This is a genomic window from Nostoc sp. NMS8 (assembly GCF_017115045.1).
Taxonomy (GTDB): domain Bacteria; phylum Cyanobacteriota; class Cyanobacteriia; order Cyanobacteriales; family Nostocaceae; genus Nostoc.
Window position 1 is genome coordinate 57672 of record NZ_JABXKK010000093.1, and the last position, 56492, is coordinate 114163.

Below are 56492 nucleotides of genomic sequence, written 5' to 3' on the forward strand. Positions count from 1 at the left end.
ATTGCGAGTAGCATTGGGCAGAGTTTTAGTGAGTAGTTCGTTAAATAGTAGGCGATTGGGCAACCCTGTCAGCACGTCATGGAGGGCTTGATAGCGAATCTTTTCTTCTACTTGCTGACGCTGCTGCGTACCAATGATACTGGCGGCCATGGTCAAAAGGGTAGATTCTTCATGCCTAGACCAATGACGCTCAAAGTTGCAGTCTGCCAAGCCAAGATAGCCCCAAAACTCATGTTCTAAGCAAAGAGGCACTAAGAGAAGGGATTTAATGCCATCTCGAATTAGGAATTCTTGCTCGGCGACAGGAAATTTTTGGGTGAGTCCGCTAATCGACTGGCCGCTAGAGAGAACTGAGTACCAACGGTCTAATCTAGAAGCTTGATAAGGCTGATTCTGCCAATGGTGGTGGGTAGATTCAATAAAAGAGTGCGTCCATTCAAACCGTAAGCTGACGGCTATTTCCCCTGTAGCAGGATGGGGATGGTTCTGAAACAGATAGGCACGATCTGCCTGGGCAGCTTCACCCAATACAGCTAGAGCTTGATTAATACCAGTTTCGTAATTCATTTCTCTTAGCAAATAATTAGCCGCTTCTGCAACCGCTTGTAGCAAGCGATCGCGCTGATGTAGTTCGGCTGTCACTTGCTTTTGCTCTGTAATATCCCTAACAATAAAAGTTCTAATTAAATCACTCTCAGGAAGATAGAGTACGGATTGTTCAAAAACTTCTGCGCCTACTTCCACCTCCCGTACAAAAGAATTTTTTTCTAGATTGTTAACCCCACTTAGGAGTCCTGTTAAAATCGGATGTTCTATCCCAACTTCCCGAAGTTTAGGAAACTTGAGAGTTGCGGCTGGATTCAGATAAGTAACTGTTCCCTCAAAATCCATTTCAATAATCGGATTGGGAATAAGTTCAGGGAAGGATGCTAGGCGAGCTAAGGCAGATTCACTAGCTGCTTCAAAGCTAGGATCGACAACTAAAGTTTGAAAAGGATTAGCAGGATTAGCTTGCGCGGAGAGGAAACCAGATAAGTCTTCAACATCAAAAGATTCAGAAAATACTTTTTCTGAAATGTTGTAAATAGCGTAATATTTAGCTTGAGCTTGATTGCTGCCAAAGGCAATAATATCTCCATGTCTGAGATTATGAGAATAGCATTTAGTACCATTTACAAATAAGCCATTAGTACTACCTTTTCCTTTGTAGTTGCCATCAATTATTTGGAAGCCATATTGGTCAGTCTCAGGAACAGTTACTCGCAATAAAATTGCATGTTGCATTGATACCGATCGGGAAGCCAAGACAATAGTGTTTGCGGGATGCCGCCCCAGCGAATAAGTATTTTCTTGCAAGGGGATAGTTCGCCGCCCTTGCAGGTCTTGAATAACCAACAGATGGCGTATTTTTTCCCGCTCAATTTCTAGCATGGCTGTTCCTCAAATCCTCATACCTTTATTTCTATGTCTTAATCTGAAAAATACTACTTCCCGAAGTTGAGACTTTCAGGCTACACTTCTAGGAAAATTTTCTCAATAGAAATCCTCACCGTTTGCTATCCCAAAATTGGTATGAGGGTGCAAACCAGCTTTTACCTTCATATTAACCTTCTGGAATAAGATGGCTAATTGTTCAATCAGTTTTTGCGGTAGAAGTTTTAGCTGATTTCTGCATTCATCCATAAGTTATAAACTTTGTCCCTTCGTCTATATCATTCAACCTTATCTTTCTTAGGATACCCAGATTAACAATTCAAAATTCACGCATTCAAAATTGTTGGCGTAGCCTCTGGTAAAGAAGAAAGCTAGCTCAGGAGATTTCAAAACAAAGGGTCTTAGACGTCTGATTTTTATTTTTTAATCGGTTAAATAGTAGTGCCTCACGGAATTTTGCGAATTAGATAGAAACATCTGATCTTTGGATAATCGCACGCCAGTTGCTTTAATGACGGGAATCCTCTATTAGCAAAGCTTCTCGTTGAGTTGGTCAAGAGAATGACCCCTAAATTTTAAAAAGGATTATAAAGTAAACTAAAATACAAACCGTTTTCTTGTAATGTTCTGTCATTTGAATTAACAGATATTAAAGGAATACCCCAGTCAAGACGAACAGTGAAGCGATCCCCCTGTGACCAACGCAACCCCAAACCAACAGCAGCTAAAGTATTAGGATTGGGATTGTCTCTGCCTGAACTATTCCAGCCAACACCAAAATCTACAAAGGGGACAACTTGTAAAGTGCTATTTATCTGAGGTAAACGCAGAATTGGTACTTGTACTTCCGCAGAAACAAAAGTGCCATTATCCGTTAGCAGGTAATCTTGACGGTAGCCTCGAATGCTATCCTGCCCACCTAAGCCAAATTGCTCTAAGGGCAAAAGTGTTCTGGAGGCGAGTTGTGTATTTAAACGAAGTAATAGTAAGGTTTCTGGAGCTAAAAGGCGGGCCCACTGTCCTTGCCCTTGCCAAGCAAAAAAGCGGCCATCGGGAGCCTCTTGATTAATGGTGGGATTCAACACATCGATACCTAAGCTAAATTGAGAGCGTAGGGCGATGACTTCACGGCTGTTACGAGAAGTCCATTCTTGAAAAAATCGCAACGCAGATACCCTGGTGCGTCCCTCGTTGTCAGCCCCTAAACCAGGGAAAGGTATTCGCTCTATTTCAACATAGGAGGCTTCACTTTCCCGTCGTGAGGCTGTCAACCCCAAGACGAATTCTTGCGTAGGAGTTTGAACTATGGGCTGGCGAAATGTCAGTTCGTAATAGCGAGAAGATGATTGGATATCTAAAACGTTGAAAGGAGGTTCAATGACATTACTGGACGTAGTGCCATAGTTAAAGCTGAGGGTTCCGTTCTTAGGATTGACTGGTAATGTATAGCTGGCGTCAAAGGAGTTGCTACCATCGGTATTAGTGTAAGCTACACCTAAAGCATCTCCCAATCCCAATAAGTTGGCTTCATTCAATTGTAATCGGCGGCGGAAACTGCCAACACTAGGCGATCGCCCATTATCAAGAACTATTTGGCTACTAAAGGTTTTTGCCTCACTAATCTTGACTTCTAACAGACTAGCACCCGTCCGCGATCCTGCTGAGAGTTCAGCAGTCACGTTTTGAATCAAAGGATTAAGTTGCAAAAGTTGCAGTGCTTCTAATAGACGCTGGCGATTCAGAGGCGGTGATGTCGCTATTGCTAGTCGGCTACGGACATAATTTGGATTCAACCGTTGAGTTCCAGTTACCTGGATACCCTCTAATTTACCTTCGACCACCTGAATTTTGACAACACCAGATTGGATTGTTTGCGGTGGTATATATGCACCAGAGGTAATGTAACCATTTTTCACGTATAAATCAGTGATTTTAGAACGTGCTTGATATATTTCGGTCAGCGAGATTGGTCGTTTGGTAAATTCAGCAGTAGCTTTAGCTAACTCTTGGGCACTGAAGACTGTGCTACCAACAACTTCAAACCGTTCAACAACAATAGTTTGAGGAAAATTGCCAGGAATTGGTTCCTCTGGTGTGGGAGTTGGGGCAGATGGGGGAAGTAGTTCTGCTGGTGGGGGAAGTGGCTGTGGCAATTCAGGTGCAGGAAGTGGCGAAGGTGTAAGTGGTTGGACATCCTGTGGTGGTGGGAGTTGTTGTTGTGACAGGATGAAATTACTAGTTGGTAATTGTGTAGTATCAACAGTCTGGGCTTTCAGTGGACTAGAATATATACTGCCGAGTAATAAAAGCATACTCAGCGGTAAGCAAGACACAATAAGATTCTGGGGATATTTATCAATCATCACACTGGACTATTTTTTGTCAGTAACTATGGAATTATACGGTGACTGGTTTAGATGTGAATCTTACAAAAAAGGCAGGAGTTAGGATGCAGAAGGCAGTCCCGATGAAACAAGTTTTACAGCCTTGAATGAAAGAATAACTGGGGACTGGGGGACTGGTATTTTTACTCAGCACGGGCTAAACCTTAGCTATTCGCTAACAACACTCTTCATTCCATACCCTTTTGCTTAAACATTCCCATCAATTTACGTTTACGAGCGTGGGTTTGCATCAAGTTTTCTCGATAGCTTAACCAGTCAGCTTTTTTCCCAGATTCCAAGTAGGCATTACGCGCCTTTTTCAACCATTCAACCGCGTAGTAGTAGTATTCAGCTTTACCTGCATCCATAATCTTTTCGGCACGGAGACGAGCATTAGCAATCACCCAACTAGGATTATGAGAGATAGCAGCATCCATGACTCGGTGAATTAACTCTGAATGATAAGAACTAAGTTCACTAGCGATCGCAATTGCATCATCAATTAGCCCCTCATGCAAGAATATGTCCAGCTTGGCTGATTCTGTTCCCCAACCACTATAAGTACGAACAATTTTCAGCAGGTCTGTTTTGACACTTTCCCAGTTTTCCCCAGCCAATTCTGCCATCTTTTGGTAGTCCACAAAGGAGGGTTTGATTTGAAAAGCCGCCTTGACTGCTAATAAAGCAGCTTCACTATTACCCAACTCACTAGCTAAATCACTTGTCCAAATTCCCAATTCGTACTGACAATTACCTGGTAAATTTAATCCACTTTGGGCTATATCTAGCGCTTGCTGTAATGCTCCCTGAATGCTGAGTGTTTTCGCTAGGGCAAAAGCCTCTTCCATTGAGTTCATCTGGGTTTGAGCCGCATCAATTGCTTCTTCCACCCTGCCTAAACGCCCCAACATGGTCAGATATTGCTGGGTTTGCCCTTCCGCTTCTGCTAAATACAGGTATTCTTGATAACGTTCTTGACGTTCGAGAATTTTCAGACGAATTAATGCCAAATCATCGGCATAATCTGGCACGTCTTCTTCCCAAGCTCCTCTTTCCGTAATATTACCTTGGAGAACTTGTAGCAATGGTGGATAATCCCAACCTTGACGTAAAGCCTCCATAATCAGACCAAAGTCAACATTCCAATCATCTTGCCATGCTTCTAAATTGATTTGAATATCAACTTTTTCTTCTGGGGTAAGTTGGGTGCTGAGAATTGCTTCACACCAAGCACTATTTAATTCCTCGACAATTTCATCGTTTTCAGCGCCATATTCGGCAACATCATCCCAATTTTCCACACAAGTAGAGGTAATCGCTTCCAAAATAGCGATCGCATTTTCACCTTCTCCCCGTTCGCTAAAATCTACCGCAGTTTGCACCACACTCAGCAAATCTTCGCCAATCGGGTCTTCTTCATATCCCTCCTCAAAGTAGCGCACGGTATCCTTGAGAATCTGCCGTACTTGCCGCCGAAAGGGAGTCGGGTCGATAGTCCTGCGGCGCAGAGGTTTGATGTTTGTTTGGTTGTCAGCAGGATTCGTCATCCAACTTACATGACGGTCAATCGCCTCAATTAGTGGTGAGTATTCTGCGACTAACTCTTGCAGCAGCCTTTGAGTTTGGATATAATCTATGCGATTTAGTAGTTCTTCTAGGGTGGGGCGCTGCTCAATATTTTCTGAGTTACGCGCACAGACAAGCATCGTCGCGACAATGTGTTTGCACCACCCTTCCAAGTCGTAGGCACAGGTGCATTTTACTGAAGTTAAGCCACTGCTATCGAAATTCAGGCTGACATGATAAGGTCTAGCTTCAGTGCCTACAACATCTGCCTGAAGCAGATGACCACGTTGGATAACGGCATTAACAGCACCAGCGTTGTAATATGCCTCGCCCCGCTGGAAAGATTTGGCGTTGGCATGACGGCGGATAGTAAATTCACTAATTTGGGGAATAGACATCGAGCGATCGCCTGCGTAAATCTTCTGGATCAATCCTAAATCCAGCTTAGTGTTACGCTAACGCCCTGTAAAGGAAAAGGTGTGGAGATTCTGAATGAGACTGCAATTTCTATTCATTAACTAGCTCAGAACTGAAATCAGCTTCATTAACCTGCAAATACTCAGTTAATTTCTTGTCGCTTTTCTGGGAAAACCAACCCATATAATGAAAATATCCATATTTTCGCCAGAAGTGAGTGAATCATAATTTTAGTTAGCAATACCCGAACCTGAAATCAGTGAACAGTCAACAGTAAACAGTCAGGGTAATGTAAGGTAAGGGATTTAGAATTCAGCGATAAAACTGATAACTGATAACTGTTAAAAGGGTTGCGCTGATTGTCGGTCAAGTTGAGAATAAATAGGCGAAGCAGACGGGGAAACTAACGTGAGTCAAGGATATGATTACGATTTAGTAATTATCGGCGCTGGTGTAGGCGGACATGGCGCAGCCTTACACGCCGTAAGTTGTGGTTTGAAAACAGCAATTATTGAAGCTGCTGATATGGGAGGAACCTGTGTTAATCGGGGCTGTATTCCTTCTAAAGCGCTGCTGGCAGCATCTGGACGTGTGCGGGAGTTACGCAATGCCCACCACCTCAAGTCACTGGGAATTCAAATTGGTAGCGTAGAATTCGATCGCCAAGCGATCGCTAATCATGCTAACGATCTCGTCTCGAAAATTCAAGGCGACTTAACCAACAGCCTCAAACGTCTAAAAGTCGATATCATCAGAGGTTGGGGAAAAATCGCTGGGGCGCAAAAAGTCTCTATAACTGGAGACGGTGGTGAAAAAACCATCACAGCCAAAGACATTATCCTTTCGCCCGGTTCAATTCCTTTTGTGCCTCCAGGGATTGAAGTAGACGGCAAAACTGTCTTTACCAGCGATCAAGGTGTCAAGTTAGAGTCTTTACCAGACTGGGTGGCAATTATTGGTAGTGGTTACATCGGTTTAGAATTTTCTGATATTTACTCAGCTTTGGGTTGTGAAATCACCTTGATTGAAGCCCTAGATCAGTTAATGCCAGGATTTGACCGCGATATTGCCAAACTTGCCGAACGGGTGCTAATTACTCCCCGCGATATTGAAACGAAAGTCGGAATATACGCCAAAAAAGTTATCCCAGGTTCACCTGTGGTAATTGAGTTAGCAGATTTCAAAACCAAAGAAGATGTAGATGTCATCGAAGTAGATGCTTGCTTAGTAGCTACTGGACGCATCCCAGCCACCAAAAATCTGGGTTTAGAGTCTGTGGGTGTGGAAGTTGATCGGCGGAATTTTATTCCAGTAGACGATCGCATGGCAGTGCTATCAGCAGGTGAAGTAGTGCCGCATTTGTGGGCAATTGGCGATGCTAATGGGAAGATGATGTTGGCACATGCGGCTTCTGCTCAAGGCATCATCGCGGTAGAAAACATAGTTGGGAGGGAAAGAATAGTAGACTATCGCAGCATCCCCGCAGCAGCGTTTACTCACCCAGAAGTCAGCTATGTGGGCTTAACTGAAACAGCAGCTAAAGAGTTGGGACAAGCCGAAGGGTTTGAAATCGCCACAAGTAGGAGTTATTTCAAAGGAAATTCCAAAGCTTTAGCAGAAAATGAAGCCGACGGTATTGCCAAAGTGATATATCGCAAAGATACCGGAGAAGTCTTGGGCGTTCACATTTTCGGACTGCACGCCTCAGACTTAATTCATGAAGCGTCAGCCGCGATCGCCAACCGTCAATCTGTCCAAAGCTTGGCACATCTAGTTCACGCCCACCCGACACTCTCCGAAGTCTTAGACGAAGCTTATAAACGAGCCATTTAGTCATTTGTCCTCTGTCATTTGTCCTTTGTCAATAAACAAGGACAAATGACCAATGATTAATGACCAATGACTAATGACCAATGACCAATGACTAATTATGCAAATCCGTCGTCGTTCACCTAACCCAGCTATTGACGTATCAATATTACGTTATCAGGCTGCCGTGCCTGATGCAGCGCCAAACAACATTTTGGAAGAGATTGTCTGGCAGAAAGAAGTAGAATATGACCAAATGCGGGAAAAGGTTCCTTTGCAAGAATTGGTGAAACAGGTACTCACTGCACCGCCAACCCGTGATTTTGTCGCCGCCTTGCGTCAAGGCAGGACTAAACCAGCATTGATTGCCGAAGTTAAAAAAGCTTCACCTAGCAAAGGCGTTTTACGAGCAGATTTTGACCCAGTAGCGATCGCCCTTTCTTATCAACAAGGTGGTGCTAGTTGTCTTTCGGTGCTAACAGATGTCAAGTTTTTTCAAGGCAGCTTTGACAATTTAGCCAAAGTTCGGGCTGCCGTAGATTTGCCCCTACTGTGCAAAGAGTTTATTATTTATGCTTACCAGATATACTTAGCGCGGGTTCAGGGTGCAGATGCTATTTTGTTGATTGCAGCTATCCTGGGCGATCAAGATTTGAAATACTTCCTGAAAATTGCTAACAATCTGAAAATGGCAGCCTTGATTGAAGTCCATAGCTTGGCAGAACTTGACCGTGTGTTAGCTTTGGATGGAGTCTCCTTGGTAGGAATCAATAATCGCAATTTGGAAGATTTCTCTGTTGATCTGCAAACTACTTGCGAACTTTTAGCTGCAAGGGGTAGCCAATTGCAGGAGAAAAACATTCTGGTTGTCAGCGAGTCAGGACTACACAACCCAAATGATTTGAATTTGGTGCTGACAGCAGGTGCATCCGCTGTACTCATTGGAGAATCTTTGGTAAAACAACCAGATCCCGGCGCTGCGATCGCCAATATATTACCGAGGAATTTCTGAAAAGTTACACCTCCCCTGCCCTAAAAGGCGCAGGGCGACTGCACAAAATAGTTGGCAATTGGGCATACTATGCGTAGATACGCAGCACTTTGCCATTAAATATCATCAATATCTTTGCCAAATCTTCATTGCTAATCAAATAAAAGCCATAAACAACTAGTTATTTCTTATGTAACAATTCATTAATAAGAGACAAACTCGGACTGACAAAAAATACCAAATATGAAATCAAAATTTAACTTCATGGAGCAAATCCCTCTACCTTCACCTATTCATTACGAACTTATACTTCAACTCTTAGAAAGACAAACTATGTTAGCGGTAAATGATAATCCAGATTTACGGCATCAGGTGAATCAGCTAATTATTACTCTCCGTAAAGCTGCTGTACAGCAAAAGCGACTAGAAGAAATTTGTGAGTTTTCCTCTGTAACTATTGATCACCGTTGGTCAATCAACCATCATCACGATAACAAAGTTGTTGCCCCCGATTGAAGATTCTTTGTGAAGTTATCTTAGCTATCATCAGAAAGTTTTTCTGTGTATTAAAGGAGTCAGCACTTACAAGTTACACCGCACTTACTCGATAAACGCTATAGCTTTTGAAAATTTATACAAAAATAATATTAATGCTGTAGAAAATAATTTTCATCTTGAGAATATTTTAGCTCTGAAAAAGTTGATCTTGATTTAAAGAAAACTGTAGATAAGTTAAAATATTGATGAGATTCTCTCTCGAATTTGACGAAAGATGAAATATAACAGCATTGATGAACTCTTCAGAAATAATCAGGCTTGGGTTGCCGAGAAACTAGCTATAGATCCAACTTACTTTGAAGAATTATCTAGCGGACAAACACCACCTTTTCTATACATTGGGTGTTCTGATAGTCGTCTGGCATTAACAAGCTTTACCCGTACAGAACCAGGAGAGTTATTTGTACATCGTAATATTGCCAATCAAGTTTCTCTAACGGATATAAACTTTTTAGCTGTTTTAGAATACGCAATTTTACATCTGAAAGTGGAACACGTGATCGTTTGTGGTCACTATGACTGTGGAGGAATTAAGGCTGCTTTAGAAGGAAGAACCATTGGAATTCTCGATAACTGGGTAAATCCGATTCGGGAACTGTATTTAGAGAAACAAGAAGAAATTGATGCCTTGCCAACAAGAGAAGAACGTCTGAATCGTTTGGCGGAAATCAATGTTGTGGCACAAGTGAAAAATCTTTACCAAACTTCCATCATGCGTCAGGTAATCCATCAGCGAAAAGCGCCTATGGTTCACGGCTGGGTGCTAGATATACGTACTGGATTAATCAAAGATTTGAACGTATCAACTGTGCAATGGCAATTACATATCTGCCCCTTACTTCTAGAGTTTAGACTGTATGCGATGTTAAAGAATGAGAGCTAACTCAGCATTTCCCGCCACAAACAAGCCTAAATTTGAAACTTCATAAATACTATTTTTACAACCCCTATTTAGATATTAGATTTTATTGGGTAGTAACTTATTAGGGTTTGAGACGCGCTAGCCCTGATAAAACAATATAGTTCAGATAAGCCCAAAACCCATGTAGAGACGGCGATTTATAGTGTCTCAAAAACCCAAAATTGTTGCCAGTAGCCCTTAACCCAAGCCTATTGAACTATAAAATAGTTAATCTCATAACCTTTTTCATAGAGGCAATTCATAAATTGCCTCTACACCAACCGACATTCCTCAGAATTAGTAACGCCAATATTGGTACACTCAACCTATCTTTTACAAAGAATTATTTTTTAGTAATTATCCACACTGCATGAATAATTCCAGGAATGTAACCAAAAAGCGTCAAAAGGATGTTAATCCAAAAATCTATACCAAAACCTACTTGTAAAAAAACTCCCAAAGGCGGCACGAAAATGGCACACAGAATCCGAACTAAATCCATTTAAACCTCCTGTTAATCTCACAAAAAGCAGCTTGCTGGCAAAGTAATTTACTACTTTTAAAGCATACTTGTACCTTTCAAAGATAACATTCTCTCTGTTAATCTAGGTCATACTTAAGATGCGGGAAACCACACTTAACATTAGCCACCGCTAATTTTGGCTTTGTAACCTAGCTTAGTCAAAATCTCGACAATTTTCTGCTTGTGTTCACCCTGAATTTCAATTTCGTTATCTTTAGCTGTCCCGCCAGTGCCACACTGAGTTTTCAACTGCTTCACCAAATCTGCCAAGGTTTCCGGTTTGACTTGAAAACCACTAACCACTGTGACGGTTTTCCCTTTGCGTCCTTTGCGGGAAGCTTGTACTTTAAGATTTTGTTGTTGTGCGGGCAGTTCTGGAATGGGTCTTTCTGTAGCGGCTGAGTTGTCGTTGCCAAATTCGCGGTAGACAAAGCCTTTGTCGGAAGATTTGGGATTGGAAGAAGACATAAAAATGAATGTTTAAGAAAAATTTCAAAGGCAGTGGAAACTTCTACGTAACCATTTTGCTGGGATGTCAATTTCTAGGCTAACATCACAAATCCCTTGTAAGGGAGGCGGGAAGAGGCAGAGGGGCGGGGTGCGGAGGGGAAAATTCTCTCTTACTCCCAGTTCCCTTGCTTCTTACCGCCTCCCTCATCACCCCACTCTCCATGCCCAATGCCCTATTCCCCAGATATGCCCCAGACTTTCTATAATAATTAAGTCATTCCCGTCATCAAAAACAGCCTGTGACTACTACTCCTCTATCTCCAAGTTCAATTGCTCAAGTTCCAGATACGCTAGGCCGCTTTGGACGCTTTGGCGGTAAGTATGTACCTGAAACGCTTATGCCTGCCCTTGCTGAATTAGAAACAGCTTATCAGCTATACCGCAATGATCCTAGTTTTCAAGCAGAACTACAGCAGTTGTTACGGGACTATGTAGGACGTGCGACACCATTATATTTTGCTGAACGCTTGACTGCTAATTATGCCCAACCCGATCGCACCGGGCCACAAATTTACTTAAAACGTGAAGATTTAAATCATACTGGCGCTCACAAAATCAATAATGCTCTGGGTCAGGTATTGTTGGCAAAACGCATGGGTAAGCAGCGGATTATTGCCGAAACAGGTGCGGGACAACATGGAGTTGCGACAGCTACGGTTTGCGCTCGTTTTGGGCTAAAATGCGTGATTTACATGGGTGTTCAAGACATGGAACGCCAAGCTTTAAATGTGTTCAGAATGCGGTTGTTGGGGGCAGAAGTGCGTCCAGTAGAGGCGGGAACCGGAACTTTGAAGGATGCTACTTCTGAAGCAATTCGGGATTGGGTGACAAATGTAGAAAGTACTCACTACATTCTGGGTTCAGTAGCAGGGCCACATCCTTACCCAATGATGGTACGTGATTTCCATGCAGTTATCGGCGAAGAAACTCGCGCCCAAGCAATAGAAAAGTGGGGTGCATTGCCTGATATTCTTTTGGCTTGTGTGGGTGGTGGTTCCAACGCGATGGGACTATTTTATGAGTTTATTAATGAGTCTTCTATACGATTAATTGGGATTGAGGCAGCCGGAGAAGGTGTTAATACCGAAAAACACGCAGCAACCTTGACAAAAGGACGAGTTGGTGTATTGCATGGAGCAATGAGCTACCTGCTGCAAGATGAAGATGGGCAAATCATTGAGGCACACTCAATTAGTGCCGGGTTAGATTATCCCGGTGTGGGCCCAGAACATAGCTATTTAAAAGATGCTGGTCGCGCTGAATACTATAGTGTGACGGATGCAGAGGCTTTAGAGGCATTCCAGCGATTATCGAAATTGGAGGGGATTATCCCGGCATTAGAAACAGCCCATGCGATCGCCTACCTAGAAACCCTTTGTCCTCAACTAACTGGCAGTCCTCGGATTGTCATTAACTGCTCTGGACGCGGTGATAAAGATGTACAAACAGTAGCTAAGTTATTATATCCGGCGTAAATCTACGTAAAATACTGGGAAAAAAGCAATATATGGATCAACAATTCAAACACGCGATGCTACTGCAACCCACTCACGACGAGTTAGCACGTCAAAACTTTGTGCAAAGTCTAAAAATGCACATTTTCAGGAATATCTCTCCTGGTAATAAGGTAGTTTATGAAAAACTAGGCAAGCCGAGGTTTGAACAAGAACATCAGCGTCCTCCCCAGAATCGTTATGAAATTCGGGAAGTAATGCAGCACGAACCCTATTATCGTTGGACTAGTGCCCTCAAGCGCATCAACCAGGAGATGTTATGGGATGCTGTAAATGCCAACGTTGACAGACAACTACCAGAGTTGATTGAACGTGCCAAAGATAAAGGTGATGAACTGGGTACTTTAACCCTTGACTCAAATTTTGAAATACCTACTCATCAAAAAGCTGTAGATATTCACTGTATGCCTGGCGGATATCACAGTGAATTCACCACTGATGATGTCACTGCCGGCGCAACCTACGATCGCGGCGTTTATGTTTATGGTCTAGGTTGGTTGGGCCCCCTGAACGATGATATGGGGCTATCTATAGTTCAAAACTACCTACTATCAGAACATCCTGACTTTCGACCGAGAAAAATTCTTGATATGGGATGTTCTGTTGGCAATAGTACATTACCTTATGTAGATGGTTTCCCAGATGCAGAAGTCCATGCTATAGATGTGGGTGCATCTATACTGCGTTACGCTCATGCAAGAGCCGAAGCTTTGGGAAAACGGGTACACTTCTCTCAGCAAAATGCCGAACACACTAACTTCCCTGATGAATCATTTGATTTAGTGGTTTCTCATATTTTGCTGCATGAAATTCCCCCGCCAGCCATCCGTAAAGTTATGCAAGAATCTTATCGTCTACTGGCTCCTGGCGGCATGATGATCCATGTGGAAGCACCCCTTTATCGTCACATGGATGTTTATACGCAGTTTATTTTTGATTGGGAAACCGCTAACAACAACGAACCCTTCTGGAGTGCTGCACGCGATTTGGATTTGGTATCGCTAGTTACTAAGGCTGGTTTTGCCGCAGATAAGGTCTTCGAGAAATTTGTCCCAAATGGAGCGTGGAAAGACAAGGTAACGAATGGACTATTTAAAAATGGGAACTCAGGCAGCCGAGGCACTTGGTTTGTAGTTGCTGCAACTAAGTAATAATTCGTAATTCGTAATTGAGAAAGTCGGATTTTCTCTAGGTTTCCGGCTTTTTTGTGTAGTCTTATTTTTGGAGAATTGATATTCGGATGGTAAAAATAGCTAAGGGTAAACGGCCTGTTTACTTAGAAAATCCACAAACTGATAAATTGTTAGCGATCGTTATGGCTTTGGCTGGCGAGGTATCTGTGCTGCATGATCGGCTGGACACAATTGAAAGGTTGCTAGAAGTTAAAGGGATTTTATCGGCTACTGAGATTGAAGCTTATGAGCCGGATACCACAGTAACTAAGGAACGGGAACAGTGGCGGGCAGAATATATTGCTAGGGTGTTACGCGTGTTGCAGGAAGAGTTGGAAACCCTTAACCAAAGCTAGTCTTTCAATGGTAGAACCTAGCATCAATGTTGCTGCTCTAGAACAGTCAATTTTCAACCAAATTAATAGCTACAGAGTTTCTCAAGGGCTACCAGCGCTGACTCGTAATGCTGCGATCGATAATCAAGTCAGGATTCACAGTCAGAACATGGTTAATGGCGCAGTTACCTTTGGACATACGGGATTTTCACAGCGAATTACAGCAATCGGTATTTCTTACAAAGCCGCTAGTGAAAATGTCGCTTTTAATCAGGGATATAGCGATCCTGCCAAAATAGCTGTTGAAGGATGGCTTGAAAGTCCAGGGCATCTTGCCAATATTAGAGGTAATTACGATCGCACAGGAATTGGTGTCGCTAGTAACAGTAGAGGCGAAATCTACTTCACACAAATTTTCCTTCGCTGATCTGATCGTTTTGGCGAAATTGAGGTTTTTTCTGAAATTCTCTGTTAATGTAAACTACATCTAATTTGCATATCTCATATTAATTCCTGAAAATCTTAAATTTTCAGCAAAATTAACCGTGCTTTTCATGAAGTTGACTATTGCAGTATTGACAATTACAAATGATTGTTTGTCTTCCTTGTAAAGGATGTAGCCAAATTGCCGAAATTCATCAATCCTTAATAGTATTGTGGTGCATATCGTCGGAACAATGAGCTAAAGTATAAGTCTTATATCTCTACACATTACGCAATTCTCCATGTTCCGACAAACTGCTTTTGGCATCGCTTTAAGTGCGCTTGTCCTTGCTAGTGGATTAACGACTGTTCCGATACCAAATCATACTTCTACAAATACATCCACCCGTAATAAGCTGTTGTCGCTTTTTTCTAGTCAGGTTGCAATATCGACTCCTACTTTTAAAACTACTGAGCTAGAAAAATCAGTATTTGACCAAATTAATCGATATCGGGCTTTTAAAAGGCTACCAAAGTTGGTTTTAAATGCAAATTTAACTCGACAGGCAAGAATTCATAGTCAAAATATGGCTAAAGGTAAAACCCCATTTAGCCATCAGGGATTTGAAGGACGAGTCAAGGCTATCCCTATTCGCTACAACAGTGCGGCGGAAAATGTTGCTTTCAATCGGGGATATAGCAACCCTGTAGAGGAAGCTGTTACTGGTTGGATCAAAAGTCCTGGGCATCTAAAGAATTTGAAAGGAAATTATAACCTCACTGGAATCGGCGTTGCTACTAATAATCAAGGTGAAGTCTACCTGACACAAATGTTTTTTCGCACTAGGTAGATTTAATTTTTGATTTTTCTGCACAATAATAATGTAGTGTCTGACAAGACTTTTGTTTGCTGGACACTGCTATTTTTTTTAAAAGATTGATGACATTACAAGATTTTCAGGTGAGCGATCGCGATCTCAGTGACGCAGCCCTTAGCCAGTATTTAGAATCAACTGCGATCGCAGTTGATACAGAGACAATGGGATTATTGCCACTGCGCGATCGCTTGTGTCTCGTCCAACTGTGCAATCCAGAGGGGAAAGTAGCTGTAATCCGCATAGCTAAAGGACAAACTGACGCGCCCAACTTAAAAAAACTCTTAGAAGCAGTCAATGTCGTAAAAGTGTTTCACTTTGCTCGATTTGACTTGGCTACTTTGCGAGCTAATCTGGGGATTCAGGTTAGTCCTGTTTTTTGCACTAAAATTGCTAGTAAATTAGCCCGTACTTACACAAATCGCCACGGACTCAAAGATGTGGTGCAAGAGTTAGAGCAAGTGGAACTAGATAAAAGTTCTCAAAGTTCTGATTGGGGTAATGCCGCTAGTTTATCTGAAGCTCAACTAAGTTATGCTGCAAATGATGTGCGCTACTTACTTAGCGTCCAACAGAAGCTAACAGAAATGCTCAAACGAGAAGAACGTTGGCAAGTTGCTCAAGAATGCTTTAAATTCCTGCCAACGATAGTTTCCCTAGATTTGTCGCAATTTAAGGATTTGTTTGAACATTGATCAAATAGTAAATGGGGAGTAGGGACAAGAAATTCTTATTGCTTGTCATCCAGGCTAGTGGTCTGTCCCATTAATTTTGTTGGGCTGCTAGATCCCCGATTTCTTGAAGAAGTCGGGGATCTGAACAGTTATTTTTTGCCTAAGAGCCAAAGTTGGAATCATCAGTGTCTTTAGGAGTTTTAGATTCATCAAGATTTTCCTTAAGGTTACTGGCTTGCTCTTTAATGCCTTCCTTGAGGTTACTTGCTCCTTCTTGAATACCTTCCTTGAGGTTACTAGCTCCTTCCTGAATACCTTCCTTAAGGTTACTGACTCCCTGCTTAATGGCTTCCGTGGTGCTAGCACCTCCCTTTTGGAGATTTTCTTGGTGGTTTTTTAGCCGATCTACAACATTGTAGTCATCTGCACCAGGGGGAGTTCTTGATTCAACAATCCCTTCTGTTGGGCCACCAATCTCCTTCCATCCAGCAAGACCACCTTTGAGTTCGGAGACATGCTCAAATCCATTAGAACGCAGTTGTTGTGCGGCTTCGGTAGTTTCTTGCTCATTAGCGCCGTAAACGTAAATATCACGGCTTTTATCCAAAGAAGATATTGCACGCTCTACCAATTCATCTATTGGCGTTGGTATCGCTCCCAGGATGTGACCTTGGTTGTAGGTCGTGCGATCGCGCACATCTAATATTGTAAAAGCTGGTTCGCCCCATTCCAGACGAGTCTTTAGGGCATGAGCATCAGATTGTGCTGGTGTTGGTGGCTGTGAGGGAATGATGCCGCCTACTGGATTATTAGTCATAACTGCTCCTTGCTGACGATATTAATAGCAATTTAACGGCTCGACATATTTAATTGCTCTTTCGCTGGTATGATTATTGTCTAACCCTTTACTCATATATAGCGATCTGTGCAGAGTTACGAACAAAAAGATCGCCGACTTCTTGAAAATGTTTAATGAATTGATAAAAATATTAGTTTAAAATGTAAAATATTCAGCTATTAATATAAGAATTGCGTACCTTTTCAATATCCGCGATCGCTAATAATAATGTCTCCTCAATCTCCTCTCGCACTCTTGCAGTTACATCAGCAGAACTATTGAGGCAATCTACTAACAATTTATTCACATCGTAATATTGCTGAAGTAATTCTTTTTGCTGTTTATCGAATTGCCAATCGTAACCAATATTGCGATAATTAATCAGTATATCTCTTAATTGTTCACCCCAGACTTTCCCATTAGCTTGCCACCATTCCCTAAACTTCTCTGGATTGCTGTCTATAGATGGCAGTTGTTTTTGAAGTTTTTGCAACACTTGTTTCAGTTTCGGATTAACAACAAGATCAACAGTTTCATCAAAGGCAATGGCAAAGGCATGAGCATGATCGAGGGCATCATTGAGGCTATGCTCAAAGGCAAAATCAAGTTCGTTAATACAGGCAATAGTACTAAATAGAAACTCATCAAGAGCAAGGTCAGGGTCAAAAGCGATGTTACCAACAAGGGCGTACTCAAGGTCATAACCAGAAGGATAAACAAAGGCGCGATGTGAACTTTGTTCAACGCAAACCAGGTAAAAAGCCCGCACGGCTGCTGCTTTGTAGTGGGTAGATATGGAACTAGATTTTTGATGCAGCCAGGTTAGAAAATACTGTAATCTCTTGTCTTCAGCTACTAGCAAATCAGCTTTTTGCTTCATAATCTGTAGAATATCATCAGAATTTGCCAACATACCAACAGTTAATAAAAATACTTCTTGCCAGCGCTTTTCAGTTATATGATTAACCAGATTATTCCAATTTTGGACTTGAGGAAATTCAACAAATTTTCTAGCTGTAAAATACTTTTGGAGCGTCAAATGAGAAAAGGAGTAAATTTCTTGTGCCCTTTGTACCAATAAACCATTTTGTACTTCAATCTCCTTCAAAACCACTTCTTGAACTAGCTGCGATTGAGTTACTTCTGAATGAACTCCGGCGAAAGTATCCAGACATTCAGCAATAAGTTGCAGAATCTTTTCTTTTTCAAAAAAGTAATCTCCATGCTCAAAAGTTATAGCCGCAAGTTGATAAAGTAGCTTTTTTTTGCTGACTATAGTCAAATTATAACCAACGCGATCGCGTTTAATACCTCTAATTTCATCCCATCTGAACATCAAAATATTCAGTGCTTGTTCATATAACTTCGCTGGCTTTAAGGAGAATCCATCTTTTACTTGGAACACTAGGCAAATCCAATGCAACAGTATTGGAGTAACTGCTAATTCTCGGATATGCTGATTTTCTGGTAGATGCAGCTGATTAATAAATAAATTTCCTATGACTTCCCCATCTTCCCTGGAATTAAAAGCAACTGCAACAAACCAATTTTTGGCAAAAATTTCTACTTGCTCTTGATCAAAGTCTGCCACCTCAACTTCAGTAAATCCTTGAAATCTGTATTTATGGGCAGCAATCCGACAACTAATAACAAACTGATTCCGATAAAAAGTCTGAGCAAATCTACGAATTTCTCTTGTGACTTTATCTGCTTTTTCTACTGCTACTTCATCTAATCCATCTAGCAAAATCAGCAGTTTTCCCTCAGCTAGCAGAATTTTGGTTGATTCTTGTTCAATACCGGAATTGATAAATTCTTGAATGATGTAGTTTAATAGATTCAATTGGCTGTCAGTTTTAGCATCTTCAGCAAATTCTTTTATCCTAATAAAAACTGCAATGCGGTTTGCCTGAAACTTGCCTTTATTACACTCAATCGCTAAATATTGTAAAAATGTGGTTTTACCCGATCCTGGTTTACCCAGCACCATTAGTTTTGAGTGCCGCAATACCACTTCTAAGCCTGGTAATTTTCTCTGACCATTGTATCCCCCAAACTGATTAAAATTTGATTCAGATTTGAAGTCTTTCAACAGGTCAGAAATTTCTCGCCATTGCAGGTTAGTTATCTTCTCTAAAACATTAATATCGGTGTAAATATCGATCAGTTGGACTGTCTGGGAAATATCCAACATTTGCAAGGTGCTGCACTGGTCTTGAATTTTGTCTTGGCGTTTTTGCCGCACTTCCCGCACCAGTGTATCGAGATCAGCACTTTTGAATTGCGTTTTAGCAGTTGTCTCAAATGCCACATCTTCAGGTAAGCCAGCAACCTTTTGCCAAGATAACCCTAACTGTTGGCAAATTTGTACAAAACAAGAACGAGAAACCGACTCACCTGCAAAAAATTTGGAAACTGGTTGACGTGTAATGCCTAAAACTGTTGCTAATTTATGCTGACTCCAAGTTTTGTCTGTTAAGGCTGTTTTTGCTGCCCTTGTGCCTTCTGGTGATGCTCTCAGTCCTTGGCTGGTCATAGTCTCAGGCTGAAATTTGTAGTATAGTATATACGTAAGAGGGTAGCTATATGTAAATACACTAGGGTAGATTTGCTTCAAGAAAGCATACTTGCTAGCTAAAGTCCAGTTAGGTAAATAGGAGTTGAAAATCTAGATTGACCGATCTAACGTCGCTTTTGGATGTGTCTTTAGACTACTTGCGGTTACGGAGATAGTTTATAATTATACTTAAACCTAAGTGTCAAGCTTTACAGCTATATAAAACAAATTCAAAATTATACAAAAATCATACAACAGTCATACATTTTATGAGCATTACAATGGCTGAAGTTTTTATAGACTTCATGGAAAATTAATTGTATACAAATACTACAGTAGCGATCGCACTCAGCAGAGACGTGCGTGAATACACTCTCAACAACACGTAAAGCCAAACTGACACAACAGCGAATTGCAGAATCTACAATAGGCAGCATTATGGTTATGATTACCGATACGACTCCCAAAATTCTGATTGTTGATGACGACTTCGGCGTGCGAAATCTCGTCTATCGTTTTTTAAGTCGGAAATATCAAATAGAGTCGGCAGCAGATGGCAAGACGGCTTTATCGTTGTTTGAGCAATTTAACCCAGCTTTAGTAATTCTGGATTGGAATTTGCCAGATGTTACTGGTTATAGCCTCTGCCAAGAAATGCAGAGTCGTACTAATGTTTTAGTGCTAATACTGACTAGTAGGACTGATGAGGCTGATAAAATTAAAATCTTAAGCGCGGGTGCTGACGACTTCATGACTAAACCATTTAGTCTTGCAGAAGTTGAAGTTAGAGTCGAAGCTCTTTTGAGGCGGATACGCTACATCAACCCCTCGCCAACACAACGGATCGTTTTCAAGCAGTTAGCAATTAATCCAGAGGGTCGAGAGGTAACACTTAACGATAAGCCTCTGGCTTTAACAGCACTGGAATTTAATATTTTACATTTTTTAGCAAGTCATCCTAATCAAGCTTGGAGTCGCCCACAGTTAATTCAAAAAATCTGGGGTTGCGACTACATAGGAGATGGACGAGTGGTTGATGTGCATATTGGTCAGTTGCGTAAAAAGATGGAAGTTGATACCAGCGTACCGGAGTTTATTAAAACTGTGCGGGGTTATGGTTACAAGTTTGAAGCACCCGATGAGATTACTAATTCCTAATTCGTAATTAATGAGTACTTTCACCATTGTTTATTAATGGAGACAAAAAGCGCATTTATTGATGGGATAATAATTCTCAATTATCACGACATCTAATTTACTTAAATACTTTTACTGAGGCTTGATCGTATAACTTGCGTTAATTTGGGGCGTTAATACAAACTGATTTGGTGATTTAGTGTCTGCTCTAGCCTCAGACAGTAGCTTTATTGCTTTTAATATATCGTCTAAAGATAAATCCCAACGAAATCAAAATTTACTGAGCTTATCAGAAGTTTCCCCTATTGGTAAAATTTGGGATAAGCACAGAGCGAATACTGATAAAGTCTTGCACTATTACGCCAAAGCAGACGAACATTATTTTCAGCAGTATGCTTGGCGCATGAAAATGTGTTCCGAGTTGCTGGAATTTCAATTAGTCCCAAACGAATCGGAAGGTATTCTCAAGTTAAAGCTATCAGATACCCGATTCTGTAGGGTTCGTCACTGTCCGATTTGTCAGTGGCGGCGATCGCTCATGTGGAAAGCAAGGGCTTGCAAAATTCTCCCACAGGTTGTAACTGATTACCCCAAGTACCGTTGGTTGTTTGTTACCTTGACTGTAAAGAATTGCCAGATTGAGGAACTCAGGAAAAACTTGGATTGGATGAATAAGGCTTTTAAGCGATTCACTGAATTGAAAGCATGGCCTGCAAAAGGCTGGGTGAAGTCTACAGAAGTAACTAAAGGTAGAGATGGAGTCTCAGCACACCCGCATTTACATATTTTGGCAATGGTGCCGCCTTCGTATTTCAGTCATGGCTATCTTTCTCATACCAAATGGGTAGCGTTGTGGCAGCAGTGTTTACGGATTGATTACCAGCCTGTCGTTCATACTAGCGCGATCGCAAAGCATCATAACCCGTCATTACTTATCCCTGAAATTCTCAAGTATCAGGTGAAAGAGTCAGATTTAGTAGGTGATAGAGAATGGTTTCTAGAGTTAACCCGTCAACTGCATAAAAATAGAGCGATCGCTGTTGGGGGTATACTCAGGCAGTATATGCGGGAATTAGAAGAGAAAAACCAAGACCTCATTGATGAGAGTGAAGATATAGATGAGGTAGATGGAGAAAGTTTGTTTTTCCGATGGGAGCGCAAGTTACAAAGATTTAATATAGAGTGATAAATAAGATTAGTCAAGATACTCACTATCAAGCAGGTGCGGTGGTTTCAGCCCCTTAAAGAATGTAGAAGCAGAGTTCAAAAGATAGTGAGTATAAGCTGCATGGCGATGGTGTGGATAAAAAGATGCAAGACGATGATATTCAGAAACAGGAGCAATAAACCAAATCACTTTCCCACTAACATAAGGAGTGACACGGCGAATCTCCACAGATTGATACCAACGAAGAAAGTTAGGCTTAGTTGTGAAAGAGTGAGGGACAAAGATACGTCCAACAGGAACACCGGGAATTTCACAAAGATTAATCAAGAATTCTGGCATATTAAAACCTCATGAGTTGTCAAAAAAAAAGAAACTTCTATGAGCCGAAGAGTGACTCAATGGGAAATACGGTTACAATTAGTTAGTTCACTCCCCCTTCAGCCCGAAGAGTTTAAGAAAAAATATTTAAAGTCTATTCCACTCCACGACTATTGGAGTAAAACTCTTTATTTATCTTTCTGTTCACATCTTTTAGGCGTTAGCCTATAGCCTATTTTTTCTATAACCACAAAAGCACAAAAAAATAAATACCAGTCACCCGAAAAACAGATAACTGGTATTTATAAATTGCCTTTACTTGAAGCTAATAAATAGCTTCGATGATAAAGTTATAAAATCTCAAAGTAGATTGGTAAAAACAACAATGACTAATCCAAAGCCTATTCGCACAGTTCGTCGGGGAAGAATATTCCCTGATATTCAGTGGACAGAAGAAAAAAAAGCTCAATGGAAAGCTGAACAAGAGGCATTTTACCAACGCTCTAAAGTTATTTTTGACCAAGTTCAGCCAGAGTTAATCAAAAGTCACCACAACTGGTATGTAGCTGTTGAACCTGAGAGTGGAGACTATTTCACTGATAAAGACGAATTAGCTGCTATACATAAGTCTCGTCAGCAGCACCCGAACGATCCGGTGTTTATATTTCGGATTAATGAGACAGGAATAGCTGGCACAATATGATTCAAGGCAGCTTTGGTGATGAGGAACAGCTATTCTTTGAAATAGAGTTGATTACTGCTGATGGTTTAGAATTACCTGTCGATGCCATGCTAGATGCAGGATTTTCAGGCTGGCTAGCCATTGACAAGCAGGATTTAGAGGAATTTGATTGGGTGTATTTAGGTGAACGAAATATGCAACTAGCAAAGGGGGAAGCAAAATTTGATATCTACGCTGGAAAAGTGCGAATAGATGGACAAGAGTTTAATATCCCTGTTTATGCAGGTGCTGGAGTTTCGGAACTTTTACTCGGTCGTCAGTGGCTGAAAAATCGACGGTTAGTAGTGGATTTTCCATCGGGAGTCTTAACACTAGGAAACAGTTGAGATTATGAGTAAAATACTCCTTCTAATGGGTCTTAGAGACTTTTAATTAGTACTTCGTGAGAAGTTTATTTATAGACAGAATCATTCATCATTTTTCTTAGCCAACCTTTGACTAACCAACTCAGCGGCTAAATGTATTGCTGCTTTCATACTCGTAGCATCAGCCATTCCCTTACCCGCAATATCAAAAGCTGTTCCGTGATCTGGTGAAGTCCGAACGAAAGGAAGACCAATGGAAGTATTAACCGCTCGATCAAACGCCATTAGCTTTACAGGAATTAAGCCTTGATCGTGGTAAAGTGCCAAATACCCATCAGCAGGATTTTGTACTAAAGAATTTCCATACCAAGCTTGACCAGGTTTAACCCACATCGTATCTGGCGGGATTGGCCCATTTAACTGCAATTGTGGTCGGTTTTGCCGCTCTTGCTCTAACCAGGGAATTAACCAATCCTGTTCTTCATGTCCAAGTTGTCCCTGTTCGCCACTGTGGGGATTTAACCCAGCGATCGCAATTCTCCCTCTATATATACCAAAATCTTTCTCCAAACACTCCACCAGCAAATCCAATTTTTGTGTCAGCAACTGTGGTGTCAACACATCGGCTACTTGACGTAGGGGAATATGTGTGGTAGCAAGTATTGTACGGAGTGTCCAACCAGTATGGGGCGATCGCGCTACGAATAACATTCCAAAACGGTCAACACCTGACTTTTGCGCCAAAAGTTCCGTCTGCCCTGGATAATTATATCCTGCGGCTTTCCAAGCAGATTTAGCGATCGGCCCTGTGACAATAGCATCAAATTTACCAGCGAGTGTTTGAGCGATCGCATATTCCATATAGGCAAAACTGGCCGCACCACTGGCCGCATTACCTATTCCTGGGATAATTCCACCTTGAGTTTTCCCATCCAACTGCACATCGCAGACTGACAAATCATTTGGATTTGCCAAAGGTGCTAAATTCTCATTTAAATTCAGTTTGCGATAAGTCTCTGCCAGCAAATCCCTGTTACCCACCACTGTAACGTCATATTTTTGACTAATTTCCTGATCTGCTAAAGCTTTTAAAATCACCTCCGACCCAATCCCCGCCGGATCTCCCAGCGTCAGCACCAAACGCGGACGATTTTCTTTGACAGAGTTTATTAAATTATCTTGATTATTTTGATACATAAATTTTCTTCATAATTATTATCATAAAATTTTCCCAATTTCCGCATCTCCCCACCTTCCAACAGTAGGGATTGCCCCCCAAGCTAGTAGGGATTACTTGCTAAACTAGTTTAAAATTGTTTACACAGGTCTAATCCTAGCAACTGTTGAAAAGCTTCTGGTAGACCTAGTTTACACACCACTTTGCATAAGGAGAATCACACCAATGGGCGGCGAACTTTTGAATGCAGCTCTATTGTCTTTCAGTTTAATCTTCGTAGGCTGGGCATTAGGCGCATTGTTACTAAAAATTCAGGGCGGAGAAGAATAATTAGTGCTGAGTGCTGAGTTAGGAGTTAGGAGTTAGGAGTTATTTTATTCTCCCCACTCCCTTTTTCATCGAAATGAGAAAAAAGCTTGTCCGTTAACCGGACAGCTGTATTTCTCATGATTCTATCCAAATCAATTGATTTTCTGAGAAAAGATGTAAAGTTTTGTTTGCATAGGTTATTCTGATAACATTCTTTTCATAAAACATTAAAATTTATTACAACCCTCATGACATTATTAATCGTCGGTGCCACTGGCACCTTAGGAAGACAAGTGGCTCGTCGTGCTATCGATGAGGGATATAAAGTGCGCTGCCTTGTCCGCAGCAGTAAAAAAGCAGCTTTTCTCAAAGAGTGGGGTGCAGAACTCGTACCCGGAAATTTGCGTTACCCGGAAAGCCTAGCGGAAGCTTTAGTTGGCGTAACCCAAGTTATTGATGCGTCAACATCTCGTCCTACAGATTCACTGAGTATCAAACAAGTGGACTGGGAAGGCAAAGTAGCATTGATTCAAGCTGCAAAAGCTGCGGGTGTAGAGCGTTTTGTCTTCTTCTCAATTTTAGATGCTGATAAATACCCAGAAGTACCGCTTATGGAAATTAAGCGATGTACAGAAGCCTTCCTAGCTGAGTCAGGCTTAAATTACACTATCTTGCGGCTAGCTGGGTTTATGCAAGGGTTAATCGGTCAGTACGGGATTCCCATTTTGGAAGGACAGCCAGTTTGGGTAACAGGTAATTCTTCACCCATCGCCTATATGGACACTCAGGATATTGCTAAGTTTGCAATCCGAGCATTGAGTGTACCAGAAACGGAAAACCAAACTTTTCCTGTAGTCGGGACTCGTGCATGGAGTGCAGAAGAAATCATCAACCTGTGCGAACGCTTATCTGGAAAAGATGCCAGAGTAACGCGGATGCCAATAAACTTGCTGCGTGCTGTGCGGGGCATAATGCGATTCTTCCAGTGGGGATGGAACGTAGCAGACAGGCTAGCATTTACAGAAGTATTGGCTAGTGGTAAACAGTTAAATGCTGCAATGGATGAAGTTTACACAGTGTTTGGTTTAGATCAGCAACAAACCACAACTCTAGAAAGCTATCTACAAGAGTACTTCAGCCGAATCATCAAGAAGCTCAAAGAGGTAGACTACCAAAAAAATAAAAATAAAAAGCAGAAACCTAAAAAAACTCCTTTTAAACAGTCTTCAAAAGCCAATAGTCAATAATCGTTATGAAACAGACATTTAGTCGTAAAATTCTAGCTTCCAGATATTTGACCTAGATTAATGACTACATGACCAAAAATGTGTAAGGATTACATAATACAAAGCATCGCCTAAATTTGGATATTTGAGTGTGCCGAAAGCAGGCATTATCTACAATGACGTTAAACCGATAGCGGGCCGTGTCGCTATCGAGTTGAAAGACAAGCTAACCGCAGCCGGTTGGAATGTATGTATCACATCGAGTATCGGTGGGATATTGGGCTACCCTAACCCGGAAAGTCCTGTATGCCACACTCCTATTGACGGTCTAACGCCCCCTGGTTTTGACTCAGATATGAAGTTTGCAGTGGTATTAGGGGGAGACGGCACTGTTTTAGCAGCGTCTCGTCAGGTAGCCCCCTGCGGTATTCCACTACTAACAGTGAATACCGGCCACATGGGATTTTTGACCGAAACTTTTCTGAATCAATTGCCCCAAGCACTAGAACAGGCGATCGCAGGCGAGTATGAAATTGAAGAACGAGCCATGCTCAACGTCAAAGTGTTTCGGGGAGATTCAGTACTATGGGAAGCCCTCTGCTTGAATGAAATGGTGCTACATCGGGAACCTTTGACCTCTATGTGCCATTTTGAAATTGCCATAGGACGGCATGCGCCAGTAGATATTGCTGCGGATGGTGTGATTGTTTCTACACCTACTGGTTCTACAGCTTATTCATTGAGTGCTGGTGGCCCAGTGGTGACTCCTGGCGTACCTGTTTTACAGCTAGTACCCATTTGTCCCCATTCCTTAGCTTCTAGAGCATTGGTATTTCCAGATAGTGAATCGGTCAATATCTACCCAGTCAATATCCCTCGGCTAGTGATGGTGGTAGATGGCAATGGTGGGTGTTACATCCTACCAGAAGATCGGGTATATATGGAGCGATCGCAATATAGTGCCCGATTTATTCGCCTGCAACCGCCTGAGTTTTTCCGAATTTTGCGAGAAAAATTAGGTTGGGGTTTGCCACATATCGCCAAACCAACTTCGGTAGAGTTGCCGTAGGGATTGGGTGGGGATTGGGGACTGGGGACTGGGGACTGAGGGGTTGGGGCTGGGAAACAGGCTACAGGGTAAAGATTATTCTCTGTCACCTATCTATCTCTCCCTTAATTTCAATACCCAATACCCAATCCCCTAGTTATTAAGATTGCATCCAATAATTCGATGGCTGATACCTGAACGTGCTAAAAGATTCTTAGCTGCGTTTCAAATCAGATTGTTCCATCACGAAAAACTCGTATTTGCACTTTATAACTGATGTAAAGATTTTCACTGGAATATCTTTACAATCCCAAATCCAATATCCCAAATTGTTATGACAGTTGCTCAAAGTCCCTCTGTTTTGGTGATTGAAACCGATGAGAGCCTTGCAAATCAGCTTGCTTGCGATTTGCAAGAAGCCGGCTATGAATCAATTGTGGCTCATGATGCAGCTAGTGGTTTACAACACTGTCGCGATCGCCTGCCTGCTTTAATTGTTTTAGACCGAATGCTAGCAGGAGAATCAGGACTCTCATTGTGCAAAAATCTCAGGAACACTGGTATGCGATCGCCTGTGTTGATTTTAATGGCAAGGGATACAGTTGACGATCGGGTAGCTTGTCTAGAAGCTGGAGCGGATGATTACATTCTCAAGCCTTATCGCTCAGAAGACTTTTTGAAGTTGATTCGCCTTTACTTAAAACCCGATGTGGATACCACCGAGCAATTACGCTTTGGGGATTTAATTTTAGACATAGCAACTCGTCGCGCCATACACAACGGACGACCAATTGACTTGACAATGAAGGAATTTGAACTATTAAAATTCTTAATGGAACATCCCCGTGAAGTATTAACCCGCGAACAAATTTTAGAGAATGTTTGGGGTTACGACTTTCTGGGTGAGTCAAATGTAATTGAAGTGTACATCCGTTACTTGCGGTTAAAAATCGAAGATGAAGGTCAAAAGCGCCTTATTCAAACAGTGCGCGGCGTCGGGTACGTTTTAAGAGAATCCTAGTATACTGTAGCGGAAGTCTAACTACCTCGTTGCCTCCCAGCGAAGGGGTTTTTCTGCCTACAACACTGTAAAATTGAAGTCTAAATTACAAAATCGAAAAACTATATGACTCGTCGGCTAAGTTTGCTCTCGATGTTGCTGAGTATTTTTCTGATGGGCTGTTCCGCACCAACAACAGCTAAACCTCCCAGCCCCGCCCCTACTTCTCAAACTCCAGCACCAGCGAGTTTAGGTCAAACACTACCAATTTCTGCCAAAGCCATTGTTCCTAATGGCACAACAATTAAATTAGAGGTAGCACAGACACCAGAACAGCAAGAAATGGGTTTGATGTATCGACCAGCTTTGCCAGATGACCGGGGAATGCTATTTCCCTTCCCTTCAGCACAACCAGTTAGCTTCTGGATGAAGAATACACCTATGCCATTGGATATAGTATTTCTACATAAGGGTGTAGTTAAATATATTCAGGCTGCTACACCTCCTTGTGCAAGCGATCCTTGTCCTAGCTACGGCCCCAGGACACCAGTCGATAAGGTGATTGAACTTCGCTCTGGAAGAGCTGCCGAATTGAAGTTGAAAGTAGGTGATATTATCAAAATTGAGTTTTGAGCCTCCGGTACTTTGCGGGTATAAAAATTTGGGTAATTACCCGGTTAAGAACCTATACGGTCTAAATATATGTTTTTTCTGTAAAAAATGTCACTTGATGTGGTAAAACAGTCATTTGTAACGCTACTATTTAAAAACTCTGGTAATAATGTAAAATTCTACTGTCTCCAACCTAAAATCGTAGTCCTAAGGTTGGGTTGCAAAAATATTCCCTTGGGCGCAAGTGCGAATAGTCGCCAATAAGAGAGTATAAGGCTATGGAATCTTTGTTACTACCTGTGTAATTAAATAAAGCGCAAAAGTAAACAAGATGAAGCCAATTCAATTAAGTAAAAATACTGCTTGAGAATTTCTTAAACCCTCTATGAAAAGCCTATCTTAAAGGCAGATCAAAAAGAGCTGTGCTGGGGTGTATGGCCGATGACGGCACAGTGACAGCTGAAATACTGGCTACTGTCTACCGAGCAATGGTGAACTGATATATGACAATACATTCTGCACAAGGAGGTGAGATACAAATGTCACCATCAAAATATTCTCGACTGATTCATTTTTTGCAAGAAGATTTGGCAATTTCCACAGCATCACTAGCAGTGGCGCTTCGGCATCGGGAGCAAGACCCAGGCCCTTTGGCAATGATTCTTTGGCAGTATGGGTTGATTACTTTAGACCAATTAGAACAAATTTATGATTGGCTGGAGACAGCATAATTCATATCCAATTTTGGATTTTGGATTTTGGATTAAAAGTTTCTACCAAATACCTGTTAACGGAATCTCAAAGAATACTATTTATAACAATTTGGTGTGATACTAAGTTGCCAAAGTTAGTCTTTTTTGGTGTCGAAGACACTGCGCGACTTTCTTCAGAACAAGTAATACTATCTAGGGCAACTTGGTGTCATTTAGGATGATTGAGGTGTATCGCATCAACTCTACCTTATGCAAAGGTTGATACAGTATGGAATAGGGAACGGGAAACAGGGTTGACCCAACATTTTCATAGTTTTGTTGAGTTGCGCTTTGCTTCACCCAACCTATAATTTTTCTGAACCCAAGTGTATTGGTTTATGTACAAATTAAAAGAGCGAGTTAAATTATTAACTCGCTCTTTTGAATGGTTCTTTGCAAATGACCAATGACTATTTTGTAAACACTCTAAGTGCTGCTGCTACACCAGAACCAGGGGTAAAGTCTTCATAGCCAAGTTCTGAGAGGGTAACTTCTAAGGATGCTATACAGCTAAGGATATCGCGATCGCTCACAAAACCCAAGTGACCAATACGGAAAATTTTATTACTCAAGTGGTCTTGACCACCAGCTAAGGCAATATCAAAGCGTTTTTTGATAAATGACCGAATCTTATCTGGTTCAATTCCTTGTGGTGCTACAGCTGTAATCGCCGGACTAGCATAACTATCTGCTGCAAACAAGGGTAAATTTAATCCTTGAATGGCGGCGCGGGTAGCATTTTTCAGCCGTTCATGACGAGCAAATATTGATTCCAAGCCTTCCTCTTTCATGATTCGCAGCGTGGTGTGTAACGCTACAATCAAGTTTACTGGGGGAGTAAACGGGGTTGTATTTTTGGCTGTGGCTTTGCGATATTTGCCTAAGTCCAAATAATATTTCGGTAGCTTTGCAGTTTTGTAAGCTTCCCAAGCTTTGGGACTGACTGAAACAAAACCCAACCCTGGCGGAATCATATAACCTTTTTGGGAACCGGAGGCGACAATATCCAAACCCCAGCCATCCACGGGTAAATTGAACGCACCTAAGCTAGTGACGGCATCAACGATAATTAAAGCTTCACCGTGTCCTTTGACGTGGCGGTTGATGGTTTCTAGGTCATTTAACACACCCGTTGAGGTTTCGCTGTGGGTAATGATTACAGCTTTGATTTGCTTTTGGGTATCTGCTTGGAGTTTTTCGGCGAATACTGCGGGGTCTAAGGGTTTTCCCCATTCCACCTTAACTTCTTCTACATTCAAACCATAGGCTTGACCAACTTCTACCCAGCGTTCACCAAATTTACCATTAGAACCAACTAAAATGCGATCGCCTGGAGAGAGAAAATTAATTATTGCCGCTTCTACAGCACCCGTACCACTGACATTCAGCGTCAACACATCATTTTGAGTTTGGTGCAGCCATTTCAGGTTTTCTGTCACCTCTGCCAATATGTTGCTAAATTCACTGGTACGGTGTCCAATTGGATGCTTGGCTAATGCCAGTAAGGCAGCTTCGGGCACCGGGGTAGGGCCTGGAATCATCAGCATCAGCTTATCGTTCATGTGTCTATCCTAAAAGTCAAATAAAAGTCAAAATTGTGGGAAGTTGGTTAAGTCTGATCGCAAATCTTAGATATTCATCTACAAATTACACTCAGTTTCTCACCAGTCTTGTTGTATATTTTCCAAATTCATAGGAAAAGTATCGTGGGAGTTAACAATTGGTAAGCTTGACGTTCGCAATTTATACCAGACTCTAACTCCGATAAAACTTCTGTTCCAGGCAATTTTACCACACACGTAGACGCCAGGTTAAAGTGTCTGCTCGTAGGGGCACTGCATTGCTTATTGGTGTCAACTTAACGTGAAAGCAAGTCTAGAACTAGCTTTGAGATTGCCTCGTTCCCAGTCTCCGACTGGGAATGCTCGTCTTTGAGGCTCCGCCTTTCTTACTGGCGGCAGAGCCGCTTTTGAGTTGCATTTCCAGCCGGAGGCTGGAAACGAGGTTTTAAAGGAGTTTCAGCTTAAGTTGACACTAATGTGCATTGCTTATTGATGTCAACTTAAGACCTGGCGAATTCTATGAGACTGTTGGTCAATTCATGGTGTATTTGACCCCTTATTCCTAAAACATTGGTTTGGCGTTGCTTTCCCGCCCTGAAATAAATTTCGGGCTAATAGCTCAAGTCCGTTTCAACGGACTGAAATCAGAGTAATCAGGAATGATGCGTTAGACCCCTTATTAATTCGCCAACAGTCTCATAGAATTCGTGGCTATACAGGCATTGTCCACCTCCGCAGATTAAAGTAAAATTAAGGGTTTGAAATGAAACCCACGGAGGTGGGTTTTGTTTGTATAGATGCGGTTTATAACCGCCCGTTTCACGTTAAGTTGACACAAATGTGCATTGCTCACGCCCCTACTCTATGTTGCATCCAAAAGAGAACTGCTATAGAAACACGCAAAATCGTTTTGAATATCGCGGAAATCGTCGGTGAAAAAGCGATGTTTTGCTTCCACGAAGGAAGTAACCGCCTACACTATGCGGAATACTTGGATGTTACCGTTTGCTAAGAGATGGAAGATACCCAACTCTAACTTTTCAATCTACTTGGGTCTGAGATTTTTTCTTTGGTTGCCATTCTCTAAAGAATACCTCCATATATAAAAGGAGGTAATGATTTATCTCAGTCAAAATGGCTTCGATGCTAATATCCAAGACTTGTTTGGCTGACTCGATGGCGATTCATTTGCCGCCGAACCTGAGATATTTATGCTACCAATTGCTGCACATTTTAATACAGCACTGAGTGGTAGGCGATGCCTGCGATTGGGCTACATCTACGCGAATAAACTATAAGTTTTTATACTATACTTACAAAATTGCTACAATTATGCTTGGTCTTTTTAGTTACTATTCATGGTGAGTCGTTTTTAACTAGTGTTCAGTTTATAAACTGTCACTCACTAGATCCCCGGTATTCTTGCAAAAGAGATATTCTTAGTTAGTGCAAGGAGTGATACCATTTCACCAGATGTTTGTCACAAGTTATCCCCGTAATACTCTCTCCTCAGGGAGTGTTGCAGATTTCAAATGTTGCATCAAACAAGTGAGTTGGTATAAGCTTTTACGAGAAAGCGCTTGAGTGAGCAAAACCTCAAGCGCTTTTTCGTGTATAAATAAAACAATCTAACTCTCTGGACGCTGATACAGCCATTTTTAAATACACATATACCAGGGAAGGAAACTACTAGTATAATATTTACTGCAATACATACTTCATAGTTTGAGTATCAGTGCGATCGCTTCATCTGTTAGATACGTAATTTGATACTCAAAATGGGTATTAGAAATAAGTACTTCAGATGAAATAGGTTTTCAAAAATGATTTTTAGCATTAGAAATACTAGTGCGGTGTGTGCCGTATTTTTATTAGTCAGCGTTAGTAGTTTACACGAGTCAGCCATAGCTACTATCGACAAGCAGTCCCAACTGATAGCACAGCAGAGTAAAACCCAGCCACACCCGGTTTTTAAATCTATTCTGCCTAAATTAAAGCAAAAGACTCAAATTAAGATTTTATTACCGAAGTTTATTCCTGAGTCGGATGGGGAAAATCGAATTTACGCAATTATAGAAGCTGCTACAAAAAATAAGTATGATATTTTACTGGGGTACAGTCCCGACTGTAATGGTGCTTCTGCCTGTCGTTTGGGTGTGCTTTCTGCTGAAGCCGTAACTCGCAAAACACCTCGCCTGACTGGTAAACCTGTATCTCTAGCTAAGGGCGTCACTGGCTATTTTGTAGATTTTACTTGTGGTGCTGGTTGCTCAGATGCTACCTTGACTTGGAGACAACAGAGTGTGCAATATGTTGTTGGGTTGAAAGCAGGCGATCGCACTTCTCTAATAAAAATGGCTAATTCTGCGATTAATCCCTAGCTAATATCAGAGTTAGATTGTACTTCCCAGCGAAACAGCCGTGGCAATTGAGATACATCGATGATGTAGTTAACAATCCACAGCACCAATTCAAAAATCAATAAATATCGTACCCACAGCAACTCGCTTTGAGAATCCAAAATTGTCAAACCCTCATACAATTGCCAGAAGCGGTAAGGGAGATATATATAAGGAACCATCACCCACACGACATTTTGCAACTGCCTAAGAGTCACTCTTTCTGAGATAATTTGCAACCCTAATACGATAAAATACCAACCAAGCACAGTTAACACAGTGCGATCGCCCCACCATACACCCCACACTAGCATAAACACTAATGGCAGTAATCCTCCTAGCAGTTGGACTGAGCCAAACCATATTTTATACCAATCGGGAAATGGTAAAGGTAGAGTATAAGGCTTTGTGTCTTTCCACCCCCAATTGATAACCACAATCAAAAGTGTGGCAATTAAGAAAAAGAGGAAATTTTCTAGGAACAGATAGAGATTGATGTTTGAGAAAATCATGAGAGTACTATTAGCTTCTGGGGTTTGCGTGTCATTCTGCCTAAGAGGATGTTTTAAAAGTCATCTGCTCGGTAGCAAAACGTTTTAGATCCCCCTTAAAAAGGGGAACTTTTAGAGACTTTGCCCCCCTTTTTAAGCTGCGGTGTACACACAAGTCTCATTACCCCCCTTAATCCCCCCCTTTCTAAGGGGGGAAACAAGAGGATCTTGTTCCCTCCCCTTTACAAGGGGAGGGCTAGGGTGGGGTAATTCGAGGACTAGTAGTGATTCAATAACTTGTGTGTACACCGGAGCTTTTTAAGGGGGGTTGGGGGGATCTAAAAGTGCCTAAAATTACAGCCACCCACTTTTAAAACATCCTCTAAGTAGTATTTTTGCAGATTAAAGACTTTGCCCTATACCCTACGCCATATTCTCTTATGCGGCAATCTGCTTAAAATCAGATAATTAATTTACCTTTCTAGAAATACAAAGAAGACTTTAACCTTTATTTGCTCGACTTTCTTGAATTACATGGATAATCGATGGTAATAAAGAAATAACTATAATTAATCCAATAATTGGTAACAAATACTTATCTACCTGTTCAGGTGGCAGAGATTTTCCTAAGAAAAACCCTAAAAAGGTGATGCCGAATGTCCACAAAAATCCGCCGATTAAGTTGTAAGACATAAATGTTCGGTAATGCATCGAACCCAGTCCAGCCACAATCGGCGCAAAGGTGCGAATAATCGGTGTAAACCTCGCCAAGACTAGCGTTTTCTTGCCATGCTTCTCATAAAAATCTTGGGTTTTTACCAAGTGTTTTTTATGAAAAAACCATGAATCTTCTTTCTGAAATAATTTTCTGCCAAATCTGTGTCCTGTAGCGTAGCCAACATTATCACCAAGGACTGCACAAACAAAAGCACCAAAAATCAGAACCCAAATGTTAAACCCTGATGTGGGAACAGATGCGAGAAATCCAGCCGTAAATAGCAAACTATCTCCTGGCAAGAAAAAACCAATTAGCAAGCCAGATTCCGCAAAGACAATTGCCCATACCCCAAAGTAGCCAATTTTTGTAATTAGGTCTGGTAAATTTAAATGCATAAAATCTTTTACCTTGAAACAATAGACCTAAAATATCTTAACGTTTAGCAATTTTCCTGAATAAAAAGTAATATTAAATTTACATAAACTTATCGTGTGAACTTGGAAAATATCATAATAAATGACATATTTTATGGTAGAGATGCAAGATGCAAAGATATTTGAAAGTATTAAGACTATTTTGGGGTACTGCGATCGCAGCAGAGTTGGAATATCGGATTAATTTTTTCATAGCTGCCCTCAGCAGCTTAGGAAATCTTGTCGGCAGCCTCTTTGGACTATTCTTGTTTTACCGGACTGGCTACACTTTTAGTGGCTGGACATGGGAAGCAGCTTTAGTGGTTTTAGGAATTTTTACCTTACTCCAAGGATTTTCTGCTACTTTTCTGTCGTCGAACTTAAATCGTATTGTCCGCCATGTGCAGGAAGGCACTTTAGACTTTATTTTATTAAAACCTATTCGCAGTCAGTTTTGGCTTTCCACTCATACCCTTTCACCTTGGGGACTGCCGGATATAATTTTTGGTAGTATTATCATTGGCTATGCAGGTAAACGCCTCGGTGTAGGAATAGACGGCTATCTACTTGGTTTGTTGCCGTTATTGTTTAGCTTAGTGATTTTATACAGCCTGTGGTTTATGCTGGGAGCAACAAGTATTTGGTTCGTAAAGATATACAACGCTACCGAAGTACTGCGTGGTTTGTTGGAAGCTGGGCGATATCCTATTGCTGCATATCCCACTACTTACCGCTTTTTCTTCACTTTTGTAATGCCAATAGCTTTTTTAACTACTGTACCAGCCGAAGTGTTGTTGGGCCGGAGTGAAATTAGCTGGTTGATAGGTGCGGCAATATTAGCAATGTTGCTGTTTTTCGCTTCTACTTGGTTTTGGCGGTTTGCGTTGCGGTTTTATACTAGTGCTTCGAGTTAGAGAGATTTGAAAAGTAATCAAATTTCTCCTGGAAGTTTTGGTATACCTGTATGGTTAGATTTCAACCTCGGTGAAATGTTCTATGGTATCTCAAATAGATATACATTTGCCTAATGGAGTTTTACAACGCTTGCAAAATGTGAAAGATTTTGTGGATGGAAGCGTTAACTCTCTAAATAACTCAGCACAACAAGCTGGGGAGTCTTTAAATACAACAACTGATAGAGCAATTGATACAGTTACAACCAGCTTAGAGCAAACTTGGCAAACAGCGGAGCAATTTAAGAGTACAACATCAGGAGCGGTAAAAGGTGCGATCGCATCTTCTACAAATGATTGGTTAATACAACACCCGATATTTTTTAGGTTAGTTCAAATACTAGGTTGGGCGACTAATCACCCAATTATTAGTATAGTAGTTTTGCTGTTTGCGATCGCTCTTAGTTGGAGCATCATCAAAGCAATTGTCCGCTTGATTGAAACAGCTAGCTGGTCAATACTGCAAGTTCCGTTAAAATTGCTTCAGGCTTTGATTAAAGTTAGCTTTTTATCATTAGCTAAATTTGGGAGTTTTACTTTTCAACAAATCACAGGTGCTAAACAAGCTGATAAAATACCAGCTTTGCCACCCGAAAGTTTTCAACCAAATAAACAACAAAGATTGGTAGAAATTTCCCAGCGCTTGGAAGCAATTCAAAAGGAACAGAATGAGCTTTTACAAGAAGCCGCAGACTTGATTACTTCTGACACTGTTGATATAGAAATATCAAACATTAAACAGCTAAGAAGCGTTGAATCACATCTTGGCTGAGTTCATCTGTAGAACCGGAGGCGACAATGCCACCTTTTTGCATGGCGTAATAATAATCAGCCTGACGGACAAAGTGTAAGTGTTGCTCTACCAATAAAACCGAAATGCCTGTGGTTTCGACGATGCGGCGGACTGCGGCTTCAATTTCTAGGATAATTGAGGGTTGAATACCTTCGGTGGGTTCATCCAAGACAAGTAATTGAGGTTCTCCCATTAAAGCACGTGCGATCGCTAATTGTTGCTGCTGTCCACCACTCAAATCACCACCCATCCGCGAAAGCATGGTTTTTAACACCGGGAATAAGCTAAAAACTTCCTCTGGAATTTCTGCTTTTTTTACTGGTTTGCGTCTAGCTTCCAACCCCAGCAGCAGATTTTCTTTGACTGTCAAACGGGGAATAATTTCTCGTCCTTGGGGGACATAACCAATTCCCAACTTTGCCCTTTGGTCTGGGGATTTGGAGTTAATTAATTCTTCAGCTAAGTTAATAGTACCGCTACGGGGTTTGAGTAAACCCATGATAGTTTTCAGTAGGGTTGTTTTACCTACACCATTGCGTCCGATTAGGCAAACCATTTGCCCGGATGGTACGCTTAAATCTACATTGCGGAGAATGTGGCTTTCGCCGTAGTAAACGTTGAGGTTAGAGATTTTTAGCATAATAAAATTCAGTTTGTATTAAAAAAATCTCACACAGAGGAAGACACTTCCGTGCGAAGGTTCCCAACCTTGAGCGATGACAATACGATTTGCCTGACAACCAACTACTCGCTATCTTACGCCCCCAACTGCTGTAACAATTCATGAATTGATAAAACAGGTAAAGATGAACTCAAAAAACCTTGTGTATCGCGTATCAAAATAGCGTCTAAGCTTTGAGCAATAGCACAAGCAATTTGAATGGCATTTTCAAAATCAGCTAAACCAGATCCGAACGCAGGTTCTAAGACGGCTCGATTAACAGGACAAATTACCATAGCAGTCAGCATTTCTGAAACTGCTTGTCGTGCTTGCTCAATGCTGCGGGTATGCCTTCGGGAAATATAAAAAATATCTGTAAGTGTTGTTGCTGTCACATATCCAACGATACGACCAGAATCAATTTTCTGAAACAACAGTTCTGCGTCTTGGAAAAAAGGCTCTCGCTGCAACAGAAAATCTAGGACAATATTGGTGTCAATTAAAACTTTCACTGAAGATACTTGTCTACGCGTCGCTCTTCTAACATAGTAGCCACTTCTTCATCAGTCGGTGCTGCTCGATCTGTTTTTAACAAGCCTCGCATCCGTCTAATTGCGCCAGAGCGCTCAGGCTCAGAAATTGGCGTGTCTTGCAGGGACTCAATGATAGCGCTCACTAGTGCAAGGCGATGTCTACGACGGGCTGCGCCTACGCTGGGTGATAGCTTGAAGACCTGCTCCTTCAATTCTTGTAGCAACATAGACGGCTCCCATAGTCGAAGGTGTCACCATCTAGTATGGACGATCGCGCCCTCTATGACCAGATTTATCGACTACCCTCTAGTTTGTAACGACTACTCTTAAATCTGTAGCGGCTACTCCCAAGTCTGTAGCGACTACCCTCTAGTTTGTAACGACTACTCTTAAATCTGTAGCGACTACTCCCAAGTCTGTAGCGACTACTCTCAAGTCTGTAGCGACTACTCTCAAGTCTGTAGCGACTACTCCCAAGTCTGTAGCGACTACTCTCAAATCTGTAACGACTACTCTCAAATCTGTAACGACTACTCTCAAGTCTGTAGCGACTACTCTCGTGTTTCCTACCTTTTGCCTCTTTCCTTCGTACATGATTAATTATGTACCGAGATATTACTGGTATAAGCTAAAAATTTTACGATCGCAATTTGTGATTTATGCTGAACCGGAATCGAGTTTAATTGAGGCAAGCTAGCTATAGAAGTATCTTAAAAGAGCAAATTTATGTCTCGTCAAAAACGTACATCCCGCGTTTTAGAAAAAGCTGAATTAAGAGCATCTGGGATGAAATCGATTATTCCAAGCATTAAATTTGAAGAAGATTATACTTTAGAAAAACTGATTGAGTCAATCGAACAGTTACGTAACAAACTTGATGTTCATAATACCGCTCTGGCTATTGTTGACTCTTCTTTAACCGAAGTTGAAGGAATGGAAAAAAACTTGAGACAGCTTTCTGAGAAACTGTTAATGGTGGTTGCTATCAAGTACGGCAAAGACAGCGCTGAATATGAAATGGCGGGTGGTGTTCGCAATAGCGATCGCATCCGCAAAATGAGATCGAGCCGCTTAAAAAATCTTGCAGAACAAGCACCAGATAAGAATAGGAAACCTGCATAGAAAACGAGGTAATTTGACATTTTAGATTTTGGATTGAACAATCTAAAATCTCAGAGGTTGTTTGAAAAGTATTTCACGATGAAGTTGTTGATCGGGTATAAAAATGCGTATTGTGAATTGTTTCATTCTTCCTGTTTTCCTAAATACACCTCAATCACACGAGAGTCATTTTGCACTTCTTCAAAATTACCTTCGCACAATACCGAACCTTCATGTAACACCGTTACTTTCTTAGCAATTTGACGCACAAATTCCATATCATGTTCAATTACTAAAATTGAATGACTCTGCGCTAATGCTAAAAGTAATTCGCCTATGTTATAGGTTTCTTCATCTGTTAAACCAGCAACAGGTTCATCAACGAGTAACAAATCAGGTGACTGTGCTACTAACATCCCAATTTCTAAACGTTGCTTTTCTCCGTGAGAAAGTAAAGCTGCTTTTATATCAGCTTTTAGCGTTAAACCGATAGTTTCTAATAATCCTTTAATATTATTCTTTTCAACAGCATTAGAACGCTCAAATAAAGTAGAAAAGACATTTTTCTTTTTATTGCTGGTAATTTCCAGATTTTCGCGGGGCGTTAAGTTCAGGTAAATTCGGGGAGTTTGAAACTTGCGCCCAATTCCCAATCGGGCAATTTTATATTCGGGTAAAGAACGTAGATTTCTTCCTTTAAATAAAACTCGCCCGACAGTTGGTTGTACTTTTCCCGTAATTACATCAAGAAATGTTGTCTTTCCCGCACCATTCGGGCCAATTACTACTCGTAATTCACCCACATCCATACTAAAGTTAAGCTGATTTAAAGCTTTAAAACCGTCAAAACTAACAGTTACGTTTTCAGTTTCCAATATTTTCGCGTTCATGTTGCACTTCGGCGTCTTCTTCCAAGGTGGGATATGTCGCAATTTCTTGACGACGGTTGAAAAAGGAAATATTCTGACTACGCAACCATCCCACGATACCGTCAGGAAGGACTGTGACGACTATCAAAAATAGTGCGCCTTGGAAAAATAGCCAGATTTCGGCAAACTGTTCGCTTAAAAAAGTGCGGGCATAATTGACTAACAAAGTTCCGACAATCGCGCCAATTAAAGTAGCGCGTCCGCCTACAGCCACCCAAATCACCATTTCAATCGAAAAGGCAATATCCATTGCTCTAGGTGAGACAGAACCACTTTGAATGGTGTAAAATGCTCCTGCTATGCCTGCGATCGCACCTGAAACTGCAAACACCAACACCTTAAAATCTGTAGGGTCGTAGCCAGAAAATCTTACCCGGCTTTCATCATCACGAATCGCTATCAACAACCTCCCAAAGCGTCCAGTTGTCAACCAGCGACAAATGCCGTAGGTGATTGCGAGAAACACTACCGTCAGCGTGTAGAAAATAAACTGCGTTTTGGCATCGCTGACCGTTGCGCCAAACAAGGTTGTAAAATCTATCAGTCCGTTCGTGCCGTTGAAAAATTGTTGTTGACCATTAAAGAAGTTGAAAAATACAATAGTTCCGGCTTGAGTCAATATAGAAAAATAAACTCCCTTGAGACGATTTCGGAAAACCAAATATCCCAACAAACCCGCCAATAACCCCGGAATTAGTACCACCAAAGCTATTGTCAAAGGAAAAGAATAAAAAGGTTGCCAAAAAGTGGGAAGTTCTGTAACCCCATAAAGTCCCATGAAATCAGGCAATTCTCCAGTCGGGACTTGGAGTTTCAGGTACATTGCGATCGCATAGCCACCCAAACCAAAGAAGATACCATGTCCTAAACTCAATAGACCAGTATACCCCCAAATCAAATCGATACCCAAAGCCACAATCGCCAGCGATAAAAATCGCCCCAACAAATTCAGGCGAAACTCCGAAAGCACCACTGGCATAATAATTATAAGGAAGAGTGCGATCGCAACCACTACCCCAACTTCGATTAAAATTAACCTTCCCCCCTTCTTTCTCATTCTCTGCGTCCTCCCTTCGGGTTCACCAGTCGCCTGCGGAGGGAAACCCTCCCGCAGCGCTGGTTCACTGCGTCTCTGCGGTTCAAACATCAACAGTACGTCCCTTCTGCGGAAAAATCCCCCCAGGCTTCCACTGTAAAAACACAATAATCAGCGCAAACACCATCACCTTCGCCATACTCGTCGTCGCAAAAAAAGTAAACAAATCTGCCAAAGGCTTAACAGGACTCAACAACAAAGCCAGAGTCCCAGAACCAATTAAAAAATTAGCCGTACCAATACCCAAAGCAGCCACAATCGTCCCGGCTAAATTCCCCACACCCCCAACGACAACAACCATAAAAGTATCAATAATATAGTTTTGTCCCGTATTTGGCCCTACAGAACCAAGCAAACTAATCGCACATCCAGCCACACCAGCTAAACCAGAACCCAGTGCAAAAGTAATTGCATCAACCTTTTGAGTTGGGATACCCAAACAAGCGCTCATACTCCGGTTTTGCGTCACCGCGCGAATTCTTAAACCCCAGCTAGAACGTTGTAAAAATAAATAAATTCCTGCTACACAGATTATTGTTAAAGCAATAATAAATAATCTGGCAAAGGGCAATTGCACACCACCTAAGGATACCCCTGCTTGTAACCAAGTCGGTGCTGTCACATCTACATTTTGAGCGCCAAACCAAGGTTGAGTCACTCCTAACTGATAAGTTTGACTCAATAAATTGCCCGTTGTGATTGTCACTCCCAGCGATAATAAAAATATCACCGCCACAATCCAGTTACGAACCCTTCCCAAATCAGTGCGAGAATTTAAAATCCATAAACCTCCAAAAAACAATAGAGAAAATAAGCCGATACCAATTATCAATACCCAATTTACACTGCGGACAAACTGCTGAAAAATTAAACTTACTCCCCAAGTTGCCAATAGAGTTTCTAACGGGCGTCCATAGAGATAACGAATCACGCCTCTTTCTAAAATTAATCCCACACCAGCCGTGAATATAAAAGCAATAATCAAAGCCAAAAATATATAGACTTCAAACCACACCCCACCCAATTGTTTGCAAATATTTTGGACAACAAATGTTGTATAAGCGCCGAACATCATTAATTCGCCATGCGCCATATTGATGACGCCCATCAATCCAAATATAATAGCTAGTCCCAGCGCAGCAATTAATAATACAGCGCCAATACTAATACCATTAAATACAGCTTCTAAAAATCCTGCTAACACTTATTTCTCCACAACAGCTATCAGCTTTTTTAGTCATCAGTCCTTTGTCCTTTGTTGCTTGTAACTATTAACCGATGACAAATGACTAATGACAAATGACTAATGACAAATGACTAATGAATTAAACTTTCTTGAACTTACCACCCTTAGCAGGGTCACTCCAATCACAAGCAAATCCCTTAGTTTCTTTCACAAATTGATTCCAAGGAACTGGCTCAACTGCTGCCGGAGTCGCATAGACAATATCAAACAAACCATCTTGTCTAACTTGACCAATCCGCACAATTTTGGATATGTGATGATTGGCATCCATTGTTATTTTCCCTTCAGGTGCATCTAGAGTTTGACCATAAGCCGCAGCACTTACCTTAGCTATATCTGTAGTACCAGCTTTTTGGACTGCTTGTTTCCACAAATAAACTGCAATGTATGCTGCTTCCATTGGGTCATTTGTCACCCGATTTTCACCGTATTCTTTTTTGAAAGCTGCTACAAACTTCTTATTAGCAGGTGTGTCCACTGTTTGGAAATAGTTCCAAGCTGCATAATGACCTTTGAGATACTCTACACCAATTGCTTTAACTTCTTCTTCAGCAATACTTACAGACATAGAGGGATATTTATCTGGTGTCAATCCAGCCCCTTTCAATTGTTTGAAAAAAGCAACGTTGCTATCACCATTTAAAGTGTTGTAAATCACGCCCCCATTCGGCAAGTTTTGCTTGATTTTAGTAATGATTGGTGTAACTTCTGTGTTACCAAGAGGTAAATAATCTTCACCAACTGTTTTGCCGCCTAAAGCTTCCAGTTGAGCTTTAATGATGGTATTAGCTGTCCGGGGAAAAACGTAGTCAGAGCCAACTAAGAAGAATTCTTTGCCCTTATTTTTTAACAGCCAATCAACAGATGGTTCGATTTGTTGATTTGGTGCAGCGCCAGTGTAGAAAATATTTTTAGAACACTCTTGACCTTCGTATTGCACAGGATACCAGAGCATGTGGTTTTTGCTCTCGAATACTGGCTTAACGTTCTTGCGGCTAGCAGAAGTCCAACAACCAAAAACTACAGCAACTTTATCTTGATCGATTAGCTTAGTTGCCTTTTCTCTAAAAGTATCCCAGTTAGAAGCGCCATCTTCGGTAATTGCTTCAATTTGTTTACCTAAGACACCACCAGCAGCGTTAATTTCTTTGATTGCTAACTTTTCAGCATCAACAACGCTTTTTTCACTAATAGACATCGTACCACTCAGAGAGTGCAAAATACCTACTTTGATGGTGTCACCAGTAGTAGCCGCCGCTGGTGAAGCCGTAGGAGTCGCGGCTGGACTCTCTGTAGCAGTTGGAGAATTATTCGCGCAAGCTTTCAAAAAAAAGCTGCTTCCAAAAGTTAAAGAACCGTAAATAATAAACTTGCGTCGGTTAAATTGTCTTCTCATCTTTTTATGAATTTTCCTCTTGATGAATCAGCCAACTTATAGAAAGCTGACAATATCAATCTATAAAGTGTGATATTAGTGCGATAGTTTACTAGTAAAAAGTGACGCCTTATACAAAAAATTTGGTTTTTGTAATAAAAAACAAACTTTTTAAGATTAAGCTTTGTGAACTTTATAAAGATTCTTATATCTATGCAAATACTTATGGAATATCTCTTTTCAAAATTCTGGTCTGTGCTGAATAGATAGCTGGTTAACACAACAATAGTTTTAATCAACTACCGCTATTACTCAGATATTCCTGGTTCAATCCGTGCCCCAAGCTGAAGAACCCGTCCAAGATCGTCAGCGTTTCGCCAGGTTTCAATTATCTTGCCGTCGACAATATAATGAATGAATGTAGCAGTGAATATCTGCTGATGACCGCGACTTGGTATGCCAAGAAAACTCTCTTGGATGCAGGTATTAGTCGCACGCACAACAACTTTGTCACCTTCAGCGATTACGTCTTCAATTGTCCATTTCTGCTGGATAGTCCCAAATGAGCCAAAGAGTTTGCGTACCCCTTCAGGGCCAAGGGGAAGTCCTGGTAAACCACCGTGCATTTTCCAATTAGGGGCGGTTATCTCGCAAATTTCTTCGATCTTATGCTCGCTAATAAGTTCCATCCACCGTTGAGCAATGATTTTGTTGTCCTCAATGGAAGACATTACTGCTGTTCCTTTAGTGAAAATTAGGCAACTCTAATTATTTAGACAGACAAGATGCACTATTGTCAATTAACCAAGTTTGAGATTGAATTAAAATCAGTGCAGCGCTTAATTTACCAGCATCAGTAATATTTGTGTTTTTCACTGCGGGGCTTTTAGATTAGCATTTGTGTAATAACTCCATCTTTCTGGCCAGTTGCAAAATTAGCAAAGCGCTTTGCCAAAGGTGGTATAAGTACTAGGGGATTGCTAAATCCAGAGAAAACATGAACGCTTTCAAATCCTGGAATAGCACCAATTAAGGGGAGTTGATTGCTACTAAATGCCACTAAGCAGTGATACCAAGTCCCTGGTAAATTCTCCAATGCTGGTAAAATTTGACCAACACCTTTTCGCAACCATTTTTCGCTTACCTCTGAGTTTACCTTGGCATGAGGATCTGCGATCGCACGGCTAATTTGACCAATGCAGATACTACCATCTTGAAACTGGATTGCACCCGCATCTAAAATTGGTGGTACTAACTCGTTGCCAAGTTCATCCCACAATTCATCAACTTGAGTCGATTCAGCTTCTAGTTGAAACCGTTGCACATTAGCTGGCATAACTAAGGTGCGTAACCTGACATCAACGGGTGGGGTTTCAATGATTTCTGCGTGGGTGAAATATAACTTGATGGGAATACCAGCAGATTTGAGAAGCTGGCGGCTGAGTCCACCTGCACAAATGACAACGTTAGCGCTGTGAAAAGTTGCAGTGGTGGTTTTGACACCATCTTGTAATACTTGCAATACTTGAGAAATCTGCATCTCACCCCCAGCACGTTCAAAAGCTTGGATGTAAGCTTGTGCTGTTTTTTCTGGGTGAATATGACCATGTTTGACAGTTAAAGCCCCAGATATCGCCTCTCGATTTAGCAGCGGTTCCAACTCACAAGCTTCTTGAACGCTGAGTAAACGGGGAGGAATGGCAGAATGATTATATGATGCAGCAGTTGTTTCTGGGTCAGAATCGGCTGAAATAGTTAGTAATAAATCTAACTCCCGAAATTGGATATCAGCGTTTAACTCTTGAGCTAGGATCTGATAACGTGCGATCGCTTCTTCGCACAATAGCCGAGTTAGTGGTGTACTACCCGACCAATAGGCAAGCCCACCATAACTATAGCGAGTTGCATTCTGTGGTTTGCTGTATTGCTCCAACAAAAGTACAGAAAAGCCAGTTTTAGCCAATTCATAAGCGAGTGCAGCACCCGTAATTCCACCGCCAACCACAATCCAGTCGTAGGTTTTCATATTAAATGTCTTTCTTAATCACGAATTACTATAAGTTGCTTGTAAACGACTTAAAAGATATTCTCCCGCAAGGATAGGGGGATAAATAGGCAATTGTTTTTTCTGGCAACTTTCCAGACAAGCAATTTCTGTATCATCATTAGGATGACAGAAAAAAGCGATAGAATATCGGGACTGCTTCACCCTGTTATCACTGGGAATCATCACTCGATGTTTGGTTGAGCAAAATATATCATTTGTCCACCGTTGCATTAAATTACCAGTATTGACTACTACAGTATCAGGAATTGTAGGTGCGGCAATCCACTCTCTAGATGCTGTCTGTACTTCTAACCCACCAACATCATCTTGGAAAAGTAAGGTAATACTGCCATAATCGGAATGCTCACCAGCACGCACTTGTCCACGTTTGGGTGGTATTTGTAATGGTGGATAATGTAATAGTCGCAAAGTATGATTTTGTTGATTGTGTCTTATAGTAAAATAATTTTCTGGCAATTCCAACGCCAACGCATAAGCTTGTAATATCGTGTTGGCAAGTTCTGTGCAACTATCATAAAAGGTGACAATAGAGGCATCTATTGTTACAGCCGCTTGTTTGTTTACATTCAACGCCTCTTTCAAGTCGCCTGGTTTCTTGGGGTTAAGACATTCTCTCTCAATACCAACGTAACCCGTATTACTAAATTCATCACTCCAAGCTTGCTTTTGCTTAACTTCTAAAGGTAAATTAAAGAAATATTTGCTATGGTTGAATACTCGCTTGATTAGGTTTTGTGATATTCCCAAATTTTGCAAGTACATGAAACCAATTTCATGACAAGCTTGATAAATTTGTTTGACAACATCTTGCCGAGTTGCTGCATTGCCATGAGTAAAGGCAGTTAAATCAATTACTGGAATAATGACCATTGATATTTGTATCTTTTTTATTTTGTTTAATTGTTCTGCGGAGACATAAACTTTGCTTAAAATTATCCAGGTAGAAACTGACGAACATAAACCTCATATACAAGAAGTATTTTGGGAATATTTTCACGAAACCAAGTTGAAATTCAGCGAGCAATTCGGCATCAATTTAGATGTTATAGCAACCGCCAGCATGGTTAGGACGCTAAGTGCAGGACATACTCCATCGCATCACGTAGACAATCAAACTGGTCAAGTTGCTTGCGAATCCGACTTTTGAGCCAAGACCAGCATCGCTCAATCTTATTAAAGTCCGGTGAATAAGCAGGTAAGTAGAGCAACTCACATCCGGCTTCCTGAATCAGTAGTTCAATGCGACCTCCTTTATGAAACGTGGCATTATCCATGACCACTACCTGCCCTGGTTTGAGTAGGGGAATCAGACAAGTTTCCAGCCAAATCTCAAATACAGCCCGATTACAGGCTCCTTCAACAGTAAACGGAGCCATCAGTTGCCCAAAACATTGGGCTGCTCCCCATATTCACTCGCCCTTGTCGTCGTCCTGACTTCAAGGCATAAAACCGTTGTCCTCTCTCATTCCAGCCAAAACCGTAGTCTTCTCGGTTGTCCATACCTGCTTCATCCACATAAACAATCGTTTCATCTGCAAGGCTGGCCAACCGCTCTATGAAAGTTTGCCGTTTCGACTCATCCCGTTCGAGGTAGCCGTAGGTCTTTTTTTTCGCGTAAATCCAATTTTCTTTAGAGCTCGTGAGATTGTGCGATCGCTAATCTCACCCTGCCATAATTGCGCCATCTCCACCTGGGTTTTATATCCATGAGTCTTGGCAAACGCCCGAAACTGCTCCCAGTCTGTAATTTTATGGTTGTTGCCTCTTGGTCGGTTAGGCAATGCTCTCACATCTCCCGTTTGGGCTTTACGTTGCAACCACAGGTTGATCGTGTTGCGGCTGATATTGAACAGTTCACTCGCTTCGCTTTTCTTGAGTCCATCTAACTCGATCGCTTGGATCACTTTCTGACGGAAGTCGTAACTGTAGGGTTTAGGCATGGCAGAGCAGACGATAGCAGATCACGATAACACCTTTAGTTTACGTCCTAACTATCCTGGCGGTTGCTATAATACATTTTTTGAGCATTATATGACTCAACTGCACGAATTTCTACCCCCTTCAGGACGCTTGCTTTTAGGAGAATACGAGTTAAAAATAGCTGGCTGCGCTTGCTTGCGAAAGATTGGTGAAGATATTGGCGAAATTAAAAGAATGTATGTAAAACCAGAATTTCGTAGAAAAGGAATTGGTCGGTATTTATTAGAAGCTATCATCCATGAAGCTGCCTACATTGGTTACTCAAAGATACGTTTAGACAGCACCCCTTTTGCCAAAGAAGCACAAGTACTTTATCGTCTACTTGGCTTTCAGGATATAGAGCCGTATTTGGAAAAAACAGAGATTCCTTTAGAATATCGAGCAAACTGGGTTTTTATGGAATTAGTTTTAAAATGATTAACATCCGTTGTGAAACTCTGGCAGACTACACAAGAATAGCTGAGGTGAACACATTAGCCTTTGTCCAGGAAAATGAGGCTAAACTCGTGGAAGAAATTCGCCGTTCTGACCGCTATATTTCAAAACTTTCTCTAGTTGCAGAGGTTAAAAATGTTGTAGTTGGTCACATTTTATTTAGTTATATTGATCTAGTGGGTGAAAAAACATTACAGGTACTCGGTTTAGCGCCTTTAGCAGTTCATCCACAGTTTCAAAGACAAGGCATTGGCAGCACACTCATAAAAGTAGGGTTAGAAATAGCAGAGGCAAAGGGAGAAACCATAGTTATTGTACTAGGTCATCCAGAATTTTATACTCGCTTTGGCTTTCAACCTTCAATTATTTATGAAATCGAGTCTCCTTTTCCAGTACCAGAGGATGTATTTATGGTTAAGCCACTGCAAAGCTATCACCAAAAATACAAAGGAAAAGTTGTTTATCCACCAGCTTTTAAGTAGGTGGATCTAAATATATATAAGATAGTTCGTCATTGCGAACGAAGTGAAGCAATCGCAAAGACTGAGATTGCCACGCTTCACTTCGTTCCGCTCGCAATGACATTTTATATTTAATAGCATCTACTTACTTAATGGACTAGAATTCGAGTCTATGAAAAAAGCTGAGGTGAATACATTGGTCTTTGGACAAGAAAACGCGGCTAAACTTGTGAAGTAAATTCGCCGTTATGACCTATATATTCCAGAACTTTCTCTGATTGCAGAGTTTGAAAATATTGTAGTCAGTCATCTTACTACAACTTATCAAGTTTTTTGAGAGCAAAAAATAATGAACTAATATGTAATGTTTGCAGAATTTTACCATTGTCAATAAGTTGGATTAAATTTTTTAGCGGCAACAAAACGACATCAATCTGTTCTGTAACATCTAACTTTAAATCAGATACACGTTCTACATCTGTTGCTAAAAAACAATGGGTTAAATTGCTATGATTAGCTGGGTTTGGTGATAATATACCAGTCTCAATAAAATTATTGCTAGTATAACCAGTCTCTTCCAATAATTCGCGCTTTGCAGCTTCTAATGGGAAAACATCTTCAGCCTCTACAGCACCGCTGGGCAATTCTAAAATTGTTTTTTTCAGACCGTGGCGATATTGCTCTACTAAAACAACCTCCTGATTTTTGGTTAAAGCTACAACATTTACCCATGTTGGATATTCCAGAACATAATAGGGGTCAACTATTGTTCCATTAGGCATTTGGCAAGTATCAGAGCGTACTGAAATCCATCTGTCTTTTATTATGTACGTAGATTTTAATACAACCCAATCAAATGAATTTTCCATATTTAAACATCTATTTGTCTGCTTTTTACAGTAATTATTTCATTGAATGCGTGTTGCTATAATCACTGAATTTTTTGCTGTTACGCGAATTTCTGTTGCAGCAATCCGAGGATCTTTGAGCCAAAATTCCCTGATTGGATCTGTGCGTCCATGCCATTCTGGAGGCCAGTATTCTTCGGGTGTGAGATCGTCTAGTAAGATGAAGCCTCCAGGCTTGAGAGCAGTTATCAATGTCTGAGGTTCTGTAAGTTTTGCCTTTCCGCCATCGGCAAATAACAAATCAAAGGGAGCATAGGTAAGTAAGTCGCGCCAGTCGCCTTGAAGTGCGCGGACATTAGACTTATCTGCAAATAGCTGTTGCACAACTTTGGCACGATCGCGATCGCTCTCGATCGTAATCAATGTACTATCTGGGTGTAATGCGCTCACAATCCACGCTGCACCAACCCCACACCCGCTACCAATCTCGCCAATTTGACCCTGTGTGATGTGGCTGGTGAGGACGTACAACAGACGACCAACTTCTGGGAGTGAGGATTGGGTAAACTCAAGTTGTGCAGCTAGGGATTCGGCCTGCTGCACTAATGATGGACTAGAGGCGATAGGATAATTTGTCATGTCTACTTCTTGACCAAAACTTCTCGCAGAACCACTGCTAAATCCTGCAATGCACGTTCGCCATCTCCCACAAATGTTGAACCGTGCATTGTTGCCAGTGTACGCGGGTTAAGGGCTGCTAATTCCTGGAGAATGCGATCGGTATGTGTTGTATATGGTATGTAATTGGGAAAAGGACTTGCTTCATAATTGACGATTGTTTGACGGAACCGTTCAATCACATCAGACTCAGTTATTGCTTCCACATCTCCAAAGTGGTGGAAGAGGTCTGAGCAAAACAGCGTCTTATGAGTAGTTTCAAAGAATAATCCTGCATCCCAACCGTGGGGAACTTGTGGTGTATGGTGAAACTGAAAATTATATTTACCAGTGTTTAAAACTTCAGCTTGTTGCATAATCTTGGATGGACGAATTGCAAAATCATCTACGCTCACAAAGGCTGCTATGGGGCTACAAACTGTCTGAGCATTTGGCGCAATGGAAAGCCATTCATTTAGCGATCCACATTCATCAGCTTCAAAATGGCTAAAGCTAATCCAGCGAATTTGTGATGGGTCAATAATCTTTGCCACTGCATCATGTACTAGTGGAAACATCCCTTTTAGACCCGTATGAAATAATAATGGTTCTTCATCCTTCACTAAAAATTGGATGAATTGCATATCTATTTTTGGGTCATAGGTTGAGATGCGATAGATATCTGGGGCAATTTCGATAATGCTAGTCATAGTTTTAAAACTCACACTGGTAATAATGAAACATGGGCTGAAACAACCTTCCAGCCTTCGGTAAACCTGTACCAAGTCTGGCTTTGTCGCCCGAAACGCTCTACACCATTGATAATCCGGTGAAATTCTAAAGTCACTGTTGCTGCATCTTTCCCAAAGGCTGCAACCTTGAGATTCAAGATTTCTCGCTCTATTTTTGGGTTTGGTCGATTCTGGCGAAAATTACGAACTTCATCACCGCCATAGAGGTTTTCTGTGATGCCAAATCGCACTACTTCGGGCGCATCCCAAAACAAGCTGTCCATCACCTCCAAATTGTTATTAGAAAGGGCTTCTTCATACTTGAGGTACAAATCAGTTACTTCAGCTACAACAGTAGGGTCATTTACAGTAGTCATTGTTGTTACCAATTTTTGGTATCATGAATGATTATGCACTTTTTCAAATGCCAGAGCTATTTTTCTTTTAAGCTCCTTCAGTACGTAGATTTAAACGAACCAGATCGCGGAAGGTAGAGATTTGCTGCATAAATAAAATTGAGCCTGCAATACAAATACTTGCGCCAAGGATGACAGTATTGCTACTACCAATTTTACTTGCTAGTGCGCCAGCTATTAAGTTGCCTATAGGTACTGCGCCTGTAGATGCCATAACGTAAAGACCGGTAATTTGTCCGCGATTTTCATCAGTCACCAACAACTGAAGCAAAGTACGTCCGGCAATTATCTGCAAAATAAAGCCGAAACCAGCTGCAAATAATGAGAGCAGTGAAAGCCAGAATACACGGGATAGGGCAAAGATAATCAAGCTTATTCCCATAAAACCTATACCCAATGCTAGAACTTTACCCGATTCCAGTACATTGCTATGTTTAGTTAAATAGATACCACCTGCTAAGGTTCCCAAACTGGAAGCTGTCATTAAGAAACCGAAGGTGTTAGGGCCACCTTGCAAAATCTCCTTGGCAAAAATCGGCCCCAAAGCTAAATAAAATCCCCATACGCAGCAGACTAAAGCCGAACCAATCAAGACTGAGCGAATTGGTAAAAATCCAAAGGCATATTTAAAACTAGTTTTTAATTCTTCTAAAGGTTTGCGTTTGGAAATAACGGCTTTTCTGGATGTCAGCCGTATTGCTAGGAGGGCAATAATTACAGCAATGTAACTGATGCTATCAATTAGGAAACATAGTCCCGATCCTATTGCCATAATTAGTAAACCTGCGATCGCAGGCCCCAACATACTCGTCACACTCACCAGCGAAGAGTACAAGGCAAAGGCATTACCAAGATTTTCCTTAGCAACTGTTTCGGGAAGAAATGCCTGCCGAGTCGGAATATCGAAGGCGTTGATAATCCCTTGCAGCACACCAAGAATTGCAATGTACTCGATATTAATCGTACCGCTTAGGGCTAACCACGTTAGAGCTAAAGACTGAAGCATCCCTAGAATTTGGGCAACTAGTAGAATTTGATGACGATTCCAGCGATCGGCAATGATTCCACCCAGAGGAATTAATAGAAGTGTGGGAATTTGGCTAGCAAAGCCTACTAGACCTAGTAACCAAGGTGAATCGCTGAGGCGATATACTAACCAACTAGTAGCCACTTGAGTCATTGACGTACCAATCAGAGAAATTGCCTGACCTGTGTAGTACAGGCGAAAATTTCTGGAACTAAAAGCACGTAGCATGACTTGTGATTTTTTTGATGCTTCCATATATCACCCTGAGTAGTTCCCAGTTCTTAACCGTGAATAAAAAAGTAGGCAGTCATCGTAAAGGCAACAATCATGACAAATTTCCGAATTAAGTGCGGTTCAAGTTGACGAGCATAATGGGCGCTTAAGTAACCACCAAGAGAGCCACCGACTGCCATCAAAATAGCTTGATGCCAAGCAATCACACCTGCAAAAATAAATGGAATAATGGCAATACCATTGATACAACTCCCTAAAAATGTTTTAAAAGCATTCATTTTGTGAATACTTTTGATACCTAAAAATGTCAGAGTTGCCAGCATTAAAATCCCTAAACCTGCGCCAAAGAAACCGCCATAGATGGCGATCGCAAGTTGAGCCAGTGCCAAATTAAACAAAGGCACAGATTCCGGTGATGTATTCTGGTTTCGATGCTGCAACCACTTTTTAAACGGTTCGCCAAAGGTAAACACAACTGTTGCTAGCAGCAATAGATAGGGAATCAGCTTTTTAAAGACATCTGGCGATGTGTACAACAAAGCGATAGAGCCAATCATGCCACCAACTAAACTGACACCACATAAAAGTAAAAAATCTCGCCGATCGATGCCCAAATCTTGACGATATGCTCCAGCACTGGCTAGAGCAGCCACCCAAATTGCAGTATTATTGGTGGCGTTAGCTGCGATCGGCGGTACACCCGTAAAAATGAGAGTTGGAAACGTGATAAAGCTTCCACCACCTGCGACAGCATTTAACCCACCTGCAATAAAAGCAGTACTAAATAGAAGTAAGCTATGGAAAAGTGTTAAAGATGGTGGCATTATTTTGAATTACGAATTACGTTAGCGTTAGCGAAGCGGTAGCGAGTAATCGAGCGTCCGCAGAAGCGTTATTACGAATTAATTAATCTGAGAATATCACTTGGAGAATGGGCAATCAAGTCAGCACCATGAGCTTTCAATTCCTCCTCAGTTCCATAGCCATAGGTAACGCCTATTGAAGCGATGTGATGGCGCTTGGCTCCAATGATGTCATGTGAGCGATCGCCTACCATCACCACAGTAGAAGGTAAAAGTTTTTCTGTTAATAAAATATGATGAATTAAGTCACCTTTTATGCTCCGCGTTCCATCAAGTTCACTACCATAAATACCATCAAAAAGCAACGATAAACCAAAATAGTCAATAATTTGTGCTGCATAAATATATGGTTTAGAAGTTGCAACAAAAGTTTTATAACCAGCAAAACGAATGGCTTTTAAAACTTCTGGAATTTGGGGATAAAGGGCGTTTTGAAATAATCCAATTGTTGCAAAGCGATGACGATAAAGTAAAATCGCTTGTTCAATTACTGTGGCATCTAAGGTATTGAGTAATTGCGAAAAGCTATCTTTCAGTGGTGGGCCAATACACCAATGTAATTCATCAGCATCCGGTGGTCTGTAACCGAGTTCAGAGAGCGCATACTGAATGCAACCAGTGATGCCAAGCTTAGGATCTGTCAAAGTCCCGTCAAGATCAAAAAGAATAGCCGAGGAAAGCATATTTTAATTCGTAATGATGCCCGAATACTTGCTAGTGCTACGCTAACGTAATTCGTAATACGGTAGCCTAGAAGAACCCAGCAACTCACACACTGTATCATGTTACCTAAACCCAAAAAGAACTGGACACCTTCAAATTGGGCAAGTTGGAAGCCTTTTGGCATTGGCGAACAGTATCCCAATAACTACTGGGAGGTATTTCGCGCAATGTGGCTGTCTCGCGACAAACTACCCTACGCGTGGAATATTCTCGATAAAGGTGTCTGCGATGGTTGCGCTCTTGGAACAACCGGGATGAAGGATTGGACTTTAGATGGTATCCATCTCTGCAATGTCCGGTTACGGCTGTTGCGGATGAATACGATGCCAGCTTTTGACCCTGTGCTACTAGAGGATATTTCACAGTTACAAAAGCAAAAAAGTGCCCAATTACGCGACTTGGGACGGCTTCCTTACCCAATGATTCGTCAACGTGGGGAAAAAGGGTTTCGCCGTGTTAGCTGGGATGAAGCTTTAGAGGTAATTAGCGATCGCATCCGCACTACCACACCAGACCGTCTCAGTTTCTATGTTACCAGTCGCGGTACTGTCAACGAAACTTATTATGCTACCCAAAAAGCTGTACGGGCAATGGGAAGCAATAATATTGATAATGCTGCTCGTATTTGCCATTCTCCCAGTACAGCAGGGTTGAAAGCGGCTCTCGGTGCTACGGCTACCACCTGTTCTTATAAAGACTGGATTGGAACTGATTTATTAGTCTTTATTGGCTCGAATGTTGCTAATAATCAGCCTGTTACCGTCAAGTATCTCCATTACGCTAAGAAAGCTGGCACTAGAATTGTAGTTATTAACACTTACCGCGAGCCGGGAATGGAGCGCTACTGGGTTCCCTCAATTGTCGAAAGTGCTGTTTTTGGTACAAAGTTTGCCGAAGACTTCTTCTTAATCAATATGGGCGGGGATATAGCATTTTTGAATGGCACTATTAAACATATTATTGCTAACAACTGGGTAGACCAGTCATTTATAGATTTATACACAGTTGGCTTTGCCGAACTCAAAACATCTTTAGAAAGCCAATCTTGGGAAGAATTAGAGCGGCTTTCTGGGACATCCCGCGAGTCAATGTACGCCTTTGCCAAAATGGTCAAAGAAGCGAATAAAGCCGTATTTGTTTGGAGTATGGGCATTACTCAGCATGAATGCGGCGAAGATAATGTGCGAAGTATCATTAACTTAGCTCTTACCAAAGGTTTTGTCGGTCGCGAAGGCTGCGGTTTAATGCCAATTCGCGGCCACTCTGGGGTACAGGGTGGTGCAGAGATGGGATGTTACGCGACAGTATTTCCTGGTGGTAAATCTATCACCCCAGAAAATGCTGCCCAATTGAGTCAACATTGGGGCTTTGAAGTGCCAGCAAGTAAAGGTTTAATTGCCCCAGAAATGATTAGCGCCGCACATCAGGGAGAAATAGAAGTATTGTTTTCTGTGGGCGGGAATTTTTTGGAAGTGCTGCCAGAACCAGATTATGTGGAAGCGGCACTGAAGCAAATACCCCTGCGGGTACATATCGATATTGTTCTCTCTAGCCAAATGTTGGTGGAACCCGCTGATACTGTGGTGCTTTTACCTGCGACGACTCGCTACGAAATACCAGGAGGAGTTACAGAAACTAACACCGAACGCCGGGTAATTTTCAGTCCAGAAATTCCGGGGCCACGCATTGGGGAAGCGCGTCCTGAGTGGGAAGTGTTTTTAGAATTGGCAAGGCGGGTAAAACCAGATTTGGCAGATAAGCTGGCTTTTGCCGATACAGCTGCTATCCGTCAAGAAATTGCTCAAGTCGTTCCCCAATATGCTGGTATTCAACATTTACAGCAAGCTGGCGATCAGTTTCAATATGGTGGTTCGCATTTATGCTTTGGCTGGAATTTCCCCACAGCAGATGGTAAAGCACACTTTGGCGTATTATTGCCACGCCAAAGAGAATTACCAGAAGGTTATTTTTTATTAGCAACCCGCCGAGGCAAACAATTTAATAGTATGGTGCAGGAACGCAAGGATGCAATTACTGGGGCGATGCGAGAGGCGGTGCTAATGAATGCTGCTGATGCGGAACAGTTGGGTTTAAAAGATCGCGATCGCGTCATCCTTAAGAATGATTTAGGCGAGTTGTTATGTCAAGTCTATATTGCCCCAATTCAGTCAGGAAACTTGCAAGTACATTGGCCAGAAGGGAATGTGCTACTAGATAAGAGTAAGCGATCGCTCGAAGGTGTACCTGATTATAATGCGATCGTGCGGTTGGAAAAAAAATGCGACAAATAGACCATTTGTAGAGAGGCGATGAATCGCGTCTTTACTTGATAAAATTTGCATCAAAACTACCGCAAAGATGAGCATCTCTGCGGTAATTCTAAGTTAACCACTATTAAAGTAGAGCAAAAACAGCCATATCTAGCTTAATTGCTATCAGTTATCCCCAATTTTAGATACCCATTGAGAGTTTTTAGACTTATCTAACCTATCGCTTCCACCACA

Annotated in this window: 61 protein-coding genes and 1 pseudogene (2 of these 62 cut by a window edge); 28 read left to right on the forward strand and 34 right to left on the reverse strand. The window is 41.5% G+C overall.

The features are described from left to right. The 3 genes from HWQ39_RS20700 to HWQ39_RS20710 all read right to left on the reverse strand — a co-directional run. Positions 1-1431 carry the 5' portion of an EAL domain-containing protein gene (locus HWQ39_RS20700; protein ID WP_292849103.1) on the reverse strand. 1206 nt of this gene lie to the left of the window's left edge, so only the first 1431 of its 2637 coding nucleotides appear in the window; it begins with the start codon at positions 1429-1431; the stop codon falls past the left edge of the window. 578 nt (positions 1432-2009) lie between these two features. Continuing rightward, the gene (locus HWQ39_RS20705) at positions 2010-3797 is read right to left on the reverse strand and encodes a ShlB/FhaC/HecB family hemolysin secretion/activation protein (RefSeq protein WP_292849253.1); all 1788 of its coding nucleotides are present in this window, start codon (positions 3795-3797) and stop codon (positions 2010-2012) included. Between the two features lie 209 nt (positions 3798-4006). Further along, a complete protein-coding gene (locus tag HWQ39_RS20710; protein ID WP_292849255.1) occupies positions 4007-5782 on the reverse strand; it encodes an SWIM zinc finger domain-containing protein in 1776 nt (591 codons plus the stop codon). A 427-nt stretch (positions 5783-6209) separates the two neighbouring features. Here HWQ39_RS20710 and lpdA point away from each other — a divergent pair, with 427 nt between their 5' ends. The 4 genes from lpdA (at position 6210) to HWQ39_RS20730 (ending at position 10042) form a co-directional block, all read left to right on the forward strand. Beyond that, positions 6210-7634: a dihydrolipoyl dehydrogenase gene (lpdA, locus tag HWQ39_RS20715; RefSeq protein ID WP_292849105.1), complete on the forward strand. Its 1425-nt coding sequence runs from the start codon at positions 6210-6212 to the stop codon at positions 7632-7634. 97 nt (positions 7635-7731) lie between these two features. Continuing rightward, the gene (trpC, locus tag HWQ39_RS20720) at positions 7732-8622 is read left to right on the forward strand and encodes an indole-3-glycerol phosphate synthase TrpC (RefSeq protein ID WP_292849107.1); all 891 of its coding nucleotides are present in this window, start codon (positions 7732-7734) and stop codon (positions 8620-8622) included. Between the two features lie 243 nt (positions 8623-8865). After that, positions 8866-9117: a DUF5340 domain-containing protein gene (locus HWQ39_RS20725; RefSeq protein ID WP_179069134.1), complete on the forward strand. Its 252-nt coding sequence runs from the start codon at positions 8866-8868 to the stop codon at positions 9115-9117. A 256-nt stretch (positions 9118-9373) separates the two neighbouring features. Next, positions 9374-10042 carry a carbonic anhydrase gene (locus HWQ39_RS20730; protein ID WP_292849109.1) on the forward strand — a complete coding sequence of 223 codons (669 nt, stop codon included), beginning with the start codon at positions 9374-9376 and terminating at the stop codon, positions 10040-10042. Between the two features lie 361 nt (positions 10043-10403). Here the strand turns inward: HWQ39_RS20730 and HWQ39_RS20735 are convergent, their stop codons facing one another. Next, positions 10404-10562, reverse strand: a complete 159-nt coding sequence (locus HWQ39_RS20735) for a YqaE/Pmp3 family membrane protein (protein ID WP_229460123.1) — start codon at positions 10560-10562, stop codon at positions 10404-10406. A gap of 141 nt (positions 10563-10703) precedes the next feature. Next, entirely contained in the window at positions 10704-11051 is a 348-nt protein-coding gene (locus tag HWQ39_RS20740; RefSeq protein ID WP_292849112.1) for a translation initiation factor, read from the reverse strand. A gap of 281 nt (positions 11052-11332) precedes the next feature. Between HWQ39_RS20740 and trpB the strand changes: the two genes are divergently transcribed. The 6 genes from trpB (at position 11333) to HWQ39_RS20770 (ending at position 16107) form a co-directional block, all read left to right on the forward strand. After that, on the forward strand, positions 11333-12568 hold the full coding sequence (gene trpB, locus HWQ39_RS20745) for a tryptophan synthase subunit beta (RefSeq protein WP_292849114.1): 1236 nt from the start codon (positions 11333-11335) through the stop codon (positions 12566-12568). A gap of 32 nt (positions 12569-12600) precedes the next feature. Beyond that, the gene (locus HWQ39_RS20750) at positions 12601-13758 is read left to right on the forward strand and encodes a class I SAM-dependent methyltransferase (RefSeq protein ID WP_292849116.1); all 1158 of its coding nucleotides are present in this window, start codon (positions 12601-12603) and stop codon (positions 13756-13758) included. Between the two features lie 89 nt (positions 13759-13847). Next, positions 13848-14135, forward strand: coding sequence for a hypothetical protein (locus HWQ39_RS20755; protein ID WP_292849118.1), 288 nt, complete (start codon positions 13848-13850; stop codon positions 14133-14135). Positions 14136-14142: 7 nt separating this feature from the next. Then, on the forward strand, positions 14143-14541 hold the full coding sequence (locus tag HWQ39_RS20760; protein ID WP_366932289.1) for a CAP domain-containing protein: 399 nt from the start codon (positions 14143-14145) through the stop codon (positions 14539-14541). Between the two features lie 298 nt (positions 14542-14839). After that, positions 14840-15388, forward strand: a complete 549-nt coding sequence (locus tag HWQ39_RS20765) for a CAP domain-containing protein (RefSeq protein ID WP_292849120.1) — start codon at positions 14840-14842, stop codon at positions 15386-15388. Positions 15389-15477: 89 nt separating this feature from the next. After that, positions 15478-16107 (forward strand): ribonuclease H-like domain-containing protein, encoded by a 630-nt coding sequence (locus tag HWQ39_RS20770; protein WP_292849122.1) that lies wholly within the window; start codon positions 15478-15480, stop codon positions 16105-16107. Between the two features lie 349 nt (positions 16108-16456). Here the strand turns inward: HWQ39_RS20770 and HWQ39_RS20775 are convergent. Beyond that, positions 16457-16903, reverse strand: a pseudogene (locus HWQ39_RS20775) (rhodanese-like domain-containing protein); the annotation flags it as partial. Positions 16904-17096: 193 nt separating this feature from the next. Then, the gene (locus tag HWQ39_RS20780) at positions 17097-19460 is read right to left on the reverse strand and encodes an NACHT domain-containing NTPase (RefSeq protein ID WP_292849124.1); all 2364 of its coding nucleotides are present in this window, start codon (positions 19458-19460) and stop codon (positions 17097-17099) included. A gap of 459 nt (positions 19461-19919) precedes the next feature. On the opposite strand from HWQ39_RS20780, the gene HWQ39_RS20785 reads away from it, so the two are divergent. Further along, entirely contained in the window at positions 19920-20639 is a 720-nt protein-coding gene (locus HWQ39_RS20785; protein WP_179065717.1) for a response regulator transcription factor, read from the forward strand. A 178-nt stretch (positions 20640-20817) separates the two neighbouring features. Further along, the gene (locus HWQ39_RS20790) at positions 20818-21804 is read left to right on the forward strand and encodes a protein rep (RefSeq protein WP_292849126.1); all 987 of its coding nucleotides are present in this window, start codon (positions 20818-20820) and stop codon (positions 21802-21804) included. A gap of 9 nt (positions 21805-21813) precedes the next feature. On the opposite strand, the gene HWQ39_RS20795 is transcribed toward HWQ39_RS20790, so the two are convergent. Beyond that, positions 21814-22125, reverse strand: a complete 312-nt coding sequence (locus tag HWQ39_RS20795) for a hypothetical protein (RefSeq protein ID WP_292849128.1) — start codon at positions 22123-22125, stop codon at positions 21814-21816. A gap of 364 nt (positions 22126-22489) precedes the next feature. Between HWQ39_RS20795 and HWQ39_RS20800 the strand changes: the two genes are divergently transcribed. Continuing rightward, positions 22490-22807 (forward strand): hypothetical protein, encoded by a 318-nt coding sequence (locus HWQ39_RS20800; RefSeq protein WP_292849130.1) that lies wholly within the window; start codon positions 22490-22492, stop codon positions 22805-22807. Beyond that, a complete protein-coding gene (locus tag HWQ39_RS20805) occupies positions 22804-23172 on the forward strand; it encodes an aspartyl protease (RefSeq protein ID WP_292849132.1) in 369 nt (122 codons plus the stop codon). The genes HWQ39_RS20800 and HWQ39_RS20805 overlap by 4 nt, the downstream gene beginning before the upstream one ends. 81 nt (positions 23173-23253) lie before the next feature. Here HWQ39_RS20805 and pdxA read toward each other — a convergent pair whose 3' ends face one another. Continuing rightward, positions 23254-24348 carry a 4-hydroxythreonine-4-phosphate dehydrogenase PdxA gene (pdxA, locus tag HWQ39_RS20810; RefSeq protein WP_292849134.1) on the reverse strand — a complete coding sequence of 365 codons (1095 nt, stop codon included), beginning with the start codon at positions 24346-24348 and terminating at the stop codon, positions 23254-23256. Positions 24349-24553: 205 nt separating this feature from the next. Here pdxA and HWQ39_RS20815 point away from each other — a divergent pair, with 205 nt between their 5' ends. The 6 genes from HWQ39_RS20815 to HWQ39_RS20840 all read left to right on the forward strand — a co-directional run bounded on the left by HWQ39_RS20815 (position 24554) and on the right by HWQ39_RS20840 (position 29254). Next, positions 24554-24658 carry a PetM family cytochrome b6-f complex subunit 7 gene (locus HWQ39_RS20815; protein WP_292849136.1) on the forward strand — a complete coding sequence of 35 codons (105 nt, stop codon included), beginning with the start codon at positions 24554-24556 and terminating at the stop codon, positions 24656-24658. Between the two features lie 227 nt (positions 24659-24885). Further along, entirely contained in the window at positions 24886-25884 is a 999-nt protein-coding gene (locus tag HWQ39_RS20820) for an SDR family oxidoreductase (protein ID WP_292849138.1), read from the forward strand. 130 nt (positions 25885-26014) lie between these two features. Then, a complete protein-coding gene (locus HWQ39_RS20825; RefSeq protein ID WP_292849140.1) occupies positions 26015-26932 on the forward strand; it encodes an NAD(+) kinase in 918 nt (305 codons plus the stop codon). Between the two features lie 313 nt (positions 26933-27245). Then, complete coding sequence (gene nblR, locus HWQ39_RS20830; RefSeq protein WP_292849142.1) at positions 27246-27932, forward strand: response regulator transcription factor NblR; 687 nt, start codon at positions 27246-27248, stop codon at positions 27930-27932. Between the two features lie 105 nt (positions 27933-28037). Further along, positions 28038-28544, forward strand: coding sequence for a DUF192 domain-containing protein (locus tag HWQ39_RS20835; RefSeq protein ID WP_292849144.1), 507 nt, complete (start codon positions 28038-28040; stop codon positions 28542-28544). Between the two features lie 482 nt (positions 28545-29026). Then, a complete protein-coding gene (locus HWQ39_RS20840) occupies positions 29027-29254 on the forward strand; it encodes a DUF2949 domain-containing protein (RefSeq protein ID WP_179065710.1) in 228 nt (75 codons plus the stop codon). A gap of 431 nt (positions 29255-29685) precedes the next feature. Here the strand turns inward: HWQ39_RS20840 and HWQ39_RS20845 are convergent, their stop codons facing one another. Continuing rightward, on the reverse strand, positions 29686-30837 hold the full coding sequence (locus tag HWQ39_RS20845) for an alanine--glyoxylate aminotransferase family protein (protein ID WP_292849147.1): 1152 nt from the start codon (positions 30835-30837) through the stop codon (positions 29686-29688). Positions 30838-31600: 763 nt separating this feature from the next. Between HWQ39_RS20845 and HWQ39_RS20850 the strand changes: the two genes are divergently transcribed. After that, a complete protein-coding gene (locus HWQ39_RS20850) occupies positions 31601-31849 on the forward strand; it encodes a hypothetical protein (protein ID WP_292849149.1) in 249 nt (82 codons plus the stop codon). A gap of 811 nt (positions 31850-32660) precedes the next feature. Next, positions 32661-33218 carry a hypothetical protein gene (locus tag HWQ39_RS20855; RefSeq protein WP_292849151.1) on the forward strand — a complete coding sequence of 186 codons (558 nt, stop codon included), beginning with the start codon at positions 32661-32663 and terminating at the stop codon, positions 33216-33218. On the opposite strand, the gene HWQ39_RS20860 is transcribed toward HWQ39_RS20855, so the two are convergent. Both HWQ39_RS20860 and HWQ39_RS20865 read right to left on the reverse strand, forming a co-directional pair. Further along, a complete protein-coding gene (locus HWQ39_RS20860; RefSeq protein WP_292849153.1) occupies positions 33215-33748 on the reverse strand; it encodes a hypothetical protein in 534 nt (177 codons plus the stop codon). The two genes, HWQ39_RS20855 and HWQ39_RS20860, sit on opposite strands and share 4 nt — an antisense overlap. A gap of 480 nt (positions 33749-34228) precedes the next feature. Beyond that, a complete protein-coding gene (locus HWQ39_RS20865) occupies positions 34229-34840 on the reverse strand; it encodes a VTT domain-containing protein (protein ID WP_292849155.1) in 612 nt (203 codons plus the stop codon). Positions 34841-34989: 149 nt separating this feature from the next. Here HWQ39_RS20865 and HWQ39_RS20870 point away from each other — a divergent pair, with 149 nt between their 5' ends. Both HWQ39_RS20870 and HWQ39_RS20875 read left to right on the forward strand, forming a co-directional pair. Further along, positions 34990-35772, forward strand: a complete 783-nt coding sequence (locus HWQ39_RS20870) for an ABC transporter permease (RefSeq protein WP_292849157.1) — start codon at positions 34990-34992, stop codon at positions 35770-35772. Positions 35773-35854: 82 nt separating this feature from the next. Beyond that, entirely contained in the window at positions 35855-36583 is a 729-nt protein-coding gene (locus tag HWQ39_RS20875) for a hypothetical protein (RefSeq protein ID WP_292849159.1), read from the forward strand. On the opposite strand, the gene urtE is transcribed toward HWQ39_RS20875, so the two are convergent. The 4 genes from urtE to HWQ39_RS20895 form a co-directional block, all read right to left on the reverse strand. Continuing rightward, on the reverse strand, positions 36546-37244 hold the full coding sequence (gene urtE / locus HWQ39_RS20880; protein ID WP_292849161.1) for an urea ABC transporter ATP-binding subunit UrtE: 699 nt from the start codon (positions 37242-37244) through the stop codon (positions 36546-36548). The genes HWQ39_RS20875 and urtE overlap by 38 nt on opposite strands. Before the next feature lie 116 nt (positions 37245-37360). After that, positions 37361-37777 (reverse strand): PIN domain-containing protein, encoded by a 417-nt coding sequence (locus HWQ39_RS20885; RefSeq protein ID WP_292849163.1) that lies wholly within the window; start codon positions 37775-37777, stop codon positions 37361-37363. Continuing rightward, positions 37774-38025, reverse strand: a complete 252-nt coding sequence (locus HWQ39_RS20890) for a hypothetical protein (protein ID WP_292849165.1) — start codon at positions 38023-38025, stop codon at positions 37774-37776. The genes HWQ39_RS20885 and HWQ39_RS20890 overlap by 4 nt, the downstream gene beginning before the upstream one ends. A 142-nt stretch (positions 38026-38167) precedes the next feature. After that, complete coding sequence (locus HWQ39_RS20895) at positions 38168-38392, reverse strand: hypothetical protein (RefSeq protein WP_292849167.1); 225 nt, start codon at positions 38390-38392, stop codon at positions 38168-38170. A gap of 132 nt (positions 38393-38524) precedes the next feature. Between HWQ39_RS20895 and HWQ39_RS20900 the strand changes: the two genes are divergently transcribed. Continuing rightward, complete coding sequence (locus tag HWQ39_RS20900) at positions 38525-38920, forward strand: hypothetical protein (protein WP_292849169.1); 396 nt, start codon at positions 38525-38527, stop codon at positions 38918-38920. 122 nt (positions 38921-39042) lie between these two features. Here the strand turns inward: HWQ39_RS20900 and urtD are convergent, their stop codons facing one another. From urtD to HWQ39_RS20950, 10 genes are all read right to left on the reverse strand, one after another. Continuing rightward, the gene (gene urtD, locus HWQ39_RS20905; protein WP_292849171.1) at positions 39043-39789 is read right to left on the reverse strand and encodes an urea ABC transporter ATP-binding protein UrtD; all 747 of its coding nucleotides are present in this window, start codon (positions 39787-39789) and stop codon (positions 39043-39045) included. Then, positions 39764-40885, reverse strand: a complete 1122-nt coding sequence (urtC, locus tag HWQ39_RS20910; protein WP_292849257.1) for an urea ABC transporter permease subunit UrtC — start codon at positions 40883-40885, stop codon at positions 39764-39766. Before urtC ends, urtD begins: the two co-directional genes overlap by 26 nt. 82 nt (positions 40886-40967) lie before the next feature. Continuing rightward, positions 40968-42128 (reverse strand): urea ABC transporter permease subunit UrtB, encoded by a 1161-nt coding sequence (gene urtB / locus HWQ39_RS20915; protein WP_292849173.1) that lies wholly within the window; start codon positions 42126-42128, stop codon positions 40968-40970. A gap of 121 nt (positions 42129-42249) precedes the next feature. Next, complete coding sequence (urtA, locus tag HWQ39_RS20920; RefSeq protein ID WP_292849175.1) at positions 42250-43566, reverse strand: urea ABC transporter substrate-binding protein; 1317 nt, start codon at positions 43564-43566, stop codon at positions 42250-42252. Between the two features lie 287 nt (positions 43567-43853). Next, a complete protein-coding gene (locus tag HWQ39_RS20925; protein WP_292849177.1) occupies positions 43854-44276 on the reverse strand; it encodes an ester cyclase in 423 nt (140 codons plus the stop codon). Between the two features lie 155 nt (positions 44277-44431). Beyond that, a complete protein-coding gene (locus tag HWQ39_RS20930) occupies positions 44432-45571 on the reverse strand; it encodes an FAD-binding oxidoreductase (protein ID WP_292849179.1) in 1140 nt (379 codons plus the stop codon). 18 nt (positions 45572-45589) lie between these two features. Next, on the reverse strand, positions 45590-46483 hold the full coding sequence (locus HWQ39_RS20935) for a 2-oxoglutarate and iron-dependent oxygenase domain-containing protein (RefSeq protein WP_292849181.1): 894 nt from the start codon (positions 46481-46483) through the stop codon (positions 45590-45592). 194 nt (positions 46484-46677) lie between these two features. Next, positions 46678-46989 carry a transposase gene (locus HWQ39_RS20940; protein ID WP_292849183.1) on the reverse strand — a complete coding sequence of 104 codons (312 nt, stop codon included), beginning with the start codon at positions 46987-46989 and terminating at the stop codon, positions 46678-46680. Continuing rightward, positions 46970-47161 carry a hypothetical protein gene (locus HWQ39_RS20945; protein WP_292849185.1) on the reverse strand — a complete coding sequence of 64 codons (192 nt, stop codon included), beginning with the start codon at positions 47159-47161 and terminating at the stop codon, positions 46970-46972. The genes HWQ39_RS20940 and HWQ39_RS20945 overlap by 20 nt, the downstream gene beginning before the upstream one ends. 5 nt (positions 47162-47166) lie before the next feature. After that, a complete protein-coding gene (locus tag HWQ39_RS20950; protein WP_292849187.1) occupies positions 47167-47553 on the reverse strand; it encodes an IS630 transposase-related protein in 387 nt (128 codons plus the stop codon). Between HWQ39_RS20950 and HWQ39_RS20955 the strand changes: the two genes are divergently transcribed. Together HWQ39_RS20955 and HWQ39_RS20960 are read left to right on the forward strand one after the other, a co-directional pair. After that, positions 47552-48010 carry a GNAT family N-acetyltransferase gene (locus HWQ39_RS20955; RefSeq protein ID WP_292849189.1) on the forward strand — a complete coding sequence of 153 codons (459 nt, stop codon included), beginning with the start codon at positions 47552-47554 and terminating at the stop codon, positions 48008-48010. The genes HWQ39_RS20950 and HWQ39_RS20955 overlap by 2 nt on opposite strands. Further along, entirely contained in the window at positions 48007-48510 is a 504-nt protein-coding gene (locus HWQ39_RS20960; protein WP_292849191.1) for a GNAT family N-acetyltransferase, read from the forward strand. Before HWQ39_RS20955 ends, HWQ39_RS20960 begins: the two co-directional genes overlap by 4 nt. Before the next feature lie 293 nt (positions 48511-48803). Here the strand turns inward: HWQ39_RS20960 and HWQ39_RS20965 are convergent, their stop codons facing one another. The 7 genes from HWQ39_RS20965 to HWQ39_RS20995 form a co-directional block, all read right to left on the reverse strand. Further along, positions 48804-49358, reverse strand: coding sequence for an NUDIX hydrolase (locus tag HWQ39_RS20965; RefSeq protein ID WP_292849193.1), 555 nt, complete (start codon positions 49356-49358; stop codon positions 48804-48806). 39 nt (positions 49359-49397) lie between these two features. Beyond that, a complete protein-coding gene (locus tag HWQ39_RS20970; RefSeq protein ID WP_292849195.1) occupies positions 49398-49976 on the reverse strand; it encodes a class I SAM-dependent methyltransferase in 579 nt (192 codons plus the stop codon). Positions 49977-49978: 2 nt separating this feature from the next. Next, positions 49979-50704 carry a hypothetical protein gene (locus tag HWQ39_RS20975; RefSeq protein ID WP_292849197.1) on the reverse strand — a complete coding sequence of 242 codons (726 nt, stop codon included), beginning with the start codon at positions 50702-50704 and terminating at the stop codon, positions 49979-49981. 11 nt (positions 50705-50715) lie between these two features. Beyond that, positions 50716-51102 (reverse strand): oxalurate catabolism protein HpxZ, encoded by a 387-nt coding sequence (hpxZ, locus tag HWQ39_RS20980; RefSeq protein ID WP_292849199.1) that lies wholly within the window; start codon positions 51100-51102, stop codon positions 50716-50718. 67 nt (positions 51103-51169) lie between these two features. Beyond that, positions 51170-52423: an MFS transporter gene (locus tag HWQ39_RS20985; protein WP_292849201.1), complete on the reverse strand. Its 1254-nt coding sequence runs from the start codon at positions 52421-52423 to the stop codon at positions 51170-51172. Between the two features lie 26 nt (positions 52424-52449). Continuing rightward, complete coding sequence (locus HWQ39_RS20990) at positions 52450-53226, reverse strand: sulfite exporter TauE/SafE family protein (protein ID WP_292849203.1); 777 nt, start codon at positions 53224-53226, stop codon at positions 52450-52452. A 71-nt stretch (positions 53227-53297) separates the two neighbouring features. Further along, positions 53298-53948, reverse strand: coding sequence for an HAD family hydrolase (locus HWQ39_RS20995; protein ID WP_292849205.1), 651 nt, complete (start codon positions 53946-53948; stop codon positions 53298-53300). Positions 53949-54047: 99 nt separating this feature from the next. Between HWQ39_RS20995 and HWQ39_RS21000 the strand changes: the two genes are divergently transcribed. Continuing rightward, positions 54048-56279 carry an FdhF/YdeP family oxidoreductase gene (locus HWQ39_RS21000; protein ID WP_292849207.1) on the forward strand — a complete coding sequence of 744 codons (2232 nt, stop codon included), beginning with the start codon at positions 54048-54050 and terminating at the stop codon, positions 56277-56279. A gap of 191 nt (positions 56280-56470) precedes the next feature. Here HWQ39_RS21000 and HWQ39_RS21005 read toward each other — a convergent pair whose 3' ends face one another. Continuing rightward, positions 56471-56492, reverse strand: the final stretch of a protein-coding gene (locus HWQ39_RS21005) for an orange carotenoid protein N-terminal domain-containing protein (RefSeq protein ID WP_292849209.1). 428 nt of this gene lie beyond the right edge of the window; the window shows 22 of its 450 coding nt (coding positions 429-450); its start codon lies beyond the right edge, outside the window — the gene reads right to left on this strand; it ends in the stop codon at positions 56471-56473.

Bases quoted from the DNA above. Each gene is read 5' to 3' on its own strand.
- HWQ39_RS20705 (WP_292849253.1), bottom strand. From the start codon at position 3,797: ATGATTGATAAATATCCCCAGAATCTTATTGTGTCTTGCTTACCGCTG.
- HWQ39_RS20710 (WP_292849255.1), bottom strand. From the start codon at position 5,782: ATGTCTATTCCCCAAATTAGTGAATTTACTATCCGCCGTCATGCCAAC.
- trpC (WP_292849107.1), top strand. From the start codon at position 7,732: ATGCAAATCCGTCGTCGTTCACCTAACCCAGCTATTGACGTATCAATA.
- HWQ39_RS20725 (WP_179069134.1), top strand. From the start codon at position 8,866: ATGGAGCAAATCCCTCTACCTTCACCTATTCATTACGAACTTATACTT.
- HWQ39_RS20730 (WP_292849109.1), top strand. From the start codon at position 9,374: ATGAAATATAACAGCATTGATGAACTCTTCAGAAATAATCAGGCTTGG.
- HWQ39_RS20735 (WP_229460123.1), bottom strand. From the start codon at position 10,562: ATGGATTTAGTTCGGATTCTGTGTGCCATTTTCGTGCCGCCTTTGGGA.
- HWQ39_RS20740 (WP_292849112.1), bottom strand. From the start codon at position 11,051: ATGTCTTCTTCCAATCCCAAATCTTCCGACAAAGGCTTTGTCTACCGC.
- HWQ39_RS20750 (WP_292849116.1), top strand. From the start codon at position 12,601: ATGGATCAACAATTCAAACACGCGATGCTACTGCAACCCACTCACGAC.
- HWQ39_RS20755 (WP_292849118.1), top strand. From the start codon at position 13,848: ATGGTAAAAATAGCTAAGGGTAAACGGCCTGTTTACTTAGAAAATCCA.
- HWQ39_RS20760 (WP_366932289.1), top strand. From the start codon at position 14,143: ATGGTAGAACCTAGCATCAATGTTGCTGCTCTAGAACAGTCAATTTTC.
- HWQ39_RS20765 (WP_292849120.1), top strand. From the start codon at position 14,840: ATGTTCCGACAAACTGCTTTTGGCATCGCTTTAAGTGCGCTTGTCCTT.
- HWQ39_RS20770 (WP_292849122.1), top strand. From the start codon at position 15,478: ATGACATTACAAGATTTTCAGGTGAGCGATCGCGATCTCAGTGACGCA.
- HWQ39_RS20780 (WP_292849124.1), bottom strand. From the start codon at position 19,460: ATGACCAGCCAAGGACTGAGAGCATCACCAGAAGGCACAAGGGCAGCA.
- HWQ39_RS20785 (WP_179065717.1), top strand. From the start codon at position 19,920: ATGGTTATGATTACCGATACGACTCCCAAAATTCTGATTGTTGATGAC.
- HWQ39_RS20795 (WP_292849128.1), bottom strand. From the start codon at position 22,125: ATGCCAGAATTCTTGATTAATCTTTGTGAAATTCCCGGTGTTCCTGTT.
- HWQ39_RS20800 (WP_292849130.1), top strand. From the start codon at position 22,490: ATGACTAATCCAAAGCCTATTCGCACAGTTCGTCGGGGAAGAATATTC.
- HWQ39_RS20805 (WP_292849132.1), top strand. From the start codon at position 22,804: ATGATTCAAGGCAGCTTTGGTGATGAGGAACAGCTATTCTTTGAAATA.
- pdxA (WP_292849134.1), bottom strand. From the start codon at position 24,348: ATGTATCAAAATAATCAAGATAATTTAATAAACTCTGTCAAAGAAAAT.
- HWQ39_RS20815 (WP_292849136.1), top strand. From the start codon at position 24,554: ATGGGCGGCGAACTTTTGAATGCAGCTCTATTGTCTTTCAGTTTAATC.
- HWQ39_RS20820 (WP_292849138.1), top strand. From the start codon at position 24,886: ATGACATTATTAATCGTCGGTGCCACTGGCACCTTAGGAAGACAAGTG.
- nblR (WP_292849142.1), top strand. From the start codon at position 27,246: ATGACAGTTGCTCAAAGTCCCTCTGTTTTGGTGATTGAAACCGATGAG.
- HWQ39_RS20835 (WP_292849144.1), top strand. From the start codon at position 28,038: ATGACTCGTCGGCTAAGTTTGCTCTCGATGTTGCTGAGTATTTTTCTG.
- HWQ39_RS20840 (WP_179065710.1), top strand. From the start codon at position 29,027: ATGACAATACATTCTGCACAAGGAGGTGAGATACAAATGTCACCATCA.
- HWQ39_RS20845 (WP_292849147.1), bottom strand. From the start codon at position 30,837: ATGAACGATAAGCTGATGCTGATGATTCCAGGCCCTACCCCGGTGCCC.
- HWQ39_RS20850 (WP_292849149.1), top strand. From the start codon at position 31,601: ATGAAACCCACGGAGGTGGGTTTTGTTTGTATAGATGCGGTTTATAAC.
- HWQ39_RS20855 (WP_292849151.1), top strand. From the start codon at position 32,661: ATGATTTTTAGCATTAGAAATACTAGTGCGGTGTGTGCCGTATTTTTA.
- HWQ39_RS20860 (WP_292849153.1), bottom strand. From the start codon at position 33,748: ATGATTTTCTCAAACATCAATCTCTATCTGTTCCTAGAAAATTTCCTC.
- HWQ39_RS20865 (WP_292849155.1), bottom strand. From the start codon at position 34,840: ATGCATTTAAATTTACCAGACCTAATTACAAAAATTGGCTACTTTGGG.
- HWQ39_RS20870 (WP_292849157.1), top strand. From the start codon at position 34,990: ATGCAAAGATATTTGAAAGTATTAAGACTATTTTGGGGTACTGCGATC.
- HWQ39_RS20875 (WP_292849159.1), top strand. From the start codon at position 35,855: ATGGTATCTCAAATAGATATACATTTGCCTAATGGAGTTTTACAACGC.
- urtE (WP_292849161.1), bottom strand. From the start codon at position 37,244: ATGCTAAAAATCTCTAACCTCAACGTTTACTACGGCGAAAGCCACATT.
- HWQ39_RS20890 (WP_292849165.1), bottom strand. From the start codon at position 38,025: ATGTTGCTACAAGAATTGAAGGAGCAGGTCTTCAAGCTATCACCCAGC.
- HWQ39_RS20895 (WP_292849167.1), bottom strand. From the start codon at position 38,392: ATGTACGAAGGAAAGAGGCAAAAGGTAGGAAACACGAGAGTAGTCGCT.
- HWQ39_RS20900 (WP_292849169.1), top strand. From the start codon at position 38,525: ATGTCTCGTCAAAAACGTACATCCCGCGTTTTAGAAAAAGCTGAATTA.
- urtD (WP_292849171.1), bottom strand. From the start codon at position 39,789: ATGAACGCGAAAATATTGGAAACTGAAAACGTAACTGTTAGTTTTGAC.
- urtC (WP_292849257.1), bottom strand. From the start codon at position 40,885: ATGAGAAAGAAGGGGGGAAGGTTAATTTTAATCGAAGTTGGGGTAGTG.
- urtA (WP_292849175.1), bottom strand. From the start codon at position 43,566: ATGAGAAGACAATTTAACCGACGCAAGTTTATTATTTACGGTTCTTTA.
- HWQ39_RS20925 (WP_292849177.1), bottom strand. From the start codon at position 44,276: ATGTCTTCCATTGAGGACAACAAAATCATTGCTCAACGGTGGATGGAA.
- HWQ39_RS20930 (WP_292849179.1), bottom strand. From the start codon at position 45,571: ATGAAAACCTACGACTGGATTGTGGTTGGCGGTGGAATTACGGGTGCT.
- HWQ39_RS20935 (WP_292849181.1), bottom strand. From the start codon at position 46,483: ATGGTCATTATTCCAGTAATTGATTTAACTGCCTTTACTCATGGCAAT.
- HWQ39_RS20940 (WP_292849183.1), bottom strand. From the start codon at position 46,989: ATGGCTCCGTTTACTGTTGAAGGAGCCTGTAATCGGGCTGTATTTGAG.
- HWQ39_RS20955 (WP_292849189.1), top strand. From the start codon at position 47,552: ATGGCAGAGCAGACGATAGCAGATCACGATAACACCTTTAGTTTACGT.
- HWQ39_RS20950 (WP_292849187.1), bottom strand. From the start codon at position 47,553: ATGCCTAAACCCTACAGTTACGACTTCCGTCAGAAAGTGATCCAAGCG.
- HWQ39_RS20960 (WP_292849191.1), top strand. From the start codon at position 48,007: ATGATTAACATCCGTTGTGAAACTCTGGCAGACTACACAAGAATAGCT.
- HWQ39_RS20965 (WP_292849193.1), bottom strand. From the start codon at position 49,358: ATGGAAAATTCATTTGATTGGGTTGTATTAAAATCTACGTACATAATA.
- HWQ39_RS20970 (WP_292849195.1), bottom strand. From the start codon at position 49,976: ATGACAAATTATCCTATCGCCTCTAGTCCATCATTAGTGCAGCAGGCC.
- HWQ39_RS20975 (WP_292849197.1), bottom strand. From the start codon at position 50,704: ATGACTAGCATTATCGAAATTGCCCCAGATATCTATCGCATCTCAACC.
- hpxZ (WP_292849199.1), bottom strand. From the start codon at position 51,102: ATGACTACTGTAAATGACCCTACTGTTGTAGCTGAAGTAACTGATTTG.
- HWQ39_RS20985 (WP_292849201.1), bottom strand. From the start codon at position 52,423: ATGGAAGCATCAAAAAAATCACAAGTCATGCTACGTGCTTTTAGTTCC.
- HWQ39_RS20990 (WP_292849203.1), bottom strand. From the start codon at position 53,226: ATGCCACCATCTTTAACACTTTTCCATAGCTTACTTCTATTTAGTACT.
- HWQ39_RS20995 (WP_292849205.1), bottom strand. From the start codon at position 53,948: ATGCTTTCCTCGGCTATTCTTTTTGATCTTGACGGGACTTTGACAGAT.
- HWQ39_RS21000 (WP_292849207.1), top strand. From the start codon at position 54,048: ATGTTACCTAAACCCAAAAAGAACTGGACACCTTCAAATTGGGCAAGT.